General features: G+C 65.5%; 48 protein-coding genes (1 of these 48 running past the window's edge). 21 read left to right on the forward strand and 27 right to left on the reverse strand.

What is annotated here, in order from left to right; all coding sequences use genetic code 11:
- Positions 1-565: 565 nt before the first annotated feature.
- The 13 genes from CEY08_RS25210 to mpl all read right to left on the reverse strand — a co-directional run bounded on the left by CEY08_RS25210 (position 566) and on the right by mpl (position 17,669).
- Positions 566-1,399, reverse strand: coding sequence for a symmetrical bis(5'-nucleosyl)-tetraphosphatase (locus tag CEY08_RS25210; RefSeq protein ID WP_042796296.1), 834 nt, complete (start codon positions 1,397-1,399; stop codon positions 566-568).
- Positions 1,396-2,574: an LPS export ABC transporter permease LptG gene (lptG, locus tag CEY08_RS25215; protein ID WP_063639825.1), complete on the reverse strand. Its 1,179-nt coding sequence runs from the start codon at positions 2,572-2,574 to the stop codon at positions 1,396-1,398. The genes CEY08_RS25210 and lptG overlap by 4 nt, the downstream gene beginning before the upstream one ends.
- 80 nt (positions 2,575-2,654) lie before the next feature.
- Positions 2,655-3,377 (reverse strand): monofunctional biosynthetic peptidoglycan transglycosylase, encoded by a 723-nt coding sequence (gene mtgA / locus CEY08_RS25220; protein ID WP_042796297.1) that lies wholly within the window; start codon positions 3,375-3,377, stop codon positions 2,655-2,657.
- A gap of 5 nt (positions 3,378-3,382) precedes the next feature.
- Positions 3,383-4,246 (reverse strand): shikimate dehydrogenase, encoded by an 864-nt coding sequence (aroE, locus tag CEY08_RS25225; protein WP_076816449.1) that lies wholly within the window; start codon positions 4,244-4,246, stop codon positions 3,383-3,385.
- Entirely contained in the window at positions 4,243-5,142 is a 900-nt protein-coding gene (locus tag CEY08_RS25230; RefSeq protein WP_082900494.1) for a TonB family protein, read from the reverse strand. The genes aroE and CEY08_RS25230 overlap by 4 nt, the downstream gene beginning before the upstream one ends.
- 127 nt (positions 5,143-5,269) lie before the next feature.
- Complete coding sequence (locus CEY08_RS25235) at positions 5,270-6,358, reverse strand: ABC transporter ATP-binding protein (RefSeq protein WP_042796298.1); 1,089 nt, start codon at positions 6,356-6,358, stop codon at positions 5,270-5,272.
- Positions 6,351-8,123: an ABC transporter permease gene (locus tag CEY08_RS25240; protein ID WP_042796299.1), complete on the reverse strand. Its 1,773-nt coding sequence runs from the start codon at positions 8,121-8,123 to the stop codon at positions 6,351-6,353. Before CEY08_RS25240 ends, CEY08_RS25235 begins: the two co-directional genes overlap by 8 nt.
- A gap of 149 nt (positions 8,124-8,272) precedes the next feature.
- Positions 8,273-9,370, reverse strand: a complete 1,098-nt coding sequence (locus CEY08_RS25245; protein ID WP_076816447.1) for an ABC transporter substrate-binding protein — start codon at positions 9,368-9,370, stop codon at positions 8,273-8,275.
- Between the two features lie 148 nt (positions 9,371-9,518).
- Entirely contained in the window at positions 9,519-12,005 is a 2,487-nt protein-coding gene (locus CEY08_RS25250) for a sensor histidine kinase (protein WP_076816445.1), read from the reverse strand.
- Positions 11,992-12,663: a response regulator transcription factor gene (locus tag CEY08_RS25255; protein WP_042796301.1), complete on the reverse strand. Its 672-nt coding sequence runs from the start codon at positions 12,661-12,663 to the stop codon at positions 11,992-11,994. The genes CEY08_RS25250 and CEY08_RS25255 overlap by 14 nt, the downstream gene beginning before the upstream one ends.
- A 1,026-nt stretch (positions 12,664-13,689) precedes the next feature.
- Positions 13,690-15,594: a ribonuclease catalytic domain-containing protein gene (locus tag CEY08_RS25260; protein WP_063639814.1), complete on the reverse strand. Its 1,905-nt coding sequence runs from the start codon at positions 15,592-15,594 to the stop codon at positions 13,690-13,692.
- Between the two features lie 73 nt (positions 15,595-15,667).
- The gene (locus tag CEY08_RS25265) at positions 15,668-16,270 is read right to left on the reverse strand and encodes a YqiA/YcfP family alpha/beta fold hydrolase (protein ID WP_088607822.1); all 603 of its coding nucleotides are present in this window, start codon (positions 16,268-16,270) and stop codon (positions 15,668-15,670) included.
- A 28-nt stretch (positions 16,271-16,298) separates the two neighbouring features.
- Positions 16,299-17,669, reverse strand: coding sequence for a UDP-N-acetylmuramate:L-alanyl-gamma-D-glutamyl-meso-diaminopimelate ligase (gene mpl, locus CEY08_RS25270; RefSeq protein WP_063962505.1), 1,371 nt, complete (start codon positions 17,667-17,669; stop codon positions 16,299-16,301).
- Positions 17,670-17,761: 92 nt separating this feature from the next.
- On the opposite strand from mpl, the gene CEY08_RS25275 reads away from it, so the two are divergent.
- The 13 genes from CEY08_RS25275 to CEY08_RS25335 all read left to right on the forward strand — a co-directional run bounded on the left by CEY08_RS25275 (position 17,762) and on the right by CEY08_RS25335 (position 29,321).
- On the forward strand, positions 17,762-18,295 hold the full coding sequence (locus CEY08_RS25275; RefSeq protein WP_063639809.1) for a TlpA family protein disulfide reductase: 534 nt from the start codon (positions 17,762-17,764) through the stop codon (positions 18,293-18,295).
- 89 nt (positions 18,296-18,384) lie between these two features.
- Entirely contained in the window at positions 18,385-18,819 is a 435-nt protein-coding gene (gene aroQ / locus CEY08_RS25280) for a type II 3-dehydroquinate dehydratase (RefSeq protein WP_076816442.1), read from the forward strand.
- 87 nt (positions 18,820-18,906) lie between these two features.
- Positions 18,907-19,368, forward strand: a complete 462-nt coding sequence (gene accB / locus CEY08_RS25285) for an acetyl-CoA carboxylase biotin carboxyl carrier protein (protein WP_042796305.1) — start codon at positions 18,907-18,909, stop codon at positions 19,366-19,368.
- A gap of 9 nt (positions 19,369-19,377) precedes the next feature.
- Positions 19,378-20,724, forward strand: coding sequence for an acetyl-CoA carboxylase biotin carboxylase subunit (gene accC / locus CEY08_RS25290; RefSeq protein ID WP_042796306.1), 1,347 nt, complete (start codon positions 19,378-19,380; stop codon positions 20,722-20,724).
- Positions 20,725-20,826: 102 nt separating this feature from the next.
- On the forward strand, positions 20,827-21,756 hold the full coding sequence (gene prmA / locus CEY08_RS25295; protein ID WP_042796307.1) for a 50S ribosomal protein L11 methyltransferase: 930 nt from the start codon (positions 20,827-20,829) through the stop codon (positions 21,754-21,756).
- Positions 21,757-21,779: 23 nt separating this feature from the next.
- The gene (locus CEY08_RS25300) at positions 21,780-23,036 is read left to right on the forward strand and encodes a DUF3426 domain-containing protein (RefSeq protein WP_076816440.1); all 1,257 of its coding nucleotides are present in this window, start codon (positions 21,780-21,782) and stop codon (positions 23,034-23,036) included.
- 12 nt (positions 23,037-23,048) lie between these two features.
- On the forward strand, positions 23,049-23,990 hold the full coding sequence (locus CEY08_RS25305) for a carbohydrate kinase family protein (protein WP_042797536.1): 942 nt from the start codon (positions 23,049-23,051) through the stop codon (positions 23,988-23,990).
- Positions 23,991-24,197: 207 nt separating this feature from the next.
- On the forward strand, positions 24,198-24,701 hold the full coding sequence (locus CEY08_RS25310; protein ID WP_042796308.1) for an outer membrane lipoprotein: 504 nt from the start codon (positions 24,198-24,200) through the stop codon (positions 24,699-24,701).
- Between the two features lie 412 nt (positions 24,702-25,113).
- Complete coding sequence (locus CEY08_RS25315; RefSeq protein WP_006226661.1) at positions 25,114-25,353, forward strand: acyl carrier protein; 240 nt, start codon at positions 25,114-25,116, stop codon at positions 25,351-25,353.
- Positions 25,331-26,518: a D-alanyl-lipoteichoic acid biosynthesis protein DltD gene (locus CEY08_RS25320; RefSeq protein WP_042796309.1), complete on the forward strand. Its 1,188-nt coding sequence runs from the start codon at positions 25,331-25,333 to the stop codon at positions 26,516-26,518. The genes CEY08_RS25315 and CEY08_RS25320 overlap by 23 nt, the downstream gene beginning before the upstream one ends.
- A complete protein-coding gene (locus CEY08_RS30040; RefSeq protein ID WP_042796310.1) occupies positions 26,515-26,724 on the forward strand; it encodes a hypothetical protein in 210 nt (69 codons plus the stop codon). The genes CEY08_RS25320 and CEY08_RS30040 overlap by 4 nt, the downstream gene beginning before the upstream one ends.
- Positions 26,725-26,731: 7 nt before the next feature.
- On the forward strand, positions 26,732-27,859 hold the full coding sequence (locus CEY08_RS25330) for an MBOAT family O-acyltransferase (protein ID WP_042796311.1): 1,128 nt from the start codon (positions 26,732-26,734) through the stop codon (positions 27,857-27,859).
- A 16-nt stretch (positions 27,860-27,875) separates the two neighbouring features.
- Positions 27,876-29,321 carry a D-alanine--poly(phosphoribitol) ligase gene (locus CEY08_RS25335; RefSeq protein WP_076816437.1) on the forward strand — a complete coding sequence of 482 codons (1,446 nt, stop codon included), beginning with the start codon at positions 27,876-27,878 and terminating at the stop codon, positions 29,319-29,321.
- Positions 29,322-29,351: 30 nt separating this feature from the next.
- On the opposite strand, the gene CEY08_RS25340 is transcribed toward CEY08_RS25335, so the two are convergent.
- From CEY08_RS25340 to CEY08_RS25360, 5 genes are all read right to left on the reverse strand, one after another.
- Complete coding sequence (locus tag CEY08_RS25340) at positions 29,352-29,912, reverse strand: YggT family protein (RefSeq protein WP_042797537.1); 561 nt, start codon at positions 29,910-29,912, stop codon at positions 29,352-29,354.
- Between the two features lie 182 nt (positions 29,913-30,094).
- Positions 30,095-30,760, reverse strand: a complete 666-nt coding sequence (locus CEY08_RS25345) for a histone H1-like DNA-binding protein (protein ID WP_076816435.1) — start codon at positions 30,758-30,760, stop codon at positions 30,095-30,097.
- 421 nt (positions 30,761-31,181) lie between these two features.
- A complete protein-coding gene (locus CEY08_RS25350; RefSeq protein WP_042796313.1) occupies positions 31,182-32,381 on the reverse strand; it encodes a ribonucleotide-diphosphate reductase subunit beta in 1,200 nt (399 codons plus the stop codon).
- A gap of 20 nt (positions 32,382-32,401) precedes the next feature.
- On the reverse strand, positions 32,402-35,335 hold the full coding sequence (locus CEY08_RS25355; protein ID WP_076816432.1) for a ribonucleoside-diphosphate reductase subunit alpha: 2,934 nt from the start codon (positions 35,333-35,335) through the stop codon (positions 32,402-32,404).
- 303 nt (positions 35,336-35,638) lie between these two features.
- Entirely contained in the window at positions 35,639-39,145 is a 3,507-nt protein-coding gene (locus CEY08_RS25360) for an indolepyruvate ferredoxin oxidoreductase family protein (protein ID WP_088607823.1), read from the reverse strand.
- A gap of 129 nt (positions 39,146-39,274) precedes the next feature.
- On the opposite strand from CEY08_RS25360, the gene CEY08_RS25365 reads away from it, so the two are divergent.
- A complete protein-coding gene (locus tag CEY08_RS25365; RefSeq protein WP_008159001.1) occupies positions 39,275-39,724 on the forward strand; it encodes an Lrp/AsnC family transcriptional regulator in 450 nt (149 codons plus the stop codon).
- Positions 39,725-39,769: 45 nt separating this feature from the next.
- On the opposite strand, the gene CEY08_RS25370 is transcribed toward CEY08_RS25365, so the two are convergent.
- Together CEY08_RS25370 and CEY08_RS25375 are read right to left on the reverse strand one after the other, a co-directional pair.
- Positions 39,770-40,735, reverse strand: a complete 966-nt coding sequence (locus CEY08_RS25370) for a Bug family tripartite tricarboxylate transporter substrate binding protein (protein WP_063639801.1) — start codon at positions 40,733-40,735, stop codon at positions 39,770-39,772.
- A 55-nt stretch (positions 40,736-40,790) separates the two neighbouring features.
- Positions 40,791-41,636 carry an alpha/beta hydrolase gene (locus CEY08_RS25375; RefSeq protein WP_076816430.1) on the reverse strand — a complete coding sequence of 282 codons (846 nt, stop codon included), beginning with the start codon at positions 41,634-41,636 and terminating at the stop codon, positions 40,791-40,793.
- An 84-nt stretch (positions 41,637-41,720) separates the two neighbouring features.
- Between CEY08_RS25375 and CEY08_RS25380 the strand changes: the two genes are divergently transcribed.
- The 3 genes from CEY08_RS25380 to CEY08_RS25390 all read left to right on the forward strand — a co-directional run bounded on the left by CEY08_RS25380 (position 41,721) and on the right by CEY08_RS25390 (position 44,612).
- On the forward strand, positions 41,721-42,620 hold the full coding sequence (locus tag CEY08_RS25380; RefSeq protein ID WP_063962511.1) for a LysR family transcriptional regulator: 900 nt from the start codon (positions 41,721-41,723) through the stop codon (positions 42,618-42,620).
- 189 nt (positions 42,621-42,809) lie between these two features.
- On the forward strand, positions 42,810-43,316 hold the full coding sequence (locus CEY08_RS25385; RefSeq protein ID WP_063639796.1) for a hypothetical protein: 507 nt from the start codon (positions 42,810-42,812) through the stop codon (positions 43,314-43,316).
- Between the two features lie 96 nt (positions 43,317-43,412).
- A complete protein-coding gene (locus tag CEY08_RS25390) occupies positions 43,413-44,612 on the forward strand; it encodes an MFS transporter (protein WP_042796320.1) in 1,200 nt (399 codons plus the stop codon).
- 97 nt (positions 44,613-44,709) lie between these two features.
- Here the strand turns inward: CEY08_RS25390 and gltX are convergent, their stop codons facing one another.
- Complete coding sequence (gene gltX / locus CEY08_RS25395; protein ID WP_063639793.1) at positions 44,710-46,116, reverse strand: glutamate--tRNA ligase; 1,407 nt, start codon at positions 46,114-46,116, stop codon at positions 44,710-44,712.
- Between the two features lie 120 nt (positions 46,117-46,236).
- Between gltX and CEY08_RS25400 the strand changes: the two genes are divergently transcribed.
- Entirely contained in the window at positions 46,237-48,678 is a 2,442-nt protein-coding gene (locus CEY08_RS25400; protein ID WP_063639789.1) for a bifunctional acetate--CoA ligase family protein/GNAT family N-acetyltransferase, read from the forward strand.
- Between the two features lie 24 nt (positions 48,679-48,702).
- Here CEY08_RS25400 and CEY08_RS25405 read toward each other — a convergent pair whose 3' ends face one another.
- From CEY08_RS25405 to yjgA, 6 genes are all read right to left on the reverse strand, one after another.
- Positions 48,703-49,395: a cysteine hydrolase family protein gene (locus CEY08_RS25405; protein ID WP_076816427.1), complete on the reverse strand. Its 693-nt coding sequence runs from the start codon at positions 49,393-49,395 to the stop codon at positions 48,703-48,705.
- Positions 49,396-49,404: 9 nt separating this feature from the next.
- Positions 49,405-50,241, reverse strand: coding sequence for an ABC transporter permease (locus tag CEY08_RS25410; protein WP_042796323.1), 837 nt, complete (start codon positions 50,239-50,241; stop codon positions 49,405-49,407).
- Positions 50,242-50,243: 2 nt separating this feature from the next.
- Positions 50,244-51,059 carry an ABC transporter ATP-binding protein gene (locus CEY08_RS25415; RefSeq protein ID WP_042797538.1) on the reverse strand — a complete coding sequence of 272 codons (816 nt, stop codon included), beginning with the start codon at positions 51,057-51,059 and terminating at the stop codon, positions 50,244-50,246.
- A complete protein-coding gene (locus tag CEY08_RS25420; RefSeq protein ID WP_042796324.1) occupies positions 51,059-52,063 on the reverse strand; it encodes an ABC transporter substrate-binding protein in 1,005 nt (334 codons plus the stop codon). Before CEY08_RS25420 ends, CEY08_RS25415 begins: the two co-directional genes overlap by 1 nt.
- 341 nt (positions 52,064-52,404) lie before the next feature.
- A complete protein-coding gene (locus tag CEY08_RS25425; RefSeq protein WP_076816425.1) occupies positions 52,405-53,082 on the reverse strand; it encodes an alpha/beta hydrolase in 678 nt (225 codons plus the stop codon).
- A 17-nt stretch (positions 53,083-53,099) separates the two neighbouring features.
- On the reverse strand, positions 53,100-53,651 hold the full coding sequence (yjgA, locus tag CEY08_RS25430) for a ribosome biogenesis factor YjgA (protein WP_042796326.1): 552 nt from the start codon (positions 53,649-53,651) through the stop codon (positions 53,100-53,102).
- Between the two features lie 58 nt (positions 53,652-53,709).
- On the opposite strand from yjgA, the gene pmbA reads away from it, so the two are divergent.
- The 3 genes from pmbA to CEY08_RS25445 form a co-directional block, all read left to right on the forward strand.
- On the forward strand, positions 53,710-55,074 hold the full coding sequence (pmbA, locus tag CEY08_RS25435) for a metalloprotease PmbA (protein ID WP_063639785.1): 1,365 nt from the start codon (positions 53,710-53,712) through the stop codon (positions 55,072-55,074).
- A gap of 170 nt (positions 55,075-55,244) precedes the next feature.
- Positions 55,245-56,342 (forward strand): TRAP transporter substrate-binding protein, encoded by a 1,098-nt coding sequence (locus CEY08_RS25440; protein ID WP_076816423.1) that lies wholly within the window; start codon positions 55,245-55,247, stop codon positions 56,340-56,342.
- Between the two features lie 256 nt (positions 56,343-56,598).
- On the forward strand, positions 56,599-57,671 hold the 5' portion of the coding sequence (locus CEY08_RS25445; protein ID WP_076816420.1) for an ABC transporter substrate-binding protein. 82 nt of this gene lie beyond the right edge of the window; 1,073 of the gene's 1,155 nt are visible here — the first part of the coding sequence; its start codon is at positions 56,599-56,601; the stop codon falls past the right edge of the window.

Raw genomic sequence — 57,671 nt, forward strand, 5'->3', positions numbered from 1 at the left:
GTGGTGACGCGTGGCGCGAGTGAGAACCGGGTCTGGGTTTTGTGAGGCGTGGTGTCGTGACGAAGGCCACGCGCCGGTCGGCCAGCAATCGTCACTCAACGCGGATGCCGGATGGGTGGCGCGCGTCCGGGTCTGCATGCGCAAGCGGCTGCCCGTCGCGCGCCACCCATCACCGCCCACCCCCCCAGAGCTGGGGACCAATAGCAATCCACTTGTCGCATTCGCGCAAGCGAACACAACCGAAATTCAAGAAACCGCGTATGCCATTCTCGGCCGCCCGCGCGGCCGAGAATGGCGGGCAACGCAAGACTCGTCCCTGATTACGGCTCCAGCAGCGCATCAGTCCAAGATTCAAGTAGCCCGTTGACGCGGGCGCCTGAGGGGTGGGCAACCTCGATGCGCCCGAGGGAATCGGAAGGAACCGCCGCAGGCGGTGACGACGATGACGACGGGGAAGTCCGGAGCGAAGGCTCCGGACCGCAATCGTGGGCGCCCCCCCCTCAGGCGCCCGCGCCAACGGGCGGCCTAAGAAGAACTCGCACCGAGCCCAGCAAAAAAACAGCCGTCACTCAGACAACGGGTCCTGGAACTGCGAACACTTCACCTGCACCAGCTTCCGATCCTGCAACCGCAGTGCCGTCAGCGATCCGCCCCATACGCACCCGGTATCCAGGCAGATCACGTCCGGCCGTTGCAGCAGTCCCAGCGTGGACCAATGTCCGAACACCGTGGTGACGTTCCGCGTGGCGCGATTGGGCACGTCGAACCAGGGCACCAGGCCGGCCGGCCACGCGCCCGGCGTCACCTTGGTGGCGAATTCCATATGGCCGTTCGGGGTGCACAGGCGGATACGTGTCAGCGCGTTGATGATGACCCGCATGCGCTTGCCGCCCTTGTGGTCTTCTTTCCACGTGGCGGGTTCGTTGCCGTACATCTTTTGCAGCGCCTTTTGCCAGTTCGGTCCGCGCAGCGCGTCCTGGACTTCGCCGGCCAGGGCCAGCGTCTTGGCGACGTCCCATTTGGCCAGCGTGCCGGCGTGGACCAGCAGATGGTTCTGTTCAAAGTGGGCCAGCGGGCGGAAGCGCAGCCAGTTGATCAGGTCGGCTGCGTCGGGTGCGCGCAGGATTTCCTCGAGCGTGTCCGACTTGGAGGGCTTGCGCACTCCTGCGGCGGTGGCCAGCAGGTGCAGGTCGTGGTTGCCCAGCACCGACGTCGCGCGGTCGCCCAGGTCGATGATGCGGCGCAGGGTTTCCAGCGACTGGGGGCCGCGGTTGACCAGGTCTCCGGCGAACCAGAAGCGCGACTGGGGGTCGCCGACCAGGTCCGGGTGGGACAGCAAGCGATCCAGCGGCGAGCAGCAGCCCTGCACGTCGCCGATCATCCAGATACTGCCGTTCATGCGGGACTTTTGCTCCAAGGCCAACGTTGTTGCACGATCCGCGTGATGGTGTGGCGGTATTCCATGTAGCCCATGGCGCCCAACGCCACGACCATGGCGCCGATATTCGGACCCAGGGCGGTCAGCCAGGCCGGCCATTTGCCCAGCATGCCCACGTTCAGGGCCAGTTGGTTCAGCATGAAGAAGCCCACGCCAAGCAGGATGCCGATGAAAACCTTGGCGCCCACGCCGCCGCGGCGCGTTTGCATCAAACCGATGGGAGCGGCAATGGTGATCATGACCAGCAAGGTGAACGGATATGCCAGTTTGCGCCACAAGGCGACGACCTGTCGACCATATTGCAGTTGGTTGTTGCGCAAATAATCCACATAGTCCAGCAGCGTAGCGATGGACATGCGTTCAGGGGTCAGCACGCGGGCCAACAGGCGTTCGGCGCTGAGGGTGGTGTCGATATTGCGCTCGGGCACCTTGACGACGGTCGCGGGGGGATTCTTCGGGGGGCGCGCGTTGGCCAGCGCCTCGGCGGCTTCGTCGTCCAGGCGCGTTTCGGTGACGTCCTTGAGCAGCAGGTCGCCGTGCGTGAAGAGACCCGTAGGGGCCGTGGACAGGACGGACAGCGTCTGGTCCTTCTTGAACTCGTAGAGGGTCACGGCGTTTACCTGGCCGTCACCCTTGAGTTCGCCGATGTTGATGATGCGGGTGCCGCCGTTGGCGGTGGGTTCCTTGAACCAGTAGCCGCTCTTCAGGCGGTCGCCGCCGGCCTTGCCTCGGAACAGCAGGTTGGCCTCGCCGGATTTCATCTCGGCCCAGGGCGTGACGTACTCGGACAGCAGGCCCGCGCCGATCATCAGCGGGATCGTGACGATCCAGAGCATGCGCAGCAATTTCATGCCGCTGACGCCGGACACGCGCAGGATGACCAGCTCGTTGCGCTGGGCCAACCCCGCCAGGGCCAGGATGGCGCCGATCAGCAGGCCGATGGGCAACAGGTCGTAGAGCCGGGTGGGGATGGCCAGCGCCTGCATGTAGAGCAGGGCCATCATGGAGAACTTGTCGCCCACGTTGTCCAGATCGTCCACCAGCGCGAAGAACGTGAAAAGGCCCAGCAGGGCCGTAAGGACCACTGCGCAAGAGCGATAGATCTCGCGGGCCAGGTAGCGACGTGCGGTACGCATGAAGAAAAGGAGGAGCGCCTAAACCCGAAAGCTTAACAAATCCCGCCGCTCAGGGTGGGGGCTGGGGGGCCTGATCCGTGTCAGGGAATTTCGACCATTTGCATCCGGCGCGTCAGGACGCCGACCCGGGAGTTCAGGTACCGGGTATTGCGGTGGGCGTCGTAGAAGCGTGGATTGGGGAGCATGGCCGCGAGGCGGGCTGACTGGCTGGCCCCCAGGTTGGCGGCCGAGGTGTTGAAATAGTGCTTGGCGGCTGCCTGGGCGCCGAACACGCCTTCGCCCCATTCCGCCACGTTCAGATACAGCTCCAGGATCCGCTCTTTGCTCATGACGTGTTCGATCATGTAGGTCAGGACGAGTTCCTGGCCCTTGCGGATGTAGCTGCGGGAACTGGACAGGAACAGGTTCTTGGCCAATTGCTGGGTGATGGTGGAGCCGCCGCGCATCTTGCTGCGGCCGGCTTCCTGTTGCTTCTGGTTGTATTCCCAGGCTTTGCGGATGGCGTCCCACTCGACGCCGTCGTGCTCGGTGAAGTTGGAGTCCTCGGACGCCACGACCGCGCGCTTGAGGTTACGGCTGATCTGTTCGTAGGGTACCCACTGGTACTTCAGCTCGAAATCCGGGTTGCCGTCGCGCAGGCGGGACAGTTCCTCGCGCATGATCGCGCTGCTGCCCGGGGGGCGGTAGTTGTACCAGACCACCTGGGCGAACAGCCAGAACTGGTAGAGCAGGACCAGGCACACCAGCGCCATCAGCGCGCCGCTGATGATCCGGAACCAGGAGCGGCCCTTGCGCGTCGCCATGCCGTCTATTGTCCGGCCTTGAGCGCCTCGCGCAGCGCTGCCAGCACGGGGGCGGGATCGGGCCGCACGCCATGCCAGATGTAGAAGCTCTCGGCCGCCTGACCCACCAGCATGCCCAAGCCGTCGGCGGTCAGGGCGGCGCCGTCGGCCTCGGCCTGTTTCATGAAGGCGGTGGGCTGGGCGCCGTACATCATGTCGTAAGCGGCCGCGCCGGGCGCATACAGGCCGGGGGGCAGGTCGGGGGCGGCGTCCTGCAGGCCGCTGGCGGTGGCATTGATGACCAGGTTCCAGCCGCCGGCAAGGGCGGCGTCCGCCAGGCTGCCGCCGGTGACCGCGGTCTGCGGCGATACCCCGCTGTCGCGCCAGGACGCGGCCAGCGCTTCCGCCTTGGCGGCCGTGCGGTTGACGATGTGGATGCGGGCGCAGCCGGCCTCGGCCAGGGGCTGAAGCACGCCGCGGGCGGCGCCGCCCGCGCCGACCAGCAGCACCGATGCGCCGGTGAGCCGCAGGCCCAGGCGCAGCAGATCGGACACCAGGCCCACGCCGTCCGTATTGCAGCCGTGCCAGGCGCCATCGCGCCAGGACAAGGTATTGACCGCGCCGGCCAGTCGGGCGCGGCTGGACAGGCGTCCGGCGGCCAGGGCATAGGCGTCCAGTTTGAAGGGCACCGTCACGTTCAGGCCCAGCCCGCCGTCGGCCACGAAGGCGGCGACCGCCTCGGCAAAGCCGTCGACCGGGGCCAGCAGCCTGTCATAGCGCAGCGGCTTGCCGGTCTGTTCGGCAAACATGGCGTGGATTTGAGGCGAGCGGCTGTGCGCAATGGGATTGCCGATGACGGCGTATCTGGCGAGAGGGGGCGCCTCGGTCATGGGGCTTGTGTTTCCAGGGTGTCGTTGACGAAATGCCAGGTGCGGGTGATGACCAGCACGTCCGTGTCGCGCGCGATGTCGGGCGGGAACGGCGGAAAGGGCGCGGCCAGTTGGACGATACGGCGGGCCGCCTGGTTCAGGACGGCGTGCGGCGAGGGCTGGTCGATCTCGACATTGGCGATGCTGCCGTCCGCGCGCACGGACACCGTGATGCGCAGCGAGCCATAGATACGGCCGCGCGCCTCGTCGGGGTAGTGCTGGGTGCCGACCGTCTCGATGCGGGTGCGCCAGGCGTCCAGGTAGGCGGCGTAGCGCGAGGCTTCGGCCGAGGGGGCCACGAACTGCTTGCGCGGTTCGGCGCTGTATTGCTGCACGCGCGCGGCCAGCGCGGCTATCTGGGCGCTCTGGATGATGCTGGCCTGGTCTTCGGCATCGCGGCCGAGGTCGGCGCCATCGGGCCACGGGTTGACGGCCTGGCGTTCGGCGCCGGCGCGGTCGGCGGCGCGCAGCTGGGTCATCAGGCGGGTCTGTTCGGCTTCCAATTGCACCTGGCGGCGGCGCATGGCCTCCAGAACGATGGTTTCGGCCGATTCTCCGGTGCGGGGAAGCGGCGTGGTGGACATGCCGCGCTCGGCGTTGCCCCCGCCGCTCATCTGGTTCTGGGCCTGCGCGCGCGGGGTTTCCGGGGGCGTTTCGCTGCGGGCATTGAGCAGCACGACTTCCAGGCTGGTCACCGGCGGACGCGAGAGCGCGGGCGCGCCGAAACGCCACGCCAGGGCGCCGGCGTGCACCAACAGCGATATCGCGATGCCGATGCGCAGGTAGTGCTGGGCGGGTGCGCCCAGCCACCGCAGGGAACGGCTCAGCGGGGAAGGGGAATCAGCAAGGCGTTGCACGCTGGCATTGTAGAGCGAGTCCACGCCGGCTGGGCGCCAGGGTTTGTTCCCACGGACAGGCTACGCCTCAAGCGGGGGGCTTGCGGTGCCCGGGCTTGTAACAACCCGGGCACCGCCGGCCGGTGCTTCAGGCCGCCGTGCGCGGGAAGACCCAGACCTTGCTGGCGGGCAGCGCCAGGCGGCAGGGGCCGGGCTCCCGGCCTTCGGGGCCATAGGCCCGCAAGGCCAGGGTGTGGGCCGGGTCGGCGTCGGGCGTGCGGAACAGGTATTCCCAGCGGTCGCCCAGGTACATGCTGGTTAAAAGCGGCATGTCCAGGTGGTTGCCGTCGGGGTCATCCGCCAGGCGCACCTGCTCTACCCGGATGACCGCCGTGGCGTCCTGGCCCTGGGCCACGTCCGGGCTGGCCTTGCCCCACAGCGACCAGCCGCGGCCCTCGATGCGGGCCCGGCCCTCGCGCACTTCAGTCACCTTGCCGTCCAGCCGGTTGTTGCTGCCCATGAACTCGGCTGTGAACAGCGTGGAGGGGGATCCGTACATTTCCTGCGGCGTTCCCTGCTGTTCGATCTTGCCGTTATTCAGCAGCAGGATGCGGTCTGAAATCGCCATGGCTTCGCTCTGGTCATGCGTCACCATCAGCGCCGACAGGCCCAGACGGATGATCAGCTCGCGCAGGAAGGCGCGGGCCTCTTCGCGCAGCTTGGCGTCCAGATTGGACAGCGGTTCGTCCAGCAGGATGACGGGCGGGCTGTACACCAGCGCCCGGCCGATGGCCACGCGCTGCTGTTGTCCGCCGGACAGGGCGTGCGGGTGGCGCTGGCCCAGCTTGCCCAGGCCCAGCTGGTCCAGCACGGCCTGCACGCGCTCGCGCACTTCGGCGCCAGACACCTTGCGCAGCTTGAGCGGGTAGGCCACGTTCTCGAACACCGTCTTGTGCGGCCACAGCGCATAGGACTGGAACACCAGGCCCAGGTTGCGCTCCTCGGCGGGGATTTCCTTTTTTGCGGCTCCGTCGTAGACGACGCGGTCGCCTATGGTGATGCGGCCGCGCTTGGGGCCTTCCAGGCCGGCCACTGCCCGCAACAGGGTGGTCTTGCCGCTGCCGGAGGGGCCCAGCAACGACACCACTTCGCCCTGACGCAGCTGCATCGACACGCCCTTGAGCACCGGGTTGTCGCCGTAGTCCAGGTGCAGGTCTTCTACAGAAAGCTCAATCATGAAGTTTGACTCCGAATCGCAGGGCGATGCCCAGGCCGATTACGACCAGAACGATATTGATGAAGGAAAGCGCGGCCACGATGTCGATGGCACCTGACGCCCACAGCGACACCAGCATGGAGCCGATGGTCTCGGTGCCGGGCGACAGCAGGTAGACGCCGGTGGAGTATTCGCGTTCGAAAATCAGGAACATCAGCAGCCAGGAGCCGATCAGGCCGTATTTGGCCAGGGGCACGGTGACATGCCGGGTGACCTGGCCGCGGCGCGCGCCGGCGCTGCGGGCGGCCTCTTCCAGTTCGGGGCCTACCTGCAGCAGGGTCGAGGAGATCAGCCGCAGGCCGTAGGCCATCCACACCACCGTGTAAGCCAACCACACGCTGAAGATGGTGCTGCGCATGGAACGCAGCCATTCGATGAAGTTCTCGCGCAGCCATTCCGCGAAGGGCAGGGCCGACAGCCAGCCGCCTTCGTCCAGGGCGTTGTCCAGCCACATCGGCACGAAAAGGAACACCCAAAGGAAGGCCAGGCCGGCCAGGAGGCCCGGCACCGCGCGCGGCACCAGCACGCTGTAGTCCATGAAGCGTGTGATGTTGTCGGGCTTGCGGTGCATGGCCAGGCCCACGAACATGTAGCAGACCACGGCCAGCGCGCCGCCGAACACGCCGATGGCCACCGAGTTGACGATGGCGCGCATCAGGTTGGGTTGGGCGAACACCGTGCGGAATGCGTCCAGCGACAGCACGTCCAGCAGCGACACGCCCATGCCCCAGTTGGAGACGAACGCGCGCAGCAGCACGCCCAGCAGCGGCACCACAATGGTCACCAGCAGCCAGAACGCCACCACCGCGCCGGCCACCCAGCGCCACTTGCCCAGCGGCAGGGCGCGGGCGCGCGAGGCCTTGCCCTTTACGGTGACGAAGCGGTTGGCGGTGCGCATCAGGCGGCGTTGCAGCATCACCAGCGGAATCGTCATACAGATCAGCACCACGGCCACGGCGGCCATCAGGTGGTAGGACGGGATGCCGAGCTTGTTGGTGAGCTTGTATAGATACGTGGCCAGCACCAGGTTGCCTTCGGGGTCGCCCAGCACCAGTACCAGGCCGAACACTTCCAGACCCAGGAAGAACAGCAGGACGGTGGCATACAGCATGGCCGGCCGTACCATCGGCAGGCTGACCGACACCATCACACGCAGCGGCGAGGCGCCGGCCACGCGGGCGGCCTCCTCGACGTCGGAACCCATGCTGCGCAGCGCCGACGAGATGTAAAGGTAGGCATGCGGCACGTGGGTCAGGCCGGCGATGATGACGATGCTGGTCAGCGAATAGACGTTCCAGGGCACGAAACCCAGCAGGTTCTGCGCCCAGGTCGAGAAGAACCCCACGGGGCCTGCCGCCACGACATAGCCGAACCCCAGCACCATGGGCGACACGAACACCGGCACCAGGATCAGCGGTTCGATCCAGCGGCGGCCGGGCAGGTCGGTGCGTATCATCAGGAAGGCCAGCATGCCCCCCAGCGGTATGGCGATGATGGCGAGGCCAAAGGCCAGGATGAAGCCGCTCTTGAGGGCTTTGTAGAAATCAGGGTCCGCGAAGATGAAGCGGAACGCGTCCAGGCTGAAAGTCTTGGACGGCGTGAAGAAGGGCGCGGAGAGAAAACTCTGGATGATGATGAACGACAGCGGCACATAGATGGCCAAGGCCGTGATCAGCACCACCACGCCGCGGGGCAGGGACTGCCATTTCGAGCGCAATGACTGCATGGGGAATCCTGTGTTCTTGAATGGCGCGACGGTCGCGCGGCCGGGCCGCAGGCGAGCGCTCCGGCTGCGCCAGGACGGACGGCGGGGCGCCGCCCTTTCCTACGCGCTTGGCGGCCCGGGGCAGCGGCGGCGCCCCGGGCTGCGCGGCATTACTTGCCCGCGGCGGCGCGCCAGTCCTTGATGAACTGCAGGCGCTTGTTCTGCTCCAGGTAGTCCAGCAGGGTTTCATTGACCGGAATCGGCTTGAGCGCTGCGCCCAGCTTCTTGGTCATGCCGTCCACGTCGTTGTCGCCCTCGATGTCATCGCGCACGGACGCCAGGTCAGCCTGATTGGCCAGGATCGTCTGGCCCTTCTGCGACAGCAGGTAGTCCATCCACAGCTTGGCGGCGTTGCGGTTCTTGGCTTTCTTGCTGATGAAGGCCACGCGCGACAGGACCAGCGCATAGTCGGTGGGATACGCCACGCCCAGCGACGGGTCGTTCTTGGCGCGCGTTTCGGCGTACGAACCCAGGATGTTGTAGCCGATCAGGTTTTCGCCGGAGGACACGCGTTCCATCATGGTGCCGGTGGACGACTGCACGATCAGGCCGCCAGCGCCGATTCCCTTGAGCGTCTCGAAGTACCTGGGATCGTTGGCCTTGTCCTGCACCGCCAGCATGAAGCCGACCGCCGATTTCTCGATGTCGTAGGTGGTGACCTTGTTCTTGAACTTGTCCGGTTGGCTGGCGATCAGCTTGGCCAGCGCGCCGTGCGTGGTGGGCACTTCGGCAGCCGGAATCAGGCGCTTGTTGTAGATGAACACGGCCGGCTCGTAGGTGGTGCCGTAGGCCGAATCCTTCCAGACCGCCCAGGCAGGCAGCTTGCTGACTTCCGGCGACTTGTATTGCAGGGCGTAGTCGGTGGCCAGTTTCAGGGCCGAGTCCATCGACGAGCTCCAGACGATGTCGCCGCTACCGCCGCCGGCCGCTTGTTCGCTGATGTAGCGGTTGTAGAGCTCGGTGCTGTTCATGTCGTTGTATTCGACCTTGATGCCCGGATACAGCTCCTCGAAGCCCTTGATGACGGGGCCTGCGGCCTTGGTGTCGGTGGTCGAGTAGATGACGACCTTGCCTTCCTTCTTGGCGCCGTCCAGGATCTTCTGGTAATCGGCCGGGTAGCCGGCCGGCACTTGCTGCGCAAGGGCGCTGCCGGCGGCAAGGGCGAATGCAGCGGCGCAGGCGGCCGCCAGTTGGGACTTGGCAAGCATGGGTGTGTCTCCGATTGGTATAGGCATGAGCAGGATCCGTGTCCAGCTTGCGGGCATCTTAGGAGCCCGCGTCTGTCGTCGTCCTGTCATGGCGGCAAGAGGGGCATAGGGGAAATCCCTTGCCGGCAGGCGCGTGCGCCCCGCGCCGTTACGGTCTTGCGGGGGTGTCCGTTACCAGTCGGATCCAGTTCTGCACAAAGCGCGAATGCCGGCGCTGGTCCAGGCCGACCAGCAGGGCGGGGCTCAGCACTACCGGCTGCACGATGCCCTGGGAACGCGCCAGCACCGCTTCGGAGGTCCAGCGGCCGGGCGTATCTTCCATGATGGAGCCCAACGCGGCATGGCTGGACGCCACTTGCTGCCCCGCCGGCGACAGCAGCCAGTCCACCAGCGCGCGCGCCAACTCCGGGCTGGGGGCCGTGCGCGCGATCAGCACCGAGCGCGCAAGCACCAGCACGTAGTCTTGCGGAAAGACCACCCCGATGGGCGCGCCAGCCGCCTGCCGCGACAGGGCGTAGGAGCCGAGGATGTTGTAGCCAATGTCGATCTGGTCGTTCTCGATCGCGTCCAGGATCTCGGCGCTGGTGGCGGACAGGCGCACACCTGCCTGGCCCATCGCGTTGGCCAGTCCCCAGAAGTTCGACGACACCAGCTCGTCCTGTTCCGCCAGCAGGTAGCCCACGCTGCTGGCCGCGATGTCATAGGTGCCGATGCGGCCGCGCAGCTTCGCCGAGTCGCGCTCCAGCAGACGCAGCAGGTCCTGCCGCGACCGCGGCACGGTGGCTTCGGTGTAGCGTTTGGGGTTGTAGACGATGACGGCCGGCTCGAAAGTGAAGCCGTAGACTTCATGGCGCCAGATGGCCCATGAGGGCAGCTTGGCGGCATAGGGCGACGAATAGCTCAGCGCATAGCCGTCGTTGGCCAGCCGGATCTGAAGGTCCGAAGCCGAACTCATCAGCACGTCCACGTCTTTCAGTTGCCCGCTCACTGCGGCTTCGTAGAGTTCGCGGCTGCCCATTTCGCGATACACGACGGTCACGTCCGGCCGCTGCGACTGGAAGCCCTGGATCAGCGGCGCGACCACCGGCGTGTCCGTGGGCCCGGCAATGGTCAGCACCCGCGACGTGGGTTGCGGCGCGGCGTAGCGGGTGACGATTTCGGGGATGTCGGCGGCGCGCGCCTCGGGGGAGGACGAGGCCAGCAGCAGGCCCATCATGCACAGCGCGCCCAGGCAGGCGGCAGCGGCGCGCCCCGGCGCGGAGCGCGCCAGCGGCAGGATCACGCGCGCCGTCAGCCCCCCGCCTGGCCGGTCCTGCAGCCAGAGCGACCCGCCATGGGCGGTGGCCACCGAGCGCACGATCGACAACCCCAGTCCGGACCCCGGCTGGGCTTCACCGGCGCGGCCGCGCGTGAAGCGCTGTTGCACGGCGTCTTTTTCGTCGTCGGCCACGCCCGGGCCGCGGTCGGACACAGTGAGCGCCACGCGGAACCCGGCCACTGGCGTCGCCTGGATGTCGACGGGGCCGTCCGGCGCGTAGCGCAGCGCGTTGTCCACCAGGTTGCGCAGCATTTCGCGCAAGGCGACGCGGTCGCCGGCGATGCGGGCGCGGCGTACTTCTGGCGCGATCTCGATGCGCAGGCGCTGCGCCTCCAGCGGTCCGATGCGGCGCCGCGTTTCGTTGACGGTCTCGGCCACGCCCACCAATGTGCGCGAGCCTTGTCCCAGGCGATGGGTGATGGTCGCGTCCATGAGCAGCTGGTTGATCAGCTGGCTCGCATGCATGGCGTTCAGATGGATGCGTTCCAGGCGGGCATGCAGTCGCTGCGGATCGGTCTCGTCCAGGGCAACCTCGGCCTGCGCGCGCAGCGAGGCCAGCGGCGTTCGGACCTGGTGCGCGGCATCCGCCACCAACGTATTGAGCGTGCCCATGACGCCGGACAGGCGCTGCATGAATGCGTTCAGTGCTTCGACCAGCCGCCGGACTTCGCGCGGGACGGGCGTTACCAACGGCGCCAGATCGTCTGGCGCGCGGCCGCGCAACTCTCGTTCCACCACGCTTAGCGGCGCGAAGGCGCGCTGCACGCCGAACCAGAGCAGGCCCAGCGCCACCAGGGACACCACGACCAGCGGCAGCGCGGTGCGTCCCAGGATCTCGTCGGCCAGGGCTTCGCGAGAGCCCAGAGTTTCAGCCACGCGCACGGTGACCCAGCCCGCATGCTGGCTGGCGGACACCAGCCGGCCCACGGTCGCGACGCGCACGGGCTCATCGTGATAGCGCAGGTAGGTGAACACAGGAGTGGCCGATTGCGCCAGCGGCAGGCCGGGCGCCAGGTCTTCGTAGCCGGTAATGAGGCGGCCGTTGGAGGCGCGGGCTTCGTAGAACACGCGTTCGCCGCCAGACAGCATGGCCAGCGAGGACACCGGCGGTTCGACGGTGACGTTGTTGTCTTCGATCTGCACGGAACCGGCGATGGTCAGCGCCGAGGCCGCCAACAGCCGGTCAAAGGCCTGCTCCGCGGCACGCTGGGCGTAGCCGCGCAGGAAGAACACCAGCCCGATCAATGCGCAGGCCAGCAGCAGCACGCCCAATGCGAAGACGCGGCGGCGGATGGAGAAGTTTTCAGGGCTGTTCATGGCTTCGGGCCTGATAGCCCACGCCGCGCACCGTGACGATATCGATCGACGCGCCGGCGAGCTTTTTGCGCAGCCGCGATATCAGCAACTCCAGCGCGTTCAGGGTGCCGTCGTCCAGGTCGAAGAGCTGGTTCATCAGCCGTTCCTTGGCGACGGTCTGGCCCAGTTTGCCCAGCAGGATCTCCAACAGGCGGAATTCGCGCCGCCCCAGCTCCAGGGGCGCGCCGGCCACGCTGACGTCGCGGTTGGCGAGGTCCAGGCTGAGGTTGCCGTAGACGGTGACGCTACTGGTCTGGCCGGCGGGGCGGCGCATCAGGGCGCGCAGCCGGGCCTCGAGTTCCCGCAGGTCGAAGGGCTTGACGAGATAGTCGTCGGCGCCCAGGTCCAGCATGTCGATCTTGTCTTCGATTTCCGAGCGGGCGGTCATGACCAGGACGGGGGCTTCCAGTCCGGCGGCGCGCAATTCGCGGATGACGGTAAAGCCGTCCTTGCCGGGCAGGTTGATGTCCAGGACCAGGGCGTCCCAAGTTTCGTCCAGCCCCCAGCGTAACGCCGCCACGCCATCGCGCACCCATTGCACGCTGTGGCCGGCCGTACGCAGCTTGCTTTCCACGGCATCGCCGAGATCGAGATTGTCCTCGACCAGCAAAATGCGCATGTGTTGTCTCCGTGTCTTTTGTGGCTTTCGGGGGAGTTTATAGGGGTGTGAGGGTTCTGTGGGTCTTGAGGCTTGCGGGTTGGTGCCGGGGTGCTGGTTCTTTAGGCGCCTGTCGCGTCGGGGGCTCGCGAGGCGCGGGGCAACGATTGCGGTCCGTAGCCTTCGCTCCGGACTGCCCCGTCGTCATCGTCGTCCAGGCCTTCGGCCTTTCCTTCCGATTCCCTCGGGCTTATCGACGCCCCGCGCCTCGCGAGCCCCCGACGCGACAGGCTCGGCTGGTTGAAACTTCACGGGCGCTGGGGCGGGTGGTGTGCTTGGCGTTCTGGCCACGGACGAGTGGGGTTGGCGTGTCTTGCGGGGCCCGCCCCAGGCCGGCCGCGCGGGCGGCCTTTTGGGGCTTACGTGGTGTCTTGCGTCACGTGATGGCGCTGCGCGCTGGTGGTGGAGGCGTTCTCTTTGTGACGCATATGGCAAGCGAGAACCGGGTCTGGGTATGGTGTTGTGTTGGGGAGATGGCCAAGCACGCGGTCGGCCAGTAAACGTCACTTCAACGCGAATGCCGGATGGGTGGCGCGCGTCCGGATCCGCATGCGCAAGCGGCTGTCCGTCGCGCGCCACCCATCACCGCCCATCCCCCAAGAGCTGGGGACCAATAGCAAATCATTCGTCGCATTCGCGCAAGCGAACACAATTGAAATTCAGAAAATCACGTATGTCATTTACGGCCGCCCGCGCGGCCGTAAATGACGGGCAGCACAAGAGTCGTCCCTGCCCACGGCTCTAGCAGCGCATCAATCCAAGACTCAAGTAGCCCTTCGGCGCGGGCGCGTGGGGGTGAGCAACCTCGATGCGCCCGAGGGAATCTGAAGGGAAGGCCGAAGGCCTGGACGAAGATGACGAGGGGGTAGTCCGGAGCGAAGGCTCCGGACCGCAATCGTGGGCGCTCGCCTCCCACGCGCCCGCGCCGAAGGGAGGCCTACGAAGATCTCGCAACGCACCGCCCAAAGACACCAGACCAGAAGAAACCTACTCCTGCCCACCCACAGCAGGACTAATCTCCCCGATATACCGGCAATCCAGCTCCAGAGACAACTCATCCATCCCCAGAATATCAATCTCCACCGCAGTCCCGCGCTCCAGCTCCGGCATCCCGCCCACGCGCGTCACCAGCGGGGCGTTCGCGAAGCGCACGAGGTCCTCGCGCAGCACGTGCGCCACCGTCCGGGTCACGTTGTGCTGCTTGAGCCAGCGCAGGCACCAGTAGCGTTCCATCGCGCTCTGGAACTCCGCCCAGGCTGCGTACTGCGCGTCGAAAGCGCCGATGATGGCGAACAGGTCTGCGTCACGCGGCTTGAACGGGGCGACCAGGCGGGCCGATACGCCATGTTCGACGGCGGCGATCAGTTGCCACTGGTTCACCAGGTCCACGTAGCGGCGCAGCGGCGAGGTGCTCCAGGCGTATTGCGGCACGCCGATGGCTTCGTGCGGCAGGGCCTGGGTGCTCATGCGCACCCGGCCCGCCTGTTGCGATCGGTAGATGCCCGGCACGCCGTGCTGATGCAGCAGCCCGCCCCAGAGATTGTTCGCCAGGATCATGTACTCGGCCACCATACGGTCCAGCGGCGCGTTGCGCTGGCGCGGCACCAGGCGCACCGGCGTGTCCGGATCATTCGGGTCGCCGTCCAGGTAGAAGCTGTACTCCACCCGAGAGTTGTTCTCGGGCTTGCCGCGCACGTTCTCGCGCTGGGCCGACAGGGCTTGCGCCAGCTTCCAGAGCGGGCGCAGCCAATGGCCGTAGGGCAGGTCGGCCGATGGATCGGACAGACTGGCCTCAGTGATCTGGGCGTCCAGCATGTTGTGGCGCAGGTTCTCGCGCACCACCACGCGTTCCAGGCGGGTTTCCGATTCAATGATCTCCCCGGTTTCCGGGTCGGCCACGACGTACAGGGACAGCGCCGGCACTTCGCGCCCGGCGTCCAGAGAGAACGCCTGAATGACGTTGTCTGGCTGCATCGGGATCTTGTCGCCCGGCATGTAGACGGTGGACAGGCGGGCGCGCGCCAGCTTGTCGAACTCGCTGTCGCGGGTCACGGTGATGCCCGGCGCCGCCACGTGCACGCCGACGCGCAGGCGGCCGTCGGGCAAGGTGGAAACGGACAGGGCGTCGTCGATTTCAGTGGTCGTGACATCGTCCACCGAATAGATCTCGGCGTCGGCCAGGGGCAAGTCACGGTCGATCGGGGGCAGTTCCAGATCGGGGAATGCCAGCCCGCGCGGGAAGTTCACCGCCAGGAAGCGGCGCTTGTGCAGCGCCAGCGCATGCGGCCAGGCGCCCAGTTCCAGCAGCAGGCGATCGGGGCTCTTGCCCAGTTTGGCGCAGGCGGCGTCCAGCGCCTTCCATTGCTGAGAATTCTTGTCGGGACGGATCAGCAGCGACTCCGCGGCCTGGGCAATGGGTTCGGGCAGGCGCCCGGCGGCCATTTCGTCCACCCATTCCTGCTGCTGCTCAGCCTGGCGCTGCTTCTTTTCCAGCGCCGCCAGCGCGGCCGCCAAGATGTCGGGCGGCGCGGGACGGTAACGGCCCTTGCCGCGGCGGTGGAAGTAGGCGGGCGCGCCGTGCAGGCGCATCAGGAGCGCCGCCTGCTCCACGGGCGTGGGCGCGTGGCCGAAGTAATCGGCGGCCAGGGCGGGGGAATCGAATTCTTCCTGCGGCGCGCACTCCCAAAGGAATTGCAGGTCCAGGGTCTCGGCGGTCGCGGCCGCCTGGCTCATCAGCGCGGCCGGTTCCGGCGCGGCAAAGGTGAACAAGGTGTTGGCGCGCTTGATCTTGCTGCGCTTGCCGGATTCCGATTCCACCTGCAGGCTGGCATCGGTCTCGGACAGGATATTGCCGGCCTTGAAGCTGCCGTCGTCTTCGTAAAACACATACATGGTGGGGATCGTCCTGGGCGGCGCGCACGCGCCGTCTTGCGCAGCTATATAGAGTGTTGATGTCTGATACTGATTATTGGGGGCGAACCTGCTTGTCGCCAAGGGCGAATTCAAGCACTTCGGGCATCCATTCCGCAAAGTCGGATAAACCGTGGTCGCTGCCTTGCACGATGTGCTGGCGGCAGCCCGCAAAGCGGTCGCGCATCTCGCGCCAATCCAGGACCTCGTCGCCGGTGGCCGCCACCAGGAAGTACCGGTCGGGTTGGGTGATGCGAGGGGCATGGATGGCGGCCAGTTCGTCCACGTACTCGGGCAGGAAGACGAATGGCGCGTCGGAATGATACATGCGGTGCTCGCCGACCTGGGTGGCGAGATCCCGGGCGGCCTCGACCGCGGGATTCAGCAGCACGGCCTTGCAGCCCAGCTGTTCGGCCAGCCACGTAGCGTAGAAACCGCCCAGCGAAGAGCCGATCACGGTCAGCACCCGGGGGGAGTCCGCTCCGTCGAGTTGGCGTCTGGCGATGCCCATCGCCAGGTCGATGGCCTCGCGCGGGCTGGCGGGCAGTTGCGGGCAGGCCCAGGCCGCCGACAGGCCGCGCGCGGCCATGGCGTCCGCCATCATCCTGGCCTTGAACGAGGTCGGCGAGGAACGGAAACCGTGCAGATAGAGGATCATTGCTCGCCTTTGCGGTGTATTCCGGGAATCAGCCGCGTGCCTGCAGGGCGTCCAGCAGCTTGCCGTGCACGCCGCCAAAGCCGCCATTGCTCATCACCAGCACCTGATCGCCCGGGCGGGCGGCGCCGGCCACGGCCGCGACCAGCGTGCCAATGTCATCGTAGCTGGAAGCCCGGTCGCCCAGGGGCGCCAGCACCTCGGCCGGATTCCAGCCCAGGGCGTGTTTGCCCGAATGGGCGCCGAAGCAGAACACCAGATCCGCATCGGCCAGGGCTTCGGGCAGGCGGGCCGCCATGGTGCCCAGCTTCATGGTGTTGGAACGCGGTTCCAGCACGGCCAAAATGCGGGCCGGACCGACCTGGCGGCGCAGGCCTTCCAGCGTGGTGGCGATGGCGGTGGGGTGGTGCGCGAAATCGTCGTAGACCTTGATGCCGTTGACCGTGCCGCGCAATTCCATGCGGCGTTTCACGCCCGCGAAACGGCTCAGGGCTTCGATGCCTTGCGCGGCCGGCACGCCCACGTGTTCGGCGGCTGCCAGCGCCGCCAGTGCGTTCATGCGGTTGTGCTCGCCCGTCAGGTTCCAGCGCACGGTCCCGGCGGTCACGCCGCCGCGCAGCACGCTGAAGGCGCCCTCGGCATCGGGCGCGGTCGCCTGCCAGGCGCCATCGGCGCCGAACGTGACGGTTTCAGACCAGCAACCGCGGGCGATCACGCGGTCCAGCGCGGCGCAGCGCGCCGGCCGAACGATGCGGCCCGAACCGGGGATGGTGCGCACCAGGTGATGGAACTGGGTTTCGATCGCGGCGAGATCGGGGAAGATGTCCGCGTGATCGTACTCAAGATTGTTCAGGATGGCCGTGCGCGGACGGTAATGGACGAACTTCGAGCGCTTGTCGAAGAAGGCTGTGTCGTACTCATCCGCTTCGATGACGAAGGGGCGGCGCGACGGATCATAGCGGGCCGACACGTGCAAATCCTGCGCCACGCCGCCGATGAGGAAGTTGGGCGCCATGCCCGTGGCCTCCAGCACCCAGGCCAGCATCGAGCTGGTGGTGGTCTTGCCGTGGGTGCCCGCCACGGCAAGAACGTGCTGGCCGGGCAGGATATTGTCGCCCAGCCATTGCGGCCCCGAGACGTAGCGCGCGCCCGAATCCAGGATGGCCTCCATCAGCGGATTGCCGCGGCTGACCACGTTGCCGATCACGTACAGATCGGGCTTGAGCGCCAATTGTTCGGCGCCGAAGCCTTCGATCAACTCGATTCCCTGTTCGGACAGTTGCGTGCTCATGGGCGGATACACGCCCGCGTCGCAACCAGTGACCTTGTGGCCGGCGGCGCGCGCGATCAGCGCCAAGCCGCCCATGAACGTACCGCAGATGCCAAGAATATGCAGGTGCATTGAAAACTCTCCTGTCCTGCATTGTATATATAGAGGCGGCGCGAGCCGCGGCCGGCTCGGCGTAAAACGGCCGCAGCGGTTATGATCGCGCCATGAATCGACGCCTACTTCTTTCCGCTGGCGTGGCCATTGCCGCCACGGTCGCGGGCGGCTACACCCTGATGGGCCGCAAGACCTCCGCGCCCTCGGCCCCCGCCGATGCCGGCGATCCCGTCGCCGGGCTGATGCAGATGCAACTTCCCGACCTGAATGGGGCATCCCAGTCGCTGTCCGGCTGGAAAGGCCAGCCCATCGTGGTCAATTTCTGGGCAACCTGGTGCGCGCCGTGCGTGCGCGAAATGCCGGAACTCGATGCCCTGCAGAAAAAATATCCGCATGTACGATTTGTCGGGATTGGTGTCGATTCCGCCGCGAACATGCAAAAATTCGTCGAGAAAGTACAGGTTTCCTATCCGCTCTGGGTAATTGGCGCAGGTGCCATCGATACGCTGCGCAAGCTGGGAAATCCCAGCGGGGGTCTGCCTTTTACTATTGTTTTCAACGCAGATGGCGGAATTAACCGGAAGATACTGGGTGAAATTCAGCCCGATGATCTGGATCGCACCTTATCTGGTTTAAAGGCGTAAGTCTGTTGGACAAATAGTAGGAATTGGCGTAAAAAGCTGGTTTATCGGCTGTTTTGCCAACAATTGGCAAACCACTCATTGGCAAGCGCATGGCGCAAAACATACTGGTATTGCATGGCCCGAACCTGAACCTGCTCGGCACCCGAGAACCTCATATCTACGGCAGCCTCACGCTGCAACAGATCAATGAGAACCTTGAGTTGCTTGCAGGCGAAATGGGCGTCACGCTGACAGCGTGGCAAAGCAATCACGAAGGCGCGCTGGTTGACCGCATTCAGGCGGCCCGGCAAGACGGCACGGACTTCATCATCATCAACGCGGCGGCATATACGCACACCAGCGTCGCAATTCGCGATGCGCTGGCCGGGGTCGCGATCCCATTTATTGAAGTACATTTGTCCAATCTGTATAAGCGAGAGCCCTTCAGGCATCACTCTTATCTGTCCGACTTGGCGGTAGGCCTCATCAGCGGCCTGGGCGCGGATGGCTACGAGGCGGCTCTGCGTTACGCAGTGCGGCACTGATCTCGCACCAAACCACAGCATTTACATCTTATATGGCGCGGACCCGACGCTGGGACGTCGCCGACACTATCTCGGGAAGCAGCTTCTATGGACCTCCGAAAACTCAAAACCCTGATCGACCTGGTGGCTGAATCGGGCATCGCCGAGCTGGAAATCACCGAAGGCGAAGGCAAGGTGAGGATCGTCAAGTTCTCGCAGACCTTGCAGCCGGTTGCCTATCACCACCCCGAAGCTGGCGTGCCCGCCGCGCCCGTGGCCCAGGCTGCCGCGCCGGCCGCGCCCGCCGCCGCCGCGGAAGCCGCGCCGGTGATCCAGGGCCACGTCGTGAAGGCCCCCATGGTCGGCACGTTCTACCGCGCTCCGAACCCGGGCGCTGCTCCGTTCATCGACGTAGGCGCCACCGTCAAGGAAGGCGACCCGCTGTGCATCATTGAAGCCATGAAGCTGCTCAATGAGATCGAAGCCGACAAGTCCGGCGTCATCAAAGAAATCCTGGTCGAAAACGGCGAGCCCGTCGAGTACGGTCAACCCCTGTTCGTCATTGGCTGATAGCTGAAAATGTTCGAAAAAATCCTGATCGCCAATCGGGGCGAAATCGCCCTGCGCATTCAGCGCGCTTGCCGCGAGCTGGGCATCAAGACTGTGGTCGTGCACTCCGAGGCCGACCGCGAAGCCAAGTACGTGCGCCTGGCCGATGAATCGGTGTGCATCGGGCCCGCGCCGTCGCGTGAAAGCTACCTGAACATGCCGGCCATCATTTCGGCGGCCGAAGTCACGGATTCCGAGGCAATTCACCCGGGTTACGGGTTCTTGTCCGAAAATGCCGACTTCGCCGATCGCGTCGAAAAGAGTGGCTTCGTCTTCATCGGCCCGCGTCCCGACACCATTCGCCTGATGGGCGACAAGGTCAGCGCCAAGCGCGCCATGATCGAAGCCGGCGTGCCGGTGGTGCCCGGTTCGGAAGGCGCGTTGCCCGACGATCCGCAGGAAATCCTTCGTATTGCGCGCGAAGTCGGCTATCCGGTCATCATCAAGGCGGCAGGCGGCGGCGGTGGCCGCGGCATGCGCGTGGTGTACACCGAGGCCGCGCTGCTGAACGCCGTCACGATGACGCGTTCGGAGGCAGGCGCCGCATTCAACAACCCCGAAGTCTATATGGAGAAGTTCCTGGAAAATCCACGCCACGTGGAAATCCAGGTGCTCGCCGACGGCGGCCGCAATGCGGTCTGGCTGGGCGAGCGCGACTGCTCCATGCAGCGTCGCCACCAGAAGGTCATCGAGGAAGCGCCGGCCCCCGGCATCGCGCGCCGCCTGATCGAGCGCATCGGCGACCGTTGCGCCGACGCCTGCCGCAAGATGGGCTACCGCGGCGCGGGCACGTTCGAGTTCCTGTATGAAAACGGCGAGTTCTATTTCATTGAAATGAACACCCGCATCCAGGTCGAGCACCCCGTCACCGAGCTGATCACCGGCGTCGACCTGGTCCAGCAGCAGATCCTGATCGCCGCCGGCGAGAAGTTCACGCTGCGCCAGCGCGACATCACGTTCAAGGGCCACGCGATCGAATGCCGCATCAACGCGGAAGATCCTTTCCGCTTCGTGCCCAGCCCTGGCCGGATCACCAACTGGCATACGCCGGGCGGTCCGGGCGTGCGCATCGATTCGCATGCGTTCAACGGTTATTTCGTGCCGCCGAACTACGATTCGATGATCGCCAAGGTCATTACCTACGGTGACACGCGCGACCAGGCGCTGGCCCGCATGCGCACCGCGCTGTCGGAAATGGTGGTGGAAGGCATTTCCACCAACATCCCGCTGCACCGCGAAATGCTGCAGGACGCCCGCTTCATCGAAGGCGGCACCAGCATCCACTACCTGGAACACAAGTTGGCTCAGCGTCCCTGACCCGCGATCCGGGGCGTTAGCTCCGGACCGTTCCTGTTTTGTATTACGGTCGATCGGGCCGCGGCGCAAGCCGCGGCCCGTTGGCCAGATGGAAGAATCATCATGCGTGAACTCGTGCTCCATTGCCTGGAGGCGCAAGCCGAAGCCCTCTCGGACGCCCTGCTGGAAGCGGGCGTGCTGTCGGTATCGGTTGAAGACGCCGACCTGGGCACCGACGACGAACGCCCCTTGTTCGGCGAACCGGGCACCGAGCCCGACGTGCAGGCCTGGGACCGGAACCGCGTCGTTGCCTTGTTGCCCGACGGAGCCGATCCCGCGCAGATCATGGAAGAAGCCGGCGCCGCGGGCGAACTGGATCCTGCAGTGTTCGAGGGCTGGAGCCTGCGCGACGTGCCGGACGCCGACTGGGTGCGGCTGACGCAATCGCAGTTCGGTCCCATCCATATCGCCGAGCGCCTGTGGATCGTGCCCAGCTGGCACCGCGATAATCCCGACGTCCCGGCGTTCGAGCCGGAAGCCGCCACCCAGGAAGGCGCCATCCATATCGAGCTGGATCCCGGCCTGGCGTTCGGCACGGGCAGCCATCCCACAACGCATCTGTGCCTGGCCTGGCTGGAAGCCGAGTTGCCGGCCGGCGCCACGTTGCTGGACTACGGCTGCGGCTCGGGCATTCTGGCCATTGCCGCGCGCAAGCTGGGCGCGGGCCCGACGCAGGCGGTGGATATCGACGCCCAGGCGGTGCAGAGCACGGTCTTCAATGCCGAGGTCAACCACGTCGAACTCCAGGCCATGCTGCCCGATGCGCTGGCGGAAGGCACCTTTGAAGTGGTCGTGGCCAACATCCTGTCCAATCCCCTGAAAGTGCTGGCGCCCATGCTGGCCGGACGCGTCGCCGCAGGCGGCCATCTGGTGCTGTCCGGCGTGCTGGAACGGCAGGCTGAAGAAGTGGCGGCTGCGTATGCGCCCTGGATCGCCATGTCGGTCTGGCGCGCGCGTGACGGCTGGGTGTGCCTGCACGGCCAGAAGGCCTGAGCGCGGCCGCAGCAGATCGCGCCATGGCCTTGACCACCCGTTGCCCGCAGTGCGGCACCACCTTCAAGGTGGTGCCTGATCAATTGCGGGTCCGTAATGGCCTGGTGCGTTGCGGGGCCTGCTCGACCGTGTTCGACGGACGCGCCTGCCTGGTCCCGGCCGCGGGCGCGGCGCCGCAGTCCGCGCCGCCTGCCGCGCCTGTGTCGCCGGCCGCCAGCCATGCGGCGCCGGTGCTGGCCACGCCTGCCGTACCAGCCGCGCCGCAGGTTCCTCCCTGGGAAGACGAGCCGGAACCGCCGCTCGCGCCCGCGAGGCCTCCTGTTGCCGCCTCGGCTCCTCCAGCCGTGCTGCGCGGCCGCGACGACATCCGCCGACGCGTCGAACCTGTCCAGGCCGAGCAGGCGGAAGACCTCGACGAGGCCGACGGCCAGGCCGATGACGATCTTGCGGATGCCGAGGAGCCGCCGCGCTGGACGGCGCCTGCCGCGGCCAGGCCTGCGCACTACGCCGAGCAGGCTGCGCGCGGTACCCATGCGGAGCCGTCCTTCACCATTGGCCGTGCGCGCCCCGATGTGCGCGATGAAGCTCGCGACGACGAATACGACAACGAGTACGCCGACGAACACCGCGACGACGACCGTGACGACTACCACGACGAATATGCTGGCGACCGCGAAGCCCCCGGCGAGCCGGTGCTGGGCGATACACGCACTCGCTATTCCAGCGCGACCGATGTGGGCCGGGCGCCACCCGAGTTCCTCGATCAGGACCGCCAGGAACGGCGCGGCCTGTTGCGCAAGCTGTGGGGCTATGCCTGCCTGGTTGGCCTGATCGCGCTGGGCCTGCAGCTGGTGTATGCCTACCGCACGGACATCGCCAATTCCGTGCCCGCCCTGCGGCCCGTGCTGGAAACCGTGTGCCAGCCGCTGGGCTGCACCGTGGGGTACGCGCGCCGCCTGGAGCGCATCGCGATCGCATCGTCGTCGCTGCAGCCGCCGACCGGCGCCGCGGCGATCGACGACGGGCGCAGCCGCCTGGTCCTGACACTGGTCCTGCGCAACCGCTACGACAAGCCGCAGCACTGGCCTGCGCTGGTGCTGGACCTGACCGATCTGTCGGACACGGTCGTGGTGCGCCGCGTGCTCAAGCCCGAGGACTATCTCACACCGGAACAGTTGCGCGGTCCTTTCGCGCCCGCCGGCGAACTCAAGATTTCAGTACCCATTGAAGTGACCGGCGTCCAGGTCAATGGCTACCAACTCGATAAATTCTTTCCTTAAGGGATGACTAGCATGGCAACCCCAGTTCTGGTTTGCGGTTCGATGGCGTTCGACACCATCGCGGTGTTCGAAGGACGTTTCAAGGAGCACATTCTTGCCGACCGCATCCAGTCGCTGAGCGTGTCGTTCCTGGTGCCCAGCATGCGCAAGGAGTATGGCGGCTGCTCGGGCAATATTGCCTACAACATGAACCTGCTGGGCGGCAAACCCGTGCCGGTGGCGACCGTGGGCGAGGACGCCGGCGAATACATGGAGCGCATGGCGGGGCTGGGCATCGACGTCAGCCGCGTCAAAGTCATTCCGGGCACGTTTACCGCGCAGTGCTTCATTACGACCGATCTGGACGACAACCAGATCACGGCTTTCCACCCGGGCGCCATGTCGCACGCGGCGCAAAACGATCTGAGCGACGCCGACGCGGCCTGGGCCATTGTTGCGCCCGACGCCAAGGAGGGTATGTTTGCCCACGCCGAGCGCCTGCACAAGCGCGGCATCCCCTTCATCTTCGATCTGGGCCAGGCCATGCCGCTGTTCGACGGGGCGGACCTGGAACGCATGCTCGAGCTGGCGCAGGCGTTGACCGTAAACGACTACGAGGCTGGCGTGGTGGAACAGCGCACGGGCCGCAGCATGGCGGATATCGCCCGTACCCTGCAGGCCGTGGTGGTGACGCGGGGCGCGGAAGGCGCGACGCTGCTGACCGGCGGCAAGACCATCCAGATCGAGCCGGTGCGCGCGGCGCAGGTGGTGGACCCGACGGGCTGCGGCGATGCGCAGCGCGGCGGCCTGCTCTACGGCTTGACCAGCGGCTGGAATTGGGAAGACAGCTGCCGTCTGGGCAACGTCATGGGCGCCATCAAGATCGCTTCGCGCGGACCGCAGAACCATGCGCCCTCGCGTGCCGAGATCGACGCCGTGCTGCACGCGACCTACGGCATCCATCTGCCCGCATAAGCGGCGCTGGGAACCCGGCCGCTGCGTCGCGGTCGAACGGTTGAAAGATTTTGAAGGCGCCGCGTCCCGGCGCCTTTCTTGAGCCGCTTTACCGCTGTTTTTTCAGCTTCTGGCGGTGCGTTTCAGTGTGTTGCAGCCGCGCTGGCCGGGATTGTGGGCCAGGGTATGATGAGTACATCGTCGGCAACGGCCGATCGAGGAGTCCAAATGAACCAAAGCAAAACTTTTTCCCTGGTGACGCCGCGCGCGGGGCGCTGGCTGGCGATTGCTGCCGTCGTGACCTCGATGGCGGTTTTGGGCGGCTGCGCCAACCGCAGCGCGTCCAGCGGCGTCTACAGCTATGACCAGGCGCAACGCGAGCAGATCGTCCGTACCGGCACGGTCACCGGCGTGCGTCCCATCGTGATCCAGAACGACAAGTCCAGCGGCGTCGGCATGGTGGCTGGCGGTGCGCTGGGCGGCGTGGCGGGTAACGCCATTGGCGGCGGTACCGGCCGTACGATCGCGACCGTTGGCGGCGTCATTCTCGGCGCCCTGGCAGGTAACGCGATCGAAAACCAGACCGGCAAGAATTCCGGCTACGAAATCACCGTGCGCCTGGATAACGGCGAAACCCGCGTCGTCGCGCAGGAAGCGGACGTGCCCATCAGCGTGGGCCAGCGCGTGCAGGTGATCAGCGGCGCCGGTCCCACCCGCGTCACGCCGATGTAAGTAGCCCTCTGACGCCCTTCGCGGCGCAGCAAGGCAAAGCCCCCGTCAGGGGGCTTTTTTATTGCGGCGGGGCGATCCTTAAACGGGGGCGGGGCAGAGGAGGGCGCGCGTGCGTAAAAATCTGTCGTTCGGCCGCAACGCGCCACCCGGGGATTTACCCGCGAACGTTACGTTTGCCAGCCTTTTCTCGCGATTTCATCCACAAGTTCAATGGCGATTCGACGAACGTAGTGCCATGATTGCGTCTGCGATCGACGTCGCATTGCGAAAATCATGTAACTGAGTGCATCCGCGCGTCGTTCTGGAGGGCTGGACGTTCAGCCTGGTTTCAGTCGTTTCTTTGTAATCTCATCGTCCTGAATCCCGGGGCGGGGGATGTCTGGCCGATCAGGCCTGTAACGCCGCACTATCTATGCATACCGAGCAAGAACTCCACACCAAGATCGGCGAGATCGTCGAGTCGATCGTCATGAAGAAAGTCACCCCCGATACGCAACTGATTGCCACAGGCCTGGTCGATTCGCTCGCCGCCGTGGACATCACGCTGGCGGTCGAGTCGGAGTACGGTTGCAGCATCCCGGCTCCCGAGATCGCGGAGCACCTACAGTCGGTCCGCACGCTTGCCGGCTATGTCGCTGCCCATACTTCGTAATACCCGGCTGTTGTCTCACGTCGCGGCTGCCGCGACGGCGGTGGCTCTGGCAGTGGGAACATATTGCGGCGCGGATGATCTGCTCAGCCGCGTCGTGAACCCGATGTCGGCGCCCTCGGCCCTCGCGGCCACCAAGAGCAACTACCTGCCCAACCTGGGCCCGGACTGGGGTACCCAGCACGTCAACCTGAACCGCCTGGGCAACGCCCTGAGCGACGGGACGCTGGTCGTGCTTGGCTCGTCCGAGCTGTCCAGCCACGACCTGCGCTTCGTGCCCTATCGTTTCTTCCCCGAAGAACTGAAGGTGCCTACGCTGGCCTATGGCCACGCCATGTTCCAGTCCTACGGCATCGTCAGCGTGCTGGAGTCGGTGGCGGATTCGCTTACGCCCAACACGCGACTGGTGATCATGCTGTCGCCGGCCTGGTTCGCGTCGGGCGGGCAGCTGCCGCGCAGCGCGTTTGCCGAGCACGTGACCGGCCCGGTCTGGGACCGTCTCTGGGACCAGCCCAGCACGCGCGAGCAGATGCAGACATGGATCAGCGACAACGCCAACTGGGGACTGCTGTGGCTCATCGCCAATGGGCAGGTTGCGGAGCTCAAGGACAAGCTGGGGCTGTGGTGGCATGCACGCAAGGAGCCGGCGCCCGATCGTCCGCGCAGCAAACTGTCCGTGCCGGCGCACCGCTACGTGTCATGGCCGTCCTCCGCGCGTCTCGATCAGGGGCAGTGGGCGCGCCTGACGCATCAGGCGCGCGCAGTCGAGCAGGACCTGGGCGGCCACAACCCCTATGACGTGCGCGACGACTACTACAAACAGTACCTGGCGCCGCTGTATTCGCCGGCGCGCAACGAGTTTGCGGACGTGGACCCGATCACTCGCGCGGAACTCGGCGACTTGTCGCGCGTGATGGCGCTGTTGCAGAAGCGCAAGGTCCGCGCCTACTTCGTCATTCAGCCGTTCAATCCCAAGCTCATCCTGGATGTGGAACGCTTCGACCCGGTGGTGGCTGCCATCACGGGCATGTGCGCGCGCTACCAGATGGGCTGCCTGGATCTCTACAGCATCCCGTTCGAACCGGGCATGCTGCGTGACGACATGCACTTGGCCGAGCTCGGCTGGGCCATGGCCGATCAAGGCATTGCGGAGTACTTTTCCCGATGAGCAAGATTCTTCCCACGGCCTCGCCCGAGGCCGGCAGCACTGGCGAAGGGCAGCAAACCCGCAAGGCGGCTGCCGCCTGGGGACGCCGCTTTTTCTGGCACCTTTGCCTGTATATCGGCGTGATCCTGGTGTTCGTGCTGCAGGCGCAGCCCACCACGGGCAGCGGCGGACCGATCAAGGTCGAATTCCAATACCAACAGTTCTGAGCCCGGCATGGAATTGTTCGCAAGCTTGAGCTTTTTCGGCGGCGCCTTGTGCGGCGGCCTGGGCCTGTTGGCCTACCGTTCCTTTGGCATGCCGCTGCGCATCGGCTACCGCCACATCATCGGCGTGATTTGCCTCGGTGTGTGGATGGCCGTGTTCTGGGCGCGCCCCTACCAGCCCATCGCGTTGCTGGCGATTTCCGGCAGCGCGCTGTGGGCCGTGCGGCGCAACTACATCCCCACCTGGCTGGCCGTGATCATCACGATGACGCCGCTGCTGCTGGTGAAAACGGGCGTGTCGCACCTGGGCGCCATGCTGGGCCTGTCCTTCGCCACCTTCCGCGCCATCGATGTGCTGCTCTTCGCGCAGCGCAACGAGCGCGTGTCGCCGCTGGACTACTTTATCTACCTGTTCTTTCCGTTGACGCTATTGGCCGGCCCGATGTACCGCTGGCGCAACTTCCAGGCGGACCTCAAGCGCGGCTACGAAGGCGTGAACCTGAATACCTGGCTCAGCGGCCTGGAGCTCATCATGCTGGGCGTGATCCAGAAGTTCGGCCTGGCCGAACTGATCTGGCGCTACGGCCTGTCGACGCTGGACGCGCACGACTACTCGTTCACCGGCGTGGCGCTCAATGCCTCGCTCTACAGCGCCTATCTGTTCTTCGACTTTGCCGGCTACTCCACGATGGCGATCGGCATCGGCATGCTGTTCGGCTTCACCTTGCCGATCAACTTCCGCAATCCCCTGGCCACGCTCAATCCGCAGGATTTCTGGCGTCGCTGGCACATCAGCCTGTCGGAATGGCTGCGCGACGTGGTGTTCATGCCCATCTACAAGGCGCTGAGCAAGACCAAATTCTTCTCGCGCCATCGGATGGCCGCGCAGAACATCGGCATCTTCGCCACCTTGCTGGCCATGGGCGTATGGAACGGCCTGTCGCTGCACTACATCGTCAGCGGCCTGATGTTCGGCGCGTATTCGGTCGGACACAACCTGCTGATCAATGCCGCGCGGACCCGGCCGGCGCTGCAGGCCGCGCTGGCGCAGCCCGTCATGCGCTTTCTCGGGCGCGTGCTCACCCTGATTCTGGCCGCGCTGGCGCTTTACGTATTCAGCGGCCGCAGCCCCATCTGACGCCGGGAGTTTCGGCATGCGTTTCGATCTCAAGTCTTTCCAGTTCACGGACGCCGACCAAGCTCCCGACGCGCCGGCCATCGTTGCCGCTGATCGCAGCCTGAGCTGGGCGCAGTTGCGCGCCGAAGCCGGCGCCTGGGCCGAAGAGGCGCGCAGACATGGTGCGGCGCCGGACGTGCCCGTGGCTATCTACGGCCACAAGGAAGCCTCGTTCTTCGTCGCCATGGTGGGGGCCTTGCTGATCGGCTCGCCGTTCGTGCCGGTGGACACCATCTACCCGGAAGAGCGCCTGCGCCGCATCGTCGAGATCGTGCGCGCCGCCGCTGTTTTCGACGCCGCCAGCGGCACGTTCACACGGGGCGAAGGCGCGGTGCTGGCCGAGCGCGGCCTGGCCTACGTCATGTTCACGTCGGGCAGCACGGGCGATCCGAAGGGCGTGCAGATCGGCCGCGAAAGCGTCGGCCTGCTGGGCGACTGGATGCTGGGCAGTTTCGGCCTGGGCGAAGCGCCCGTGTTCATGAACCAGGCGCCGTTTAGCTTCGACCTGTCCATGTACGAAGTATTCGCGACCCTGGCCGCGGGCGGTTGCTGTGTGCTGAACGCGCGCGAGCAGATCGCCGCGCCCGCGGCCTGGATGGCCCGCCTGGCAGAGCACCGCGTGACGGTCTGGGTGTCCACGCCTTCGTTCGCCCACCAGCAATTGGCCAACCGTGATTTCTCGCCAGCCACCTTGCCGACGCTACGCACCTTTTTGTTCTGTGGCGAGCCATTACCTTCGGCGCTGGCCAAGAAGCTGCGTCAACGCTTCCCTGATGCCGTGATCCTGAACACGTACGGTCCCACGGAAGCCACCGTGGCCACCACGTGGATCGAAGTCACGGATGCTGTCCTGGCCGCGCATGATCCGCTGCCGGTGGGGCATGCCAAGCCCGATAGCGTGCTGATCGTGGACGAAGGTGAAATCTGTATCGTCGGCGACCACGTCATGCGCGGCTATCTGAACCGGCCCGACCTGAACGAGGCCAAGCTCTACATCTATGCCGATGGCCGCCGCGCATTCCGCACGGGCGATCTGGGCCAGATGGAGGGCGATGGCCTGTTGTTCTGCCGTGGCCGGATGGACGACCAGATCAAACTGAACGGTTATCGCATCGAGCTGGCGGAAATCGACGAGGCGCTGCACGGCCTGCCTGGGGTGGAGGGCGGCGCCTGCGCGGTGTTGCGCAGGCCGGACGGCACGGCGGTGCGCTTGATTGGATTTGTGGCGGGCGTGGATGCGGAGCAGGTGGCGCGCACATTGCCGCCGGACGCCCTGGCGGGCTGGAAAGAGCGGCTGGCCCAGCGCCTGCCGCCCTATATGGTGCCGTCCGAGCTGGTGGCCTGCCCCGCGCTGCCGATGTCGAACAACCACAAGATCGACCGCAAGAAGCTGGTCGAAATCTACTCCGCCATTCCGGCGTAGGCGGCCTTGAGGCGGGGCAGCGCCCCGCCTTTACAGGCCCATCATGCGCTGGCTGATATTGGACAACACCATCAGCAGCACCTGCGCCACGATCAGCAGCACCAGCGGCGAAAAGTCGATCGCGGTGCGCGGCAGCAGACGGCGGATAGGGTCCAGCATGGGCGCGGTGAGTGCCTGCAGCAGCGGCATCATGGGCGCCATCGGGTTGACCCACGACAGGACGGCCTGGATCAGCGTCAGCCACACCACTAGGTTCAGCGCCCATTTGATAGCCATGATCAAGGCCGAGCCCATGGCCTTGGGCAGGTATTCCACCGGGATCAGCGCGCCGATAGCCACCAGCCAGACCAGCACTAGATAGAGCAGCGCGGCAAGCCAGACGGCGACGAGGCTGGTCCAGTCGATCTTGTTGCCGGCGGGAATGATCTTGCGCAAGGGCATCACCAGCCAGTTGGTGACTTGGTAGATGAAGCGCGACAACGGGTTGAAGGGGTGCAGCCGTATCGCGTGCATCCAGGCGCGGGCAATCAGCGCTGCGCCGAACAGCGTGAATGCGATTTCGAGGAGGAAGCGCAAGATTTCATCGAGCATGGACACGATCACCCTGAAAAAGAGGAGTCAATTGTCGCACGCCCAGACGAAAAATCGCCTGCAGGCGGCGCGGGCTTGCAGTCCTTGGTATAGGAGGCATCTTTCCAGGCCGGGCGGGCATGAAAAAGCCGCCCGGCCTAGGCCAGGCGGCTCTGCGAAGCTAGTGCTTCGAGCCGTCCTGATTAGGGACGGCCACCCGTCGGGAACGGCCACGACGCGGCGGGGTTCAGCGCGGTCTTCGCGCCCGGTGCGGCAGCCGTGGACGGCGGCGTTACGGGCTTCTTCGGAGCGGCTTTCTTCGCAGCGGGCTTCTTGGCAGCGGCAGGCTTGGCTGCAGCGGGAGCCTTTTTGGCAGCGGGGGCCTTCTTGGCAACAGCCTTCTTGGCGGCAGGCGCCTTCTTGGCTACGGCCTTCTTGGCAACCGCCTTCTTGGCAGCGGGGGCCTTCTTGGCGACGGCCTTCTTGGCTACCGCTTTCTTGGCAACCGCCTTCTTGGCGACGGCCTTCTTGGCGACAACCTTCTTGGCTACGGCCTTTTTGGCAACCGCCTTCTTGGCGACAGCTTTCTTGGCGACGGCCTTCTTGGCGACAGCCTTCTTGGCTACCGCTTTCTTGGCGACGGCCTTCTTGGCGACGGCCTTCTTGGCTACCGCTTTCTTGGCGGCGACCTTCTTGACTGCCGGCTTCTTGGCGGCAACCTTCTTCACTGCCGGCTTCTTGGCAGCGACTTTCTTGACGGCTACCTTCTTGACGGCAGCTTTCTTGGCCGGTGCGGCCTTCTTCGCTACTGCCTTCTTGGCGGCGGGCTTCTTCACCGCTTTCTTTACGGCTTTCTTGGCTGTTGCCATGGTCATGCTCCTTAGGTTCAGGGGTCCCAGAACTTAAACCCGTGCCCCGATCCGCCAACAAGGCGCATCGTGCCCGGGCTATTCATCGGCGCATGCCGCTGTTCTGTGCGAGCAACAGCTACTACGGTTTGCGCTAATGAATTCGGCACAGCCATTTGATATGGCCCCCGCTCCTTTGGCGCGAGCCATTTCAAATGGCGCCGGCAGGCGACCTGATCACAGGCCGCCGACCGCTTGTTCTACGTGTTCGATATGCCACCACGCCGCACCTTCGGCTCGCTGCCCCCGAGGGGGGCATTCTGCCTTAGGGCGGCCCGGCGACAAAACACCCTGACCGAGGAGAGCGTCACCAAGCCTGTCGCGAACGCGACGCTCCTTGCATCTGGAGCGTGCCCGCGCCGGGCCTGATGACGTACTGCTTTTACTCCCAGCTCAGCGTGCCACCGGTTTGGTATTCGATCACGCGAGTTTCAAAAAAGTTGCGTTCCTTTTTAAGGTCGATCATTTCCGCCATCCACGGGAAGGGATTTTCTTCCTGCGGGAACAGCGGTTCGATACCGATTTGCTGGCAACGACGGTTGGCGATGAAGCGCAGGTAGGATTTGAACATAGGTGCGTTCAAGCCCAACACGCCGCGCGGCATCGTGTCTTCGGCGTAAGCGTATTCGAGTTCGACCGCTTTGCGGAAGAGTTCTCGGATTTCTTCGCGGAATTCCGGCGTCCACAGATGCGGATTTTCCAGTTTGACGGTGTTGATCAGGTCGATGCCGAAATTGCAGTGCATGGATTCATCGCGCAGGATGTACATGTACTGCTCGGCGGCGCCGGTCATCTTGTTCTGGCGGCCCAGCGCCAGGATCTGCGTGAATCCAACGTAGAAGAACAGGCCTTCCATCAGGCAAGCAAAGACGATCAGCGACTTCAGCAGCGTCTGGTCGGCTTCGGGAGTGCCCGTCTTGAAGTTGGGGTCCGCGATCGCGTCGATGAACGGGATCAGGAATTCGTCCTTGGCGCGGATGGACGGCACTTCGTTGTAAGCGTTGAAGATCTCCGCTTCGTCCAGGTCCAGGCTTTCGACGATGTATTGATAGGCGTGCGTGTGGATCGCTTCTTCAAACGCCTGGCGCAGCAGGAACTGGCGGCACTCGGGCGCCGTGATGTGGCGATAGGTGCCCAGCACGATGTTGTTCGCGGCCAGCGAGTCGGCGGTGACGAAGAAGCCCAGGTTGCGCTTGACGATGCGGCGCTCGTCCTCGGTGAGCCCGTTCGGGTTCTTCCAGAGGGCGATGTCGCGCGACATGTTGATCTCTTGCGGCATCCAGTGGTTGGCGCAAGTGGCCAGGTACTTCTCCCACGCCCACTTGTACTTGAAGGGCACGAGCTGATTGACGTCGGTCTGGCCGTTGATGATGCGCTTGTCGGCAACCTTCACGCGTTGCGAGGCGGCGGAGCCGCTGGCAGCCAGGCCGGCCGCGTGTTCAGGCGCGGGCGGCGTGGGCATGGCGGCATCGCCGAAAACACCGGTCGCTGCCCGGACTGCGGGCGCAGCCTGCCCGCCCGCCGCGGGTGCGGGCGATTGAGCAGGTTGCGTTGCGATGGTGTCGTCTTCCCAATTAATCATGATTCATTCTCCGGAGGCGGTTATTGGCAGGCTTCGCACTCTTCGAAGCCGGGGTCGCCCGGCCGCATGGTGCAAACCGCCCCGAGAACTTCGGGTTCCGGCAAAACAGGTGCAGCAGCAGCGACCGCGGGGCCAGCGGACGGAGCGCCCGCCGAGACGGCGTTCAATTCGCCGCCGCGTCCCGTGGACTTCTCGGCGCTGGTGGCGCCAAGGGTACGCAGGTAGTAGGTCGTCTTCAGGCCGCGCTTCCAGGCCAGCTTGTAGGTGTCGTCCAGCTTCTTGCCCGACGCGCCCGACATGTAGATGTTCAGCGACTGTGCTTGATCGATCCACTTCTGGCGGCGCGACGCGCATTCAACCAGCCAGCTCGGTTCGACTTCGAACGCGGTGGCGTAGAGGTCGCGGAGTTCGGAAGGTACGCGATCGATGCGGGACAGGCTGCCGTCGAAGTACTTGAGGTCGGCGACCATGACTTCGTCCCAGAGACCGAGTTTCTTCAGGTCACGCACGAGGTAATCGTTAACGACCGTGAACTCGCCGGAGAGATTCGATTTGACGTACAAGTTCTGGAAAGTGGGTTCGATGCACGCAGATACACCAATGATATTGGAAATAGTCGCGGTTGGGGCGATTGCGATGCAATTGGAGTTGCGCATGCCATGTTGTTTGATGCGCGCGCGCAACGTCTCCCAATCGAGCGTGCTCGACTCATCGACTTCAACGTGACCGCCGCGTTCATCGCGCAGCATCTTCAACGTGTCTTGCGGCAAGATGCCACGCGACCACAGCGAGCCTTCATACGATTGATAGCGGCCGCGCTCTTCAGCGAGCAGGCTCGATGCCCAATACGCGTGATAGCACACGGCTTCCATCGAACGATCGGCGAACTCGACGGCGGCTTGCGATGCATAAGGCACGCGCATCATCTGCAGGCAATCCTGGAAGCCCATGATACCCATGCCCACCGGACGATGGCGCGCGTTGGAATTGCGGGCCTTGTCGACGGCGTAGTAGTTGATGTCGATGACGTTGTCGAGCATGCGCATGGCGATGCTGACCGTGCGCTTGATCTTGTCGTGGTCGAGTTCGAAACCGCCGCCGGCAGCCGGCTTCATGTGCGCGACCAGGTTCACGGAACCCAGGTTGCACACTGCGATTTCGGATTCGTTGGTGTTCAGCGTGATCTCGGTGCACAGGTTCGAGCTGTGCACCACGCCCACGTGCTGCTGCGGCGAACGGATGTTGCACGGATCCTTGAACGTGATCCACGGATGGCCGGTTTCGAACAGCATCGACAGCATCTTGCGCCACAGGGTCAGCGCCGGCATCTTCTTGAAGAGCTTGAGGTCGCCGCTGGCCACGCGCGCTTCGTAGCCCACGTAGGCTTCTTCGAAGGCGCGGCCATACTTGTCGTGCAGGTCGGGGCAGTCGGACGGCGAGAACAGCGTCCATTCGCCGCCTTCCATGACGCGCTTCATGAACAGGTCGGGAATCCAGTTCGCCGTGTTCATGTCGTGCGTGCGGCGGCGTTCGTCGCCGGTGTTCTTGCGCAGTTCCAGGAACTCTTCGATGTCCAGGTGCCACGATTCCAGGTACGTGCAGACCGCACCCTTGCGCTTGCCACCCTGGTTGACCGCCACGGCGGTGTCGTTGACGACCTTCAGGAACGGAACCACGCCCTGGCTTTCGCCGTTGGTGCCCTTGATGTGGCTGCGCAGCGCGCGCACCGGGGTCCAGTCGTTGCCCAGGCCGCCGGCGTACTTGGCCAGCAGCGCGTTTTCCTTGATGGCGTCGTAGATGCCTTCCAGGTCGTCGGAGACGGTGGTGAGGTAGCACGACGACAGCTGCGAGTGCAGCGTGCCCGAGTTGAACAGCGTGGGAGTCGAGCTCATGAAGTCGAACGAGGACAGGATCTCGTAGAACTCGATGGCGCGGGCTTCGCGATCGGATTCGCGCAGCGCCAGGCCCATGGCCACGCGCATGAAGAACACCTGCGGCAGTTCGATGCGGGTGCCGCGGATGTGCAGGAAGTAGCGGTCGTACAGGGTCTGCAGGCCGAGGTAGCCGAACTGCAGGTCGCGCTTGGCGTTCAGCGCGTGGCCCAGTTTGGTCAGGTCATAGTTGGCCAGTTCGGGCGACAGCAGGCCGCCTTCGATGCCGCGGGCGATGAAGGTGGGGAAGTATTCGGCGTAGCGAGTGGCCATGCCGTCCTGCGAGACTTCCTCGCCCAGCACTTCCTTGCGGATCGTGTGCAGCAGCAGACGGGCGGTGACCTGGCTGTAGGCCGGATCCTTTTCGACCAGTGCGCGCGCGGAGAGGATGGCGGACTTGAACACTTCGTCGACGGGGATGCCGTCGTACAGGTTCTTGACCGTTTCCTTCAGGATCGCTTCCGTGTCGATGAACTCGGCCAGGCCTTCGCCGGCGGCTTCAATGGTGGCGCGCAGTTCGGCCAGGTCCAGCGGGCGGCGCACGCCGGCGTCGGTCACGTTCAGCACGTGTTCCTGCGGGGCGGCGGCTTTCTCCTGGTTTTCGGCGGCGGCGGCGGCCGCGGCGCGTTCCTGCGTGCGCTTTTCGCGGTACAGCACGTAGGCGCGGGCGACGTCGTGCTCGCCCGAGCGCATCAGCGCCAGTTCGACCTGGTCCTGGATGTCTTCAATATGGAAGGTGCCGCCGTTGGGGCGGTTGCGCACCAACGCATTGACGGCCTGGCCGGTCAGGTTCTCGACCAGCTCACGCACGCGCGCGGAGGCCGCGCCCTGGCCGCCATTGACGGCCAGGAAGGCCTTCGTCATGGCGATGGCGATCTTGTTGGGTTCGAACCCAACCACCGAGCCATTGCGGCGAATGATGTTGTAGCTGGCCCATTTCCCGCCATTTGCGTCGGCGGGAGAATCGGTTTGGGAGGGCGGCACGGCCGAGGGCCGGGTCACAGAGGCGATCGTAGTCTGCATGGAAGCTCCTGTGCGAAAAGCGCGTAGATAGCGACATGACGGCGTCATGTCAGGTACGAAATCGGATCTTTTAAAGGGGGTCGCAACGTTAGGACGGGCTAGTCCAAAAGGCGTGGCCGACGGGAATCAGCGCTTAGGCGACCACAACATATAGTGTAGCACCCCTCGTTGGACACTAATTCTAGTGATCGAGTACGACAGGGACAAGAAGAAGATAAGACGAAGGTCACAAAAGATTGTTACTAAATGCACTAGGCGCGCCCAGCAAGGCGCGCCTAGGAAGGTGCCGCTCAGAGCGAATGTTTATGCGGTTTTCCGCAGGGGCATATCGCGCGGGGCAGGCGCCGTATAGGTTTGCATCAAGCGGCCCAACTCCGTCCGATACTTCTCGACGTTCGCAGCCTTCACGTGGCCGAAGCCGCGGATGGTTTCTGCAAGGCCGGCGATTGTAGCCGCTTGCTGCAGCTTGTCCCGGGTCAACCCTGCCAGCAACTGGTCTATGGTCTGGCGGTACTCGCGCACCAGCGTCCGTTCCATCTTGCGTTCGGCCGTGTGGCCGAAAGGATCGAACCAGGTGCCGCGCAAACCCTTCAGGCGCGCCAGCAGCTTCAACGCTGTCATGGTGCGCGGGCCCAGCGTCATCTTGCGCGGCACGCCGGTGCGCGGGTCCTTGCGGGCGAAGATCGGCGGGGCCATGTGAAAGCGCAGGCTGTAATCGCCTTCGAACTGGCCTTTCAACTGCGCCTGGAACGATTCGCCGGTGTAGAGACGCGCCACCTCGTATTCGTCCTTGTAGGCCATGAGCTTGAAGAGGCCGCGGGCGACCGCCAGCGCCAGGCGCGGCGTCTTGGCGTCGGGCGCCAGTTCGCGCTCGCGCGCCGCGACGGCCTCGACGACGTCCTGGAACTGGCGGGCGTAGTTGGCGTCCTGGTAGGCGGTCAGGTCTTCGATACGGCGCGCAACGGCGCGCTCGAACGATTCGGGCACGTGCAACTGCACCACCTGGGCGCGCGGTCGCAGCGCGCCTTCCAGCGCCTGCGGCTGATGCGCAGCCAGCCGGCCGCTATCGAACGCGGCCCGGTTGGCGGCTACCGCCACGCCGTTGAGTTCGATGGCGCGATTGATCGCGGCTTGCGACAGCGGCACGCCGCCGCGCTGCCAGGCATAGCCCAACATGAACATATTGGACAGGATGCTGTCGCCGAACAGGGCCAGCGCGGCTTCGTGCGCGTCAATCGCGGCGGTGTTGGATTCGCCCGCCGCGTGGCGGATCTTGGCCAGCAGCGCTTCGGGCCGCATCGCGGCGTCCGGATTGCGGGTGAAGTCGGAGACCGGGGCCACGTAGGTGTTGACCGTGACCTGGGTATGGCCACGGCGCAGCGCGCCCAGCGAATCCGGCGCGATGGAGGCTACCGGGTCGCACAGGATCGCGGCGTCCGCCTGCTGCCAGTCCAGGCGCACCGGGCCGGCCGGCGAGCCGGCGGGCGCCAGACGGATGTGGCTGACTACCGTGCCGCCCTTTTGCGCCAGGCCGGTCAGGTCGAGCACGGCTGCCGACAGACCTTCCAGATGCGCCGCCATCGAGACGATGGCGCCGATGGTGATGACGCCGGTGCCGCCCATGCCGGCGACCAGCAGGCGATAGGGACGGTCCAGCGCGGGCGTGGCGGGCGCGGGCAATTGCGCGATCAGGCTTTGCAGGCGTTCCTGGTCGGCCTTGGGTGCCGCGCTCTTCTTGGGTTTGCCGCCCATGACGGAAACGAAGCTGGGGCAGAAGCCTTCAGCGCAGGAATAGTCCTTGTTGCAGCTGGACTGGTCGATGGCGCGCTTGCGGCCGTATGGGGTTTCCAGGGGCACGACCGACAGGCAGTTCGACTGCACGCCGCAATCGCCGCAGCCTTCGCACACCGCGCTGTTGATCAGCATGCGGCGTGCCGGATCGGGGAATTGGTTCTTCTTGCGGCGGCGGCGCTTTTCGGCGGCGCAGGTCTGGTCGTGGATCAGCACGGTCACGCCGGGGATTTCGCGCAGTTCGCGTTGCAGGGCATCAAGCTCGCGGCGATGATGCACCTTGATGCCGGCCCCCAGGTCCACGCCCTGATATTTCTCGGGTTCATCCGTGGTGACGACAATGCGCGCCACATTCTCGCCGCGCAATTGCTGGCAGATGCTGGGCACGGAGATCGGGCCGTCGATGGGTTGGCCGCCCGTCATCGCCGTGGCATCGTTGAACAGGATCTTGTAGGTGATATTGGCCTTGGCCGCCACGGCCTGGCGGATGGCGAGATAGCCCGAATGGTAGTAGGTGCCTTCTCCCATGTTCTGGAAGATGTGCGGCATCTTGGTGTAGCGCGACAGGCCGATCCAGTCGACGCCTTCGCCGCCCATCTGCGTCAGGCCGCCGGTGTCGCGGTCCATCCACGCGGCCATGTAGTGGCAGCCCACGCCCGAGAGCGCCTGGCTGCCTTCCGGCACCTTGGTCGAGGTACTGTGCGGGCAGCCCGAACAGAAGTAGGGGCGGCGGCGCATGCCGTCGGCGTCATTCGATAGCGGCGCCTCGCAGCCGAACGCGGCCAGGTCCGCCGCCAGCGGCAGGCCGGCGGCACGGCTGAGCCAGCTGGCGAGCGGTTGCGCCAGCAGCGAAGGGCGCAACTGGCCCGCCGAGGGCACCAGCGGTTCGCCGTCCAGGCCCTTCTTGCCGATGACGGTGGGACGGTCCGGCATATTGAACAGCAGGTCCTTGATCTGGCTTTCGACCACCGCGCCTTTTTCCTCGATCACCAGGATATGCGAGAGGCCGCGGGCGAATTCGAGCAGGCGGCCGGTGTCCAGCGGCCAGGTCAGGCCGGGCTTGTAGACGCGTACCGGCGCGTTCGCGGTGACGGTGTCCACGCCCAGGCGCGACAGCGCTTCCATCGTGTCCAGATGCGCCTTGCCTACCGTGACGATGCCCACGGTCGCCTTGGGCGCAGGACAGGTCAGGCGGTCGATGCTGTGGCGGCGCGCGAACGCGGCCACCGCCTTCATGCGCAGGTTCATGCGCGTTTCGATCGCCAGCGACAGGAAGTCGCGCGCGGAGTATTCCAGCGCTTCGGGGGGCATGTCCGGGTCCGCAGGCATGTCGTAGCGCTGCGCAGGGGCGGGGACGAACGAATGTCCGCACTCTATGGTTTCGGACACAGCCTTGAAGGCGACCCAGGTGCCCGAATAGCGCGACAGGGCCCAGCCCCACAGCGCGAAGGTTTCGTATTCGTCGATGGAGGCAGGATGCACGATGGGCATTTGCCAGCCGATCAGCGAAGCCTCGCTGGAGTGCGGAATCGAGGACGAGACGGCGGTGTGGTCGTCGCCCACCACCACCAGCACGCCGCCGTTGCGCGAGGCGCCCGCAGCGTTGCCGTGATGCAGGGCGTCGCCCGCGCGGTCCACGCCCGGGCCCTTGCCGTACCACATGGCGTAGACGCCATCCACGTTGCGGTCGGCGCGCACGCCGGCCTGCTGGGTGCCCATGACGGCAGTCGCCGCCATGTCTTCATTGATGGCGGGCAGGAAGGTGATCTGGTTGGCGTCCAGCGCCTTCTGCGCCTTCCACATGGCCATGTCCACGCCTCCCAGGGGGGAGCCGCGGTAGCCGGAAACGAAACCGGCCGTGTTCAGACCTCGCTCGCGATCCATCCGGCTCTGGGTGAGCATGATGCGCACCAGGGCTTGCGTGCCGGTGAGGAAGATGCGGCCGGAGCTGCGGGTGAGGTTGTCGGCGAGCTGGTACTCGAGGTCCAGCTGGGGCTCGGCGGCGGGGGTACCGTCCATAGTGAATACTCCTGGTTTCGGCACCATGATAGGTTCGTGAGCCATCAGGTTTATTGCGTTTTTGGATCGTGCTATCCCTATAATTCGCAATGAACATTTCGTGTTCGACAAAAACCAGGAGACTAAGCGATGGACAAGACCGATATCGGCATCCTCAAGGCCTTGCAGGAGGACGGCCGGGCCTCGGCGCAGCAGCTTTCAGAGAAGGTCGGCCTGTCGGCCGCGCCGGTGTGGCGCAGGGTGAAGGCGATGGAGGCAAGCGGGGTGATCCAGGGCTACAGCGCCCAGGTGGACCGCAGCAAGGTGGGGCTGGGCTGCATGTTCGCGCAGATCAGTCTGGAGCGGCATTCCGCCAATACGGTCGAGAACTTCGAGCGTTCGGTGCGCGACGCACCCGAAATCCTGGAGTGCTACGCGGTGACGGGAGATTCGGACTTCCTGCTCAAGATCCTGGTCGAAAGCCCGGAAGCCTACGACAGGTTCCTGCATCGCTTCCTGTTCAACATGCCGGGCATACGCCAGACGCGCACCATCGTCGCGCTGCGCGAGATCAAGCACGAACAGCGCCTGCCGCTGTAGGCGGGCAGGTCCCCTCCGTATCTATATATAGAGGGGACCGCGTTCTTATTGGGGCTGGATGCCCGAGATTCGGATCCATTCCTTCCAGCGTGCAGTGTCTTCCTTCACGAAGGCATCGAAGCGCGCCACGTCCATCGATTCGGGCGTCAGGCCCAGCGCGCGCAGCTTGTTCGCGGTGGCTTCGTCCTTGACCGCGGCCTGCATGTGGGCGTTCATTTTCTCCACGATGTCCGGCGGCGTGCCCGCGGGGGCGGACAGGCCCAGCCAGCCGGCAACGACGAAATCCGGGTAATAGCTGGTCATGGTCGGCACGCTGGGCCAGGCCGGTTGCGGCTGGGCGCCGGTGACGGCGATAGGGATCAACCCCTTGCCGTCGATCTGGCCCATGGCGGTCAGGTAGTCCACGAAGGCGAAGTTGATCTGTTTGCCGCGCAGGTCGGTGATGATCTGCGTGATGTTCTTGTAGGCCGCGCCGGTGATTTCGATGCCGGCGCGTTGCTTCAGGAGTTCGGACGGCACTTGCGAGGACGAGCTGTAGTAGCCGAAGAAGACCTGTCCGGGATGTTTCTTGGCGTAGGCGACCAGATCGGGAACCGTGCGGTAGGGGCTGTCGGGCGATACCACGCCGACGGTGCCGAAGGTGCCCAGCATGCCGACCTGGCGGAAGTCCTTCTGCGCGTCGTAGGGCAGGCTCTTATAGAGGAACTGGTTGGCGGAATGGGTGGAGTTGGTGGACAGGAGGAAGGTGTAGCCGTCCGCCGCCGCATTCTTGGCGGCATTGGTGCCGACGATGCCGCCGGCGCCCGGACGGTCCTCGACCACCACGGTCTGGCCGGTCTTCTCGCCCAGGTATTGGGCCAGGGTGCGCGCGGTGAGGTCGGCCGCGCCGCCTGCGGCGGATGGCACGATAAGCGTTACGGGCTTTTCGGGCCAGCCGGCGGCATGCGCGGCCGCGGCCAGCAGCAGGCCGGCGCCGATCAGCGCCGGGCGGAGGTAGCGGGGAATGGACATGGTTGTCTCCTGATGGCGCGATTGCGCGTCGTTGTTGTCCTAGGGTTTCTTGCGGTCAGCCGAAAAGGCCGCGGTGCCAACCCAGAATGGCTGCGGCGCTGACTTGCCACTGATCGGCGTACATCATGCAATGCGGCTGGCCGGCAAGCACCGCGTGCGAAAAGCCGAAGCGGCGCGCGATTGCCAGGTCCTGGCCAGGCGGATGCCGGTCATGGGTATCGAGCCCCGCTTCCAGGCACAGGCCGGGCGCGCCGATGGCGGCGGCATCGACGGGCACGCGCAGCAGATAGCGGTCGTTCAGCACTTCCGGGCTTTCGGCGCACAGGCGCTGCGCCACGGGCCCGATGTCGCGGTCCGGGGAGGTCGCCAGAAAACGCGCGCGTATTTCATGCTCGTTCGGGGCGCGGCGCGGCACGCCATCGGGGACGGGAGGCAGCGCCTGGGCGCCGGGCAGGTCGCCAGGAGGCGAGGGGGCCAGCAAGACTACGCCCGCCACCGCGCGCTGGCTGGCGCCCAGCAGCGCGGGCAGCGCGCCCATGCTGTGCCCCACGACGACCGTGGGGTGCGACAGCGCATCCAGTGCGCTGATTACGTCCTGGCCCAGGTCCGCGATGGTGGCTGACGAGAACGAGGCGTCCTGGGGCAGCGCGCCGTGGCCGCGCAGGTCCAGCGCCGCGCAGGCCAGGCCGGCGCGGGCGAAGTAGGCCAGGTAGTGCGCATAGCACCACGCGCCGTGATACGCGCCGGGCACGAACAGCAGGCCCGGCCTGGCGTCTTGCGGGGCGGCGCCAACGACAAGGCGGCCGCTGCCGGCAGGGCGGGCGGGCAAGTGGTCGACGAGGCTGAAATCCAGCGGGTCGGCGAAGGCGGGCGGCGGGGCGAGCAGGGAGTCGGCATTCATGGTGCGGCCATATTAGGTGGGCGCATGTGATCAGAAAACTTTATTTTTCATATGATTGGATAAGTTCTACTAATTGGGGCGCACATGCGTTCATCGCCCGAACTTTCCATCACCCATTACCGCCATTTCCTGCTGGTGGCCGAGCTGCGCAGTTTTCGCGCTGCTGCGGCCCGGGCGTTCCGCTCCCAGCCGGCGCTGTCGTTGTCCATCCGCGAAATGGAGCAACGCCTGGGGCAGCCGCTGTTCGAGCCAGGCAACCGCGGCACGCTCACGCGCTTCGGCCAGGACTGCCTGCCGCTGGCGCGCGAGCTGGTGCAGCACCACGATCGCGTGGCAAGCGCGCTGTCGGGGCTGGCCACCAATCAGGCCGGCACCTTGACCATGGCCTCGGTGGCCACGGTGGCGACGCACTGGTTGCCGGAGCTGGTGGCTGCGTATCGCGAACGCTATCCCGCGGTGGCGCTGCGCCTGTTCGACGACAACTCGGAAGGCGTGGAACGGATGGTCTTGGCGGGAGAGGTGGAGCTGGGCGTGTGCAGCCCGGTGTCGCAGGACCGGCGGCTGGCGTTCGAGCCTTTGCTGCGCGACGCCTTCGGCCTGGTCTGCCATCGCGGCCATCCGCTGGCGCGGCGCAAGTCGGTGACCTGGCGCGAGATCGAAGACCTGCCCCTGGTCGGGACCATTGCGCATCGCCAGCTTGCCGGCTATCCGCAGGCCGCGTTCATGCTGGATCGGCAGGTCTTCGTGTCCAACATGATGTCGCTGCTGGCCATGCTGGAGCGGGGCGTGGGCGTCACGGTGCTGGCGCGGCTGGGCGTGCCGCCGGACTCCCGGGGCCTGGCCTTCGTGCCGCTGTCCGGGCCGCGCATTGAACGCGAATTGGGCATCACCCGCCTGGCGGGGCGCAGCTTGTCTCCAGCCGCCGAACGCATGGAGGAAATGCTGCGGGCGAAGGCTGCGAAACGCGGCCGCAGTGTCGCTTGAAACCAACGCATTTTTGCGATTTGCGGCCATAAAACCGGGCAATTCCGGGGCGGACTGTTGCGCAATTGCACGTGGCGCGGATCGCCGTTGATTCTTCGCAAACGGCTCTTTAGAGTGCGTGATGTTTGCTGCGCGAGGGACGTGCCGGGGTGATCGGCGCGGCGCGTCGACAGACGTGTTGAGGAAGTCATGAGCAGTGTGTATTTGCGTTCGGCTGGCATTGCCTGCGCCGTTCTGATCCTGGCCGGTTGCGCCGCCAGGAAGCCCGCCACCATCACCGAGGCCCAGCCCGCGGAACCGCCCAAGCCGGTCGCCTGCGTGCCCGCCAAGGCCGGCGATCCCATGATAGGCACCTGGCTGTCGAACAGCCGCCCGCGCGACGTCAGCGGCGACCTGCAATCGCTGCTCGTGCTGTCCGCCGATGGCACCATGGCCTACGAGTCCCTGCTGAAGATCGGCCGCAAGACGCGTCCCGCGTTGCGCGAGACCGGCTGCTGGAGCGTGGCCGACGGTATCTATACGATGCAGACCACCAAGTCCGCCGGCGAGCTCGTGGATGCCAACGATCCGATCTACCTGAACCGCTATCGCGTCGAAAAGCTCGAGAAGACCAAACTGACGATGCGCGAGCTGAAAAACGGCGGCCAGGTGATGACTGCGCGCCGCATGCCCACGGGCTACCGTCTGTCCTATTGAGCGTTGCGCGGGGCGGACATTCCGCCCCGCCGCAAAGCCAAGATGGCCGGGCTGCGGTAAGGTGCGGTCTTCACCCATCCCCGCTGCCGGTCATCCATGCCTGCCTTGTCCTCCGAAGCGCGCGCCATCGCGCTGCTTGCCCTGGCCGCCTTCGTCAGCGCCAGCGCCTTTCGCATCTGCGACCCCATGTTGCCGCAACTTGCGGCGGAATTCGGCACCACCACGGGCCAGGCCGCGCGCGCGGTGACCGCGTTTGCCGTGGCCTATGGCGTGCTGCAGATGTTCTTCGGCCCGCTGGGCGACCGCTACGGCAAGTACCGTGTCGTCAGCATTGCGACCTTCGCCTGCGCCCTGGGCAGCGCCGGGGCGGTGATGGCCGGGACTCTGGATGTCCTGGTGTTCTGCCGCGTGCTGTCGGGCGCCGCGGGCGCGGGCATCGTGCCCTTGTCCATGGCCTGGATCGGCGACAACGTCCCTTATGAACGGCGCCAGGCCACGCTGGCCCGCTTTCTGACCGGCACCATCCTGGGCATGTCGGCCGGCCAGTTGGCTGGCGGCCTGTTCGCCGATACGGTGGGCTGGCGCTGGGCCTTTGCCGCGCTGGTCTGCGGCTACCTGATAGTCGGCGTGTTGCTGTTGCTGGAAGTGCGGCGCCAGCGGGCCCTGGGGCTCGGCCAGGTGGACCCGGCCGCGGTTCGCCAAGGATTCGTTGCGCAGGCCCGGCTGGTGCTGGGCACGCCTTGGGCCCGGATCGTGCTGGCGACCGTATTCGTCGAGGGCCTGCTGGTCTTCGGGGCCCTGGCTTTCGCGCCTTCGTACCTGCATGAACGCTTCGACATCTCGTTGACCGCCGCAGGCGCGCTGGTGGCCGTGTATGCGGTGGGCGGCCTGATCTACACGGTCGTGGCCGGCCGCATCCTGAAGCGCCTGGGTGAACGCGGCCTCGCGATTGCCGGCGGACTGGTCCTGGGGGCGGCGTTCCTGTCCTACTTGCTGGGGCCGGTCTGGGTGTGGAGCCTGCTGGCCAGCGTGCTGGCCGGTTTCGGTTACTACCTGCTGCATGCCACCCTGCAGACGAACGCGACCCAGATGGTGCCCTCGGCGCGGGGCACGGCGGTGGCGTGGTTCGCGTCCTGCCTCTTCATGGGGCAAGCGGCGGGCGTGGCCCTGGCAGGCGCGGTGGTCGATGAGATCGGGCCGGCCGCGCTATTCGGAGGTTCGGCCGTGCTGCTTCCGCTGCTGGGAGCGTTCTTTGCGCGCGCGTTGAAGGCGCGCGCGGCGGTCCAGCAGGCCTAGGGCCTGTCCACGCACCAAGAAGCTTCGCTGAAAAACACTGCGGGCCTTGCTCATCCGGGAATGAGCAAGGCCCGCGGTGCGTTTGGGAAAGCGGCGGTCAGATCGCTGCCAGGCGCTTGAGCACCGTTTGCTTGCCCAGCAAGGCCAGCACGGCGTCGACGGCGGGGGTCTGGGTCTGGCCGGTTACCGCGACGCGCAGGGGAATGGCCAGCTGGGGCATCTTCATGCCACGGTCGGCCAGCACGGCCTTGATCAGGGCGGACAGGGCTTCGCGGCTCCAGTCGGCGTCCTGGGCGCGCTGGGCAAAGTCGGCCAAGGCTTCACGCGCCGGGGCGGTCAGGTGCTGCTCGGCCAGGTCGGCGGGCGCGCCCTTGAATTCGGCGCAGAACAGCATGGCGCCGTCGGCCAGTTGTTCGAGCGTTTCGGCGCGATCTTTCAAGAGGCCCATGACGCCCGGCAGGTCGATCTTTTCCGGATGGCCGCCGCGGTTCGCCACGCGCGGCGCCACGCGTTCGGCCAGTTCCGCGTTGTCCATCTGCTTGATGTAGTGGGCGTTGACCCAGTTCAGCTTCTTCGGATCCCACTGCGAGGCCGATTTGGACAGGTGCTTGGTGTCGAACCACGACACCAGCTGTTCGCGCGAGAAAAGTTCGTCGTCGCCATGGCTCCAACCCAGGCGCGCCAGGTAGTTGACCATGGCCTCGGGCAGGTAACCCTCATTGTCGTACTCCATGACGTTGACGGCGCCATGGCGCTTGGACAGCTTTTCGCCGTCCGGGCCCAGAATCATGGGCACGTGGCCGTATTCGGGCAGGGTGGCGCCCAGCGCGCGCAGGATGTTGATCTGGCGCGGGGTATTGTTGACGTGGTCATCGCCGCGCAGCACGTGGGTGATGCCCATGTCCCAGTCGTCGACCACGACGCAGAAGTTGTAGGTGGGCGTGCCGTCCGGGCGCGCGATGATCAGGTCGTCGAGTTCGGTGTTGTCGAAGCTGATCGTGCCCTTGACCATGTCGTTCCAGGAGGTCGCGCCTTCCTGGGGGTTCTTGAAGCGCACCACGGGCTTGCGGCCTTCCGGGATGGCCGGCAGGGTCTTGCCGGGTTCGGGGCGCCAGGTGCCGTCGTAACGCGGCTTGTCGCCGCGGGCGCGGGCGGCTTCGCGCATGGCTTCCACTTCCTCGGGCGAGCTGTAGCAGTGGTAGGCGGTGCCGGCGGCCAGCATCTGCGCAACCACTTCACGGTAGCGGTCCATGCGCTGCATCTGATAGAAGGGACCTTCATCGGGCTGCATGCCCAGCCAGTCCATGCTGTCCAGGATGGCCTGCACCGCTTCCGGCGTGGAGCGTTCGACGTCCGTGTCTTCGATGCGCAGCACGAACGTGCCCTTGTGGTGGCGCGCGAAGGCCCAGGAGAACAGCGCGGTGCGGGCGCCGCCCAGATGCAGGAAACCCGTGGGCGAGGGCGCGAAACGGGTACGAATGGGAGAAGAGGCGTTGGAAGTCATAGGTGGCAATGATAGCGGCTGCGGCGCCACAAAACGGCGTCAGGCTGGGCCCGCGTCAAACGTAGAGCGGGATTGTCTTGTTACGATGAAGGCTATTTTAGATTAGGGCCTGCTAACACCATGTTGCGACACGCTCTCGCCCCGATGTTCGAGCCCGCCTCGCTGGTGATCGTCGCCGACCGGCCGCTGCCGGCGGCGGCTTCGCTGCCCCCCGCGCTCAAGGGCAAGACCACGGTCGTCGCCTGCGAGGTCGGCGCCGCGCCGGATCTGCCGGATACGCTGCAAGGCCTGGCCAAGGGCGAACGGCCTGATCTGGCCCTGGTTTGCGTATCGCCCGCCGTCCTGCCGGAAACGCTGCGCCGGCTGTCATCCCTGGCGCCGCGCTCCGTGATCCTGCTGCCGCATGAATTGCCCGATCCCTACCCGCGCGGCACGCTGGCGCTCTGCCGTGCCTGGGCCGAGGAAAACCGCTGCGAATTGCTGGGGCCGCGCTCCTTTGGCGCCCAGCGTCCGCACGCAGGCCTGAACCTGAGCCAGCACCCGGTGCTGGCGCGCGCCGGCCGCGTGGCGTTGCTGGCGCAGTCTCGCTCCATCATGGCCGCGGTCATGGACTGGGCCGAGGACGTGCACATCGGTTTCTCCACCGCCGTGTCGCTGGGCGACGAAGCCGTGGTGGGCCTGTCCAAGGTGCTGGACTACCTGGCCAGCGATCCGCGCACGGACAGCATCGTGCTCTATCTGGAAGACGTGGGTCCAGCCCGCGAATTCATGAGCACCCTGCGCGCGGCGGCCTCGGTCAAGCCCGTGATTGTGTTGAAGGCCGGCCGGTCCGATACCGACAGCGGCGACGCCATCTTCGACGCGGCCTTGCGCCGCGCCGGCGCGGTCCGCGTGCGCTACTTCGTGCAGTTGTTCTCGGCGGTGAAGGTGCTGGGCTACACGCGGCGCCCCAAGGGCCGGCGCGTGGCGCTGATTTCCAACGGCAGCGGTCCTCCCCAATTGGCGATGGACCTGATCGGTCCCGACGCCGCCGTGCTGCGCGCGGAACTGGCCCCCGCGACCCAGCGCGCGCTGGCGGCCATGCTGGAGCCGGACGCCGCCACCGCCAACCCGGTCATCACGTTTACGCCGCTGACGCCGGAACGCATACGGGCCATGCTGGACGCCGTGCTGGACGATAACGGTGTGGACGGTGTGCTGGTGCTGCTGGCGCCCGACGCGCTGGCCGACATGCAGGCCGTGGCGCGTGAACTGGCGCAGATTGCCCCCAAGGCGAAAAAGCCCGTCGTGACGTGTTTCATGGGCGACGCCGGCATGCGGCCGCTGCGGCGCATGCTGGACGACGCGGGCACGTCGGCATTCCGCACGCCTGAGTCGGCTGCGGACGCTTTCGGCGTGCTCGCGACCCACCACTACAACCAGCAACTGCTGCTGCAGACGCAGCCGCCGGAGCCGGCCAGCCACGTGCCGGACCTGGCGGCCGCGCGCGAGATCCTGGCGCGCGTGCGCGCCGAGTGCCGGCGCGAATTGAACACCGCCGAGATCCGCAGCCTGCTGGCCCTGTTCTACGTGCCGCTGCGCGACACGCCGATGGACGTGGCCGCGGCCGAGCCGGAATCCCGCCCCATGGCGATCCGGGTGCGGCGCGATCCGCAATTCGGCCCGGTCATCCGCTTCGGCGCGGGCGGCCCGGACGCGGTGCTGTCCCTGTCCGACCGTGGCATGGACCTGCCGCCGCTCAACGGCTTCCTGGCCCGCCAACTGATCGAGCGCAGCCGGCTGTGGCGCCGGGTGCTGGCGCCGCGCATCGGCCATATGGCCGCCGAGGCGCTGCAGCAGGCGGTAGTGCTGGTGTCAGAACTGGTGTCGGAACTGCCCGATATCGAGTCCCTGGACATCGATCCTCTATACGCCGGCGAAACGCATTTGCGCGCCGGCGGCCTGCGCATGACCCTGACCGAAAAGCCGGGTTGTGAATCGCCACAGACAGCGGGCTACCCCCACATGGCGATCCATCCCTATCCAGCGCGGCTGGTACAGGTGCGGCGTTTCGCGGACGGCATACCCTGGGTGTTGCGCCCGATCCGGCCCGAGGACGCCGAGCCGCTGCAGGAATTCATCCGAGGCTTGTCCGAACGTTCGCGCTACATGCGCTTTGTGTCCATGATGCGCGAGCTGACGCCGCGCATGGTGTCGCGCTATACGCAGGTGGACTATCACCGCGAGCTGGCCCTGGTGGCCGCCACGCAGGTGCCGAATCCGGCCAACCGCGGCCATCCTCGGGAGGTGCTGGTGGGCTTTGCCCACTACCTGCGCAATCCCGACGGCCGGGGGGCGGAGTATGCGCTGGTGATTGGCGACGACTGGCAGCGGCGCGGACTGGGCCGCCAATTGATGTCGGCGCTGATCGACGCGGCGCGCGAGCAGGGGCTGGAATACATCGATGGCCTGGTGCTGTCGACCAACCGGCCCATGCTGGCGCTGATGACCAGCCTGGGCTTCACCAACGACGCGGATCCGGAAGACCCGACGATGCGCCGGGTCTGGCTGAACCTGTCCTGATCCCGCCAGGTCCGGGACGTTCGTTCAGGCGGTCTTCCTGGCCGCCTGGACGGGCTTTAAGCGCGCGATCGATTCGTCCACCGACAGCACGTCGCCAAAGAACAGCATCCAGCCATGCAGCGCGTTTTCGTGTTCGGCCGGCGTGACCGCAGCCAGCGCGTCATCCACCATGATGGTGCGGAAGTCCCGCATCATCGCATCGCGGGCGGTGGATTCACAGCACACATTGGTGACGGTGCCGGCGATCAACAGCGTGTCCACGCCGCGCCCGCGCAATAGCGGCTCCAGTTCGGACGAACCGGGCGCCATCGCGCTGTAGAAGCGTTTGGTCACCCGCAGGTCCGCGTCGTGCGCATGCAGGTCGTGGTGCAGCGCGTAGCCGGGAGCGTCGCGCCGCAGCGTTTCCAGGCGCCGGGCGCTGCGCTCCGGCGTCAACATCACGCCATGGTGGTGGGACCAGAACGAATCGGCGTTGTCCGAGGAGGTCTGCACCCACACGATGGTGCCGCCGGCGGCGCGCACCGCGTCGCACAGGCGGTTGATGGGGGCGATGATCTCGCGCGCGGGGGCGCATTCGCCCTGGTAGCCCGGCAGGGTGAAGTACTGCTGCATGTCCACCACCACCACGGCCAGACGCGCGGCGGGCAGTTCGTCATAGGGATGCAGACAGCCCTGGCGGGCGATCACGCGGTCCTTTACCCATTGCGGGAATTCCATGGCGGTTCCTTATCCGTAGCGCCGCGCGATGGCGGCCTCGATGCGGTAGACGATCAGGTACATCACGCTGGAGATCACGGCCAGTATGGCGATGGCGGTCATAACGATGTTCAGCTTGAACACCTGGCTGCCGTTCATGATGAGAAAGCCCAGGCCGGAGTCCGCCGACTGGAATTCGCCCACGATGACCCCCACCAGCGCCAGGCCGATGTTCATCTTTACAGCAGCGATCAGCGTGGGGACGCTGCCCGGCAGCACGACCTTGGTCAGCACCTGCCAGCGGCTGGCGCCGAAGGTGTGGGCCAGCTTCACCTTGTTCAGGTCTATGCCGCGAAAGCCCGCGTAAACCACCATGATGGTCACGAAGACCGCGATGGCGACGGCCATGCCGTACACCGCGTAATCCGAACCCAGCCACAGGTAGAAGATCGGCACGAAGGCGATCTTGGGCATGGCGTTGGCCACCACCAGGAAGGGGTCCAGCACCTTGTAGAGGAAGTCGGACCACCACAGCGCGGCCGCCACCACGATGCCGATCACCATGCTCAGGCCAAAGCCCACGAGCGTGGCGCTGAGCGTGGTCATGATGTGCTTGCCCAGGTTGCCGTTGTTCCACAGTTCAATGAACGTGGGCCATAGCGCGCTGGGATAGCTCGTCAGCAAGGGGTTGAGGATGTGCATGCGCGGCAGGATTTCCCAGGCGCACAGGAAGACGGCCAGCAGCAGGGCCTGCGCGATGCGGATGTGCCTGCGGCGGGCGCGGTCGCGCCGCAGATAGTTCAGGTACTTCTCGCTGGGCGCGCGCACGGCGCGTAGCGGTACGGTGTTGGCGATGGGCGCGTTCATGGTCAACCCTCCACGTGGACGTCCAGCTCGTCCCATAGCTGTTTGAAGTAGGTATTGAATTCCGGCCGCGAACGCGCCTGGAATGGCGTGGGCCTGGCCTGGCCGTCGCCATAGTGGATGCGGTATTGGCTTTTCAGGCGGCCGGGCCGGCGCGACAGCACGATCACGCGATCCGTCATGGCGATGGCTTCGCCGATGTCGTGGGTGACCAGCACCACCGTCTTGCCCTCGCGCCGCAGAATGTCCACCACTTCATCGGAGATCGCCAGCCGCGTCTGCGAATCCAGCGCGGAGAAGGGCTCGTCCAGCAGGATGACGTCGGGTTCGGTGACCAGCGTGCGAGCCAACGCGGCGCGTTGCCGCATGCCGCCCGACAACTGGCGCGGCGTATGCGACAGGAAAGCGCCCAAGCCGCATTTCTCCAGCAGGTGCACGGCGCGGGCTTCGCTGCGCGCATCGCGCCGCCCCTGGATCTCGGCGCCCAGCATCACGTTGTCCAGGATGGTGCGCCACTCGAACAGATAGTCCTGCTGCAGCATGTAGCCGATGCGAGGATTCGGCTTGGTCACGGCCTGGCCATCTATCATCACGGCGCCCGAGGTGGGCGGAATCAGGCCGGCGATCAGGGACAGCAGTGTGCTCTTGCCGCAGCCGCTTTGCCCGATCAGGCTGACGAATTCGCCCGCCGCCAGCGTGAAGGACACGTTCGACAGTGCTTCGGTCTCGCCTTCCTGCGTAAAGTACGAAAGACAGACCTCGCGCAGTTCGATCTTCGCCGTGGCGGTATCCGGCTTCAGGTTGTGGATGACGGCTCCCATCATTGAGCCTTCTTGGCGAAGTCGGCCACCACCACGTCTTCGTACTTCACGCGGGCGCTGTCCTTCATGACCGCGCTGGCGATCAGCATGTCCTGCAACTGGTTCATGGCTTCCGCCGTCACCAACGGCGTGGTTTTCCAGATCTGGTATTGCTTGTAGCGTTCGATGGCCTCGGTTACGGCGGCCTGGTCCATACCGGGGAAGTAGCTCATGATCTGCGGGGTCAGCGTGGCGGCGGGAGTGTCCTTTACGTACTTCTCGGCGCGCGCCACCACGTTGGTCCAGGCCTGGATGACCTTGGGGTTGTCGCGGATGTATTTATCGGTGGCGGTGAATACGGTGTAGTCCACCTGGCCGACTTCGTGGCCCACGGACGCGACGATGTACCCCTTGCCATTGCGCACCAGCTCGCCGGCCTCGGGTTCAAGAAAAATGCCGTACTCCCCTTGGCCTGCCATCCACGCGCCTGCGCGCGCTGGAATGCCGATGTTGTTCAGCAGCTTTACGTCCTTTTGCGGATCCACGCCGTGCTTGCGCAACGCCGTTTCCAGGAACACGATGGGGTTGGATCCCGGACGGAAACCGATCACTTCCTTGCCCTTGAGCATGGACCAGTCGAACTTCTCCACCGGCTTGCGCGCCAGCAGGAAAAACCCGTCGGTGGCGGTCAGCCCGGCGAAGATCTTGGGCTTGACCGGGGATTCGCTGTTGTGGACGTAGATGGAGGCCTCGGGCCCGATCAGCACGATGTCGGCGCTGCCGGACAGCAGGGCGGTCATGCCCTTGTCGGTGCCTTGCGAGGTCTTCATGGACACGTCCAGGCCGGCGTCCTTGAAGTAACCCTGCGACAGGGCCACGTACTTGGGCACGTAAAGAATGGACCGCACGACTTCTTCGTAGCGGATCTTCACCGGGGGATTGAGGGCTTCGGCCTGGGCGGCCAGGGGGGCGAGCAACGCTAGCAGCGCCGCTGCCGCCAGACGGGGCGATGGCAAGAATTTCACGGGACTTTCTCCTGCGTCTTGAATGCCACGCCGAAACCCGGCGCAACACGGCCAATGGGATGGATCGACTCGACTGCAACAACAGGGAAGCCCGAACTGCTCGCCCGGGCCGGTAAGGCTTGGATCGAATACTATATTCAATGCAAATAGGCGACAAGCTTTTTGAAGTTGGCGTTTTTCTCTATGGACGCAGGAAAGGCAGCCTAGGAAAATTCCAGACTGGAATATCAGTTGGTATACAAAATGAAATCGCAGGCCGCCAGGGCCTGCGAGTGGGCGGGCAGGGCGCGGCGCGCCCCTCTGCCGCGATCAGGGCCGCCGGGCGCGGCCCCGCATGGTCTTCAGACCAGGACTTGCTTCAGGAACTTGGAGATATCCGCCACTTCCTCGGCGCAGACCGAGTGCGGCATCGGGTAGGTGTGCCATTGCACGTCGTAACCCAGCCGCTGCAGCTCGGCCAGCGAGGCCTGGGCGCGCGGCAGCGACACCACCGGGTCGTATTGGCCGTGAGCCAGGAAGATGGGCGTGTCCTGATTGGCGCTGTTGCGCTCGGCCTCGGCCGTGTCCAGCAGCGGCAGATAGCCCGACAAGCCCATCATGCCCGCTAGCTTTTCCGGCAGGCGGATGCCCGTATGCAGGGTCATGGCGCAGCCCTGCGAAAAGCCCGCCAGCACGATTTTCGACGTGGGGATGCCGCGGGCGTTCTCGCGCGCGATCAGCTTGTGGATCTGGGCCTCCGAGGCGCGGATGCCCTGGCCGTCCTCGACGCGCACCAGGTCCATGACCAGGATGTCGTACCAGGAGCGCATCGCCATGCCGTTATTGATCGTCACGCGCTGCACCGGCGCGTTCGGGAAAACGAAGCGCACCGACACGCCGGCCGGCAGGTCCAGCTCCGGCACGATGGGCGCGAAGTCGTTGCCGTCGGCGCCCAGGCCGTGCAGCCAGATCACGGCATGCGTGGGGTTGGGAGCGGTTTCGATCTCGATGCAATCGAGCAGGTCGGTCGGAGCGTTCATGGACTGAGGGTGGTGAATCAGAGGGTGAGGGTCTTCAGGGCCTGGAACAGCGCGCGGTAATGCTTCTTCTGCGGCTCCTGGCCTTGCAGCAGGGCGGCGTTGGCCAGCTTTTCCTTGCGGGCGGCGCGGATCAAGGCGCGCAGTTGCTGGACGTCGGCCTGCGGATTGCTATTGAGCAACCGCGTCAGGGCATCGTCGTCGTCGAGCAGGCGGTCGCGCAGCGTTTCCAGCCGGTGCATGGCGGCGGTTTCCTCGCGCGAGCCGTTTTCCCAGATATCGAGCTGGGCGCGGATCTCGTCGGCCGGCGCGTCGCGCATCAGCTTGCCCACGAAGTGAACCTGGCGCCGCTTGCCTTCGCGCCCGGTGGTGCGCTGCGCCATGCGGATCGCCTCATAGAGGCGTTCTTCCAGGGGCAACTGCTTGAGACGTTCGGGGGACAGTTCGATCAGCTGCTTGCCCAGGTCCAGCAGGGCGTGCATCTCGCGCTTGATCTGGGACTTGCTGGGGCGGTCGTAGCCGTTCTCGTCGTAACCGTCGTCGACGGATTCTTCTTCAGTATGGGAATTCATGGAAAACTGCGCAATGACAGACTTGGCTATGATAACCGTCTCTGCAAATTGGACAGCAATGGTTAAATCCTCCTCATCCTTGCCGCTGGCGGCGAATCACGCGCGTTTTTCCGAACTCGTCGAACAAACCCTCGCCTATGCGCGCCAGATCGGCGCCTCCGACGCCGCGGCGGAAGTCTCGGAAAGCCTGGGCCTGTCGGTCTCCGTCCGCAAGAACGACATTGAAACCGTCGAACAGACGCGCGACCGCTCGCTGGACCTGACGGTCTACGCCGGCCAGAGCCGCGGCTCCGCCTCCACCTCCGATTTTTCCGAAGCGGCGCTGCGCCAGACGGTGGAAGCCGCCTGGCACATCGCGCGCCATACCGCCGCCGATCCGGCCGCCGGCCTGCCCGACGCCGATCAACTGGCCACTGAATTCCCCAATCTGGACTTGCACCGCGCGTGGGGCGTGTCCACCGAAGAAGCCGCGGAGCTGGCGCTGCGCGCCGAGCGTGCTGCCCGCGAGGTCGATCCGCGCATTACCAACACCGATGGCGCGACCGTGGGCACCTACGAAGGCCAGTTCGTGATGGGCAACACGCGCGGCTTCCTGGGCGGCTACCCCTATTCGCGCCACAGCTTGTCGGTGGCGCCCATCGCCGGCCGCGGCAACGGCATGCAGCGGGACTATTGGTATAGCTCCGAGCGCGATCCGGCCAAGCTGGCCTCGCCCGAAGCAATCGGCCGCTACGCCGCCGAGCGCACGCTCTCGCGTCTGTCGGCCCGCCGCATCCGCACCGGCAAATTTCCCGTCCTGTTCGAAGCGCCGCTGGCGCTGGGGCTGGTTGGCGCCCTGACCCAGGCGGCCAACGGCGGCGCGCTGTACCGCAAGGCCAGTTTCCTGCTGGACTCGCTGGGCAAGCCCATTTTTCCCGAACACATCAACCTCACCGAGGATCCGCATATCCCCGGCGCCATGGGCAGCTCGCCCTTTGACGACGAAGGCGTGCGCACGCGCCGCCGCAGCGTGGTGTCGGCCGGCGTGCTGGAAGGCTACTTCCTCTCTTCCTACACTGCCCGCAAGCTGGGCCTGACGACCACCGGCAATGCGGGCGGGTCGCATAATCTGGTGTTCAGCTCCACCTTGACCCGCCGGGGTGACGACTTCGAAGCCATGCTCAAGAAGATGGGCACGGGCTTTCTCGTCACCGAACTCATCGGCCAGGGCGTGAACTACGTGACGGGCGACTACTCGCGCGGCGCGTTCGGCTATTGGGTGGAAAACGGCCAGATCCAGCACGCCGTGCAGGAAGTCACGATCGCGGGCAACCTGAATGACATGTTCAAGCAGATCGTGGCGGTCGGCGCCGACACGATTTCCCGCGGCACCAAGACCACCGGCTCGATCCTGATCGAGCAGATGGCGATCGCCGGAACCTGATCCTCCGGGCGGCCGCGGCCCGTGTGCCGCGGCCGGCTACCGGATCGCCGCAGTCGTTCCGGTCTTTGCAATCCCTTACCTGATAGTGTGGCAAGGCAGGCCGATATCAGCGTGTAATATCCGGCGGGTATCGCTTGATGTCCCAGGTGTTGCTGTAAAGGAGCAAAGAGATGCAACGACGTTCGTTCTTGAAGCACGCCGGTCTCGGCGCCGTCGCTACCGGCGCCGCAGTCAGCGCGCCCGCGTTCGCGCAGGACATGCCCTCACTGAGCTGGCGCCTGTCTTCCGGCTTCCCCAGCACCCTGGACCTGCGCATCGGAGCGGGCGAAAGCTTCTGTAAATTTGTCTCGGAAGCCACCGGCGGGAAATTCAACATCCGCCACTTCCCCGAGGGCGACATCGTGCCCGCCGCGGACCTGATGGAAGCGGTGTCCACCAAGAAGGTGGAATGCGGTCATGCTTCGTCCCGCGCCTACTACGCCAAGAATCCCGTCTTCTGCTTCGACGCTGCCGTGCCCTTCGGGTTGAACGCAAGGCAGATGAACGCCTGGATGAGCGAAGGCGGCGGCCTGCGGCTCACCCGCGAGCTCTTCAAGCCGGAAAAAATCATCAACTTTCCGCTAGGCAACACCGGTGCCCAGATGGGGGGTTGGTTCAATAAGGAAATCAAGCGCGCCGGCGACCTGAAGGACCTGAAAATGCGCGTCGGCGGCTTGGCGGGCGACGTGCTGGCCAAACTGGGTGTCGCGCCACAGCAGGCGGACCTGGCCAAACTGACTGAGGCCTTCGAGAAGGACGGCCTGCAAGCGGTGGCCGGCGCGGGGCCGTACGACGACGACAAGCTGGGCCTGAATAAGGTTGCTAAGTATTACTACGCACCGGGCTGGTGGGCCCCCGGGGAACAGCTGTCGCTTTACATCAATGACGAGGCCTGGAACGCGCTGCCCAAGAATTATCAGGCCCTTGTCGAGGCCGCCGCGCAGGCTGCGCATGCCGCCACCATCGCCCGCTATGACGCCCGCAACTCGGCGGCGCTGGCTCAATTGACGGCTAATGGCGCGCAAGTCCGCGCATTTCCGCGATCCATCATGGATCTGGCATTCGAGGCTACGCAGCAAGTCTATAAGGACTTGGCCGCCAAAGACCCCAGATTCAAGGCGATGCACGATAGTTACATGGGTTTTCGCGACAGGGAGATGCCATGGTTCCGTTTGACCGAAAGCGCCTACGACCAGTATCTGGGCGTGGCGTTATCGGCCAGAACGTAGGACACTTACGCCTGCCGAATATCATTCGGCCAGCGTTAGGGTTTTTGCTAGTAACCACACGTTTTTTACAAAAAAATGGGCGGTTTGTAGGCTTTTGTTGAATGGCGTTCGAGTATCCGCCTGATACAAAGGAGTAATATCCCGGGTCTTGACGCGCAAACACGGCGCCTTTAGGCGGCGTTCGTCGTCAATCCGGCAGGATTACATCAGCCCGGATTACCAATATTCCGAGACAGACTTTAAGGTGGTAACAACCATGCAATCCAAGACCAAGAAGCTGCTGGCCGCGCTGATCGCCGCCGGTATCGTCCCGGCTGCCCATGCGGCCGACATCAAGATCGGTGTGGCGGAAGCCCTGTCCGGCGGCGCCGCCCAGTACGGCGTGTCGATCCGCAACGGTTTCCAGCTTGCTGCTGATGAAATCAACGCCGCCGGCGGCATCAACGGCAACAAGATCGTGCTCGTGGTCGAGGACGAACAAGGCAAGAAAGAAGAAGCGATCAACGTCTTCAAGAAACTGATCTTCAAGGACAACGTCCTGATGGTCTTCGGCCCGACGCTGTCGAACTCGGCTCAGGCCGCCGACCCGATCGCCCAGGCTGCCAAGACGGTCGTCTTCGGCACCTCGAACACCGCCGACGGCATCACCTCCATCGGCAACTACGTGTTCCGCAACTCGGTCACGGAAGCCGACGTGCTGCCCGCCACCATCTCCACCGTCAAGGCCAAGACCGGCCTGAAGAACGTCGCTGTCCTGTACGGCAACGACGACGTCTTCACCAAGAGCGGCTACGACAACTTCAAGAAGGCCCTGGAAGACCAGAAGATCCCGGTCACGACGACCGAAACGTTCGCCAAGGGCGACGTGGACTTCAAGGCCCAGCTGACCAAGATCAAGGGCACCAACCCCGACGCCATCGTGCTGTCCGCGCTGCTGGCCGAAGGTGCTCCGATCATGGTCCAGGCCCGCCAGCTCGGCCTGAACGTGCCGGTCATCGGCGGCAACGGCATGAACTCGGTCAAGATTTTCGACCTGGCCCCCGGCGGCGCGTCGAACAATCTGTGGATCGGCAGCCCGTGGTCGATCGAGAACAAGGCGCCCGAGAACGTCAAGTTCATCGACGCGTACAAGGCCAAGTTCAACGGCGCGCCCGACCAGTTCGCGGCCCAGTCGTACGACGCCATGTACATCGCCGCCCAGGCGCTGAAGAACGTCAAGCTCTCCGGCGAACTGCCCAAGGATCGCGCAGCCCTGCGCGACGCGCTGCCCTCGGTCACGTGGACCGGCGCCACCGGCGCGTTCAAGTTCCGTCAAGCCAACGACCGCGC

Origin of the sequence: Achromobacter insolitus (assembly GCF_002209555.1) — a bacterium.
GTDB lineage: Bacteria > Pseudomonadota > Gammaproteobacteria > Burkholderiales > Burkholderiaceae_B > Achromobacter > Achromobacter insolitus.

Bases quoted from the DNA above. Each gene is read 5' to 3' on its own strand.
- CEY08_RS25440 (WP_076816423.1), top strand. From the start codon at position 55,245: ATGCAACGACGTTCGTTCTTGAAGCACGCCGGTCTCGGCGCCGTCGCT.
- CEY08_RS25345 (WP_076816435.1), bottom strand. From the start codon at position 30,760: ATGGCAACAGCCAAGAAAGCCGTAAAGAAAGCGGTGAAGAAGCCCGCC.
- CEY08_RS25250 (WP_076816445.1), bottom strand. From the start codon at position 12,005: ATGAACAGCCCTGAAAACTTCTCCATCCGCCGCCGCGTCTTCGCATTG.
- CEY08_RS25275 (WP_063639809.1), top strand. From the start codon at position 17,762: ATGAATCGACGCCTACTTCTTTCCGCTGGCGTGGCCATTGCCGCCACG.
- CEY08_RS25425 (WP_076816425.1), bottom strand. From the start codon at position 53,082: ATGAACGCTCCGACCGACCTGCTCGATTGCATCGAGATCGAAACCGCT.
- mtgA (WP_042796297.1), bottom strand. From the start codon at position 3,377: ATGGCGACGCGCAAGGGCCGCTCCTGGTTCCGGATCATCAGCGGCGCG.
- aroQ (WP_076816442.1), top strand. From the start codon at position 18,385: ATGGCGCAAAACATACTGGTATTGCATGGCCCGAACCTGAACCTGCTC.
- accC (WP_042796306.1), top strand. From the start codon at position 19,378: ATGTTCGAAAAAATCCTGATCGCCAATCGGGGCGAAATCGCCCTGCGC.
- CEY08_RS25265 (WP_088607822.1), bottom strand. From the start codon at position 16,270: ATGATCCTCTATCTGCACGGTTTCCGTTCCTCGCCGACCTCGTTCAAG.
- CEY08_RS25330 (WP_042796311.1), top strand. From the start codon at position 26,732: ATGGAATTGTTCGCAAGCTTGAGCTTTTTCGGCGGCGCCTTGTGCGGC.
- CEY08_RS30040 (WP_042796310.1), top strand. From the start codon at position 26,515: ATGAGCAAGATTCTTCCCACGGCCTCGCCCGAGGCCGGCAGCACTGGC.
- CEY08_RS25245 (WP_076816447.1), bottom strand. From the start codon at position 9,370: ATGCTTGCCAAGTCCCAACTGGCGGCCGCCTGCGCCGCTGCATTCGCC.
- CEY08_RS25355 (WP_076816432.1), bottom strand. From the start codon at position 35,335: ATGCAGACTACGATCGCCTCTGTGACCCGGCCCTCGGCCGTGCCGCCC.
- CEY08_RS25410 (WP_042796323.1), bottom strand. From the start codon at position 50,241: ATGAACGCGCCCATCGCCAACACCGTACCGCTACGCGCCGTGCGCGCG.
- CEY08_RS25350 (WP_042796313.1), bottom strand. From the start codon at position 32,381: ATGATTAATTGGGAAGACGACACCATCGCAACGCAACCTGCTCAATCG.
- lptG (WP_063639825.1), bottom strand. From the start codon at position 2,574: ATGCGTACCGCACGTCGCTACCTGGCCCGCGAGATCTATCGCTCTTGC.
- CEY08_RS25375 (WP_076816430.1), bottom strand. From the start codon at position 41,636: ATGAATGCCGACTCCCTGCTCGCCCCGCCGCCCGCCTTCGCCGACCCG.
- CEY08_RS25320 (WP_042796309.1), top strand. From the start codon at position 25,331: ATGTCGCTGCCCATACTTCGTAATACCCGGCTGTTGTCTCACGTCGCG.
- CEY08_RS25315 (WP_006226661.1), top strand. From the start codon at position 25,114: ATGCATACCGAGCAAGAACTCCACACCAAGATCGGCGAGATCGTCGAG.
- gltX (WP_063639793.1), bottom strand. From the start codon at position 46,116: ATGACTTCCAACGCCTCTTCTCCCATTCGTACCCGTTTCGCGCCCTCG.
- CEY08_RS25415 (WP_042797538.1), bottom strand. From the start codon at position 51,059: ATGGGAGCCGTCATCCACAACCTGAAGCCGGATACCGCCACGGCGAAG.
- CEY08_RS25305 (WP_042797536.1), top strand. From the start codon at position 23,049: ATGGCAACCCCAGTTCTGGTTTGCGGTTCGATGGCGTTCGACACCATC.
- CEY08_RS25370 (WP_063639801.1), bottom strand. From the start codon at position 40,735: ATGTCCATTCCCCGCTACCTCCGCCCGGCGCTGATCGGCGCCGGCCTG.
- CEY08_RS25385 (WP_063639796.1), top strand. From the start codon at position 42,810: ATGAGCAGTGTGTATTTGCGTTCGGCTGGCATTGCCTGCGCCGTTCTG.
- CEY08_RS25360 (WP_088607823.1), bottom strand. From the start codon at position 39,145: ATGGACGGTACCCCCGCCGCCGAGCCCCAGCTGGACCTCGAGTACCAG.
- CEY08_RS25255 (WP_042796301.1), bottom strand. From the start codon at position 12,663: ATGCGCATTTTGCTGGTCGAGGACAATCTCGATCTCGGCGATGCCGTG.
- CEY08_RS25310 (WP_042796308.1), top strand. From the start codon at position 24,198: ATGAACCAAAGCAAAACTTTTTCCCTGGTGACGCCGCGCGCGGGGCGC.
- CEY08_RS25240 (WP_042796299.1), bottom strand. From the start codon at position 8,123: ATGCAGTCATTGCGCTCGAAATGGCAGTCCCTGCCCCGCGGCGTGGTG.
- CEY08_RS25400 (WP_063639789.1), top strand. From the start codon at position 46,237: ATGTTGCGACACGCTCTCGCCCCGATGTTCGAGCCCGCCTCGCTGGTG.
- CEY08_RS25235 (WP_042796298.1), bottom strand. From the start codon at position 6,358: ATGATTGAGCTTTCTGTAGAAGACCTGCACCTGGACTACGGCGACAAC.
- mpl (WP_063962505.1), bottom strand. From the start codon at position 17,669: ATGCACCTGCATATTCTTGGCATCTGCGGTACGTTCATGGGCGGCTTG.
- accB (WP_042796305.1), top strand. From the start codon at position 18,907: ATGGACCTCCGAAAACTCAAAACCCTGATCGACCTGGTGGCTGAATCG.
- CEY08_RS25365 (WP_008159001.1), top strand. From the start codon at position 39,275: ATGGACAAGACCGATATCGGCATCCTCAAGGCCTTGCAGGAGGACGGC.
- pmbA (WP_063639785.1), top strand. From the start codon at position 53,710: ATGGTTAAATCCTCCTCATCCTTGCCGCTGGCGGCGAATCACGCGCGT.
- CEY08_RS25335 (WP_076816437.1), top strand. From the start codon at position 27,876: ATGCGTTTCGATCTCAAGTCTTTCCAGTTCACGGACGCCGACCAAGCT.
- CEY08_RS25300 (WP_076816440.1), top strand. From the start codon at position 21,780: ATGGCCTTGACCACCCGTTGCCCGCAGTGCGGCACCACCTTCAAGGTG.
- CEY08_RS25210 (WP_042796296.1), bottom strand. From the start codon at position 1,399: ATGAACGGCAGTATCTGGATGATCGGCGACGTGCAGGGCTGCTGCTCG.
- prmA (WP_042796307.1), top strand. From the start codon at position 20,827: ATGCGTGAACTCGTGCTCCATTGCCTGGAGGCGCAAGCCGAAGCCCTC.
- aroE (WP_076816449.1), bottom strand. From the start codon at position 4,246: ATGACCGAGGCGCCCCCTCTCGCCAGATACGCCGTCATCGGCAATCCC.
- CEY08_RS25340 (WP_042797537.1), bottom strand. From the start codon at position 29,912: ATGCTCGATGAAATCTTGCGCTTCCTCCTCGAAATCGCATTCACGCTG.
- CEY08_RS25260 (WP_063639814.1), bottom strand. From the start codon at position 15,594: ATGTATGTGTTTTACGAAGACGACGGCAGCTTCAAGGCCGGCAATATC.
- CEY08_RS25390 (WP_042796320.1), top strand. From the start codon at position 43,413: ATGCCTGCCTTGTCCTCCGAAGCGCGCGCCATCGCGCTGCTTGCCCTG.
- yjgA (WP_042796326.1), bottom strand. From the start codon at position 53,651: ATGAATTCCCATACTGAAGAAGAATCCGTCGACGACGGTTACGACGAG.
- CEY08_RS25405 (WP_076816427.1), bottom strand. From the start codon at position 49,395: ATGGAATTCCCGCAATGGGTAAAGGACCGCGTGATCGCCCGCCAGGGC.
- CEY08_RS25380 (WP_063962511.1), top strand. From the start codon at position 41,721: ATGCGTTCATCGCCCGAACTTTCCATCACCCATTACCGCCATTTCCTG.